The 54,211-nt window shown below is 69.1% G+C and carries 58 protein-coding genes, 1 tRNA gene and 2 pseudogenes (2 of these 61 only partly in view); 37 read left to right on the top strand and 24 right to left on the bottom strand.

The genetic code is table 11. The features are described from left to right. Window positions 1–251 carry the final stretch of a polyribonucleotide nucleotidyltransferase gene (locus tag ACFMRZ_RS11395; protein ID WP_280272917.1) on the top strand. 2,026 nt of this gene lie to the left of the window's left edge, so only the last 251 of its 2,277 coding nucleotides appear in the window; its start codon lies off the left edge, out of view; its stop codon occupies window positions 249–251. Continuing rightward, a complete protein-coding gene (locus ACFMRZ_RS11390) occupies window positions 193–1,641 on the top strand; it encodes a M16 family metallopeptidase (protein ID WP_400179127.1) in 1,449 nt (482 codons plus the stop codon). Before ACFMRZ_RS11395 ends, ACFMRZ_RS11390 begins: the two co-directional genes overlap by 59 nt. 9 nt (window positions 1,642–1,650) lie before the next feature. Here the strand turns inward: ACFMRZ_RS11390 and ACFMRZ_RS11385 are convergent, their stop codons facing one another. Genes ACFMRZ_RS11385 through ACFMRZ_RS11375 form a run of 3 tightly spaced genes read right to left on the bottom strand, consistent with a single transcriptional unit; the run spans window position 1,651 to window position 2,843 of the window. Continuing rightward, a complete protein-coding gene (locus tag ACFMRZ_RS11385) occupies window positions 1,651–2,094 on the bottom strand; it encodes an NUDIX domain-containing protein (protein WP_400179126.1) in 444 nt (147 codons plus the stop codon). A gap of 20 nt (window positions 2,095–2,114) precedes the next feature. Beyond that, entirely contained in the window at window positions 2,115–2,513 is a 399-nt protein-coding gene (locus tag ACFMRZ_RS11380) for a hypothetical protein (protein ID WP_280272914.1), read from the bottom strand. After that, window positions 2,514–2,843 carry an ArsR/SmtB family transcription factor gene (locus ACFMRZ_RS11375; RefSeq protein ID WP_400179125.1) on the bottom strand — a complete coding sequence of 110 codons (330 nt, stop codon included), beginning with the start codon at window positions 2,841–2,843 and terminating at the stop codon, window positions 2,514–2,516. It abuts the gene before it with no gap. Window positions 2,844–2,935: 92 nt separating this feature from the next. On the opposite strand from ACFMRZ_RS11375, the gene ACFMRZ_RS11370 reads away from it, so the two are divergent. The 3 genes and pseudogenes from ACFMRZ_RS11370 to ACFMRZ_RS11360 all read left to right on the top strand — a co-directional run. Beyond that, complete coding sequence (locus tag ACFMRZ_RS11370; protein WP_400179124.1) at window positions 2,936–4,156, top strand: MFS transporter; 1,221 nt, start codon at window positions 2,936–2,938, stop codon at window positions 4,154–4,156. Window positions 4,157–4,269: 113 nt separating this feature from the next. After that, entirely contained in the window at window positions 4,270–5,685 is a 1,416-nt protein-coding gene (locus tag ACFMRZ_RS11365; protein WP_400179123.1) for a pentapeptide repeat-containing protein, read from the top strand. A 72-nt stretch (window positions 5,686–5,757) separates the two neighbouring features. Next, window positions 5,758–5,895 (top strand): annotated as a pseudogene (locus ACFMRZ_RS11360) (amino acid ABC transporter permease); the annotation flags it as partial. An 85-nt stretch (window positions 5,896–5,980) separates the two neighbouring features. On the opposite strand, the gene ACFMRZ_RS11355 reads toward ACFMRZ_RS11360, so the two are convergent. Next, a complete protein-coding gene (locus ACFMRZ_RS11355; RefSeq protein WP_400182829.1) occupies window positions 5,981–7,036 on the bottom strand; it encodes a PQQ-dependent sugar dehydrogenase in 1,056 nt (351 codons plus the stop codon). A gap of 376 nt (window positions 7,037–7,412) precedes the next feature. Here ACFMRZ_RS11355 and istA point away from each other — a divergent pair, with 376 nt between their 5' ends. The 3 genes from istA to ACFMRZ_RS11340 all read left to right on the top strand — a co-directional run bounded on the left by istA (window position 7,413) and on the right by ACFMRZ_RS11340 (window position 10,659). Further along, window positions 7,413–8,654 (top strand): IS21 family transposase, encoded by a 1,242-nt coding sequence (istA, locus tag ACFMRZ_RS11350; protein ID WP_400178804.1) that lies wholly within the window; start codon window positions 7,413–7,415, stop codon window positions 8,652–8,654. Further along, complete coding sequence (gene istB / locus ACFMRZ_RS11345; protein WP_400178805.1) at window positions 8,654–9,469, top strand: IS21-like element helper ATPase IstB; 816 nt, start codon at window positions 8,654–8,656, stop codon at window positions 9,467–9,469. The genes istA and istB overlap by 1 nt, the downstream gene beginning before the upstream one ends. Window positions 9,470–9,846: 377 nt before the next feature. Next, the gene (locus tag ACFMRZ_RS11340; RefSeq protein WP_400179122.1) at window positions 9,847–10,659 is read left to right on the top strand and encodes an SDR family NAD(P)-dependent oxidoreductase; all 813 of its coding nucleotides are present in this window, start codon (window positions 9,847–9,849) and stop codon (window positions 10,657–10,659) included. 1,640 nt (window positions 10,660–12,299) lie between these two features. Here the strand turns inward: ACFMRZ_RS11340 and ACFMRZ_RS11335 are convergent. Further along, entirely contained in the window at window positions 12,300–12,947 is a 648-nt protein-coding gene (locus tag ACFMRZ_RS11335) for a class I SAM-dependent methyltransferase (RefSeq protein ID WP_280271325.1), read from the bottom strand. 113 nt (window positions 12,948–13,060) lie between these two features. Between ACFMRZ_RS11335 and ACFMRZ_RS11330 the strand changes: the two genes are divergently transcribed. From ACFMRZ_RS11330 to ACFMRZ_RS11315, 4 genes are all read left to right on the top strand, one after another. Further along, window positions 13,061–14,173, top strand: coding sequence for an alcohol dehydrogenase catalytic domain-containing protein (locus ACFMRZ_RS11330; RefSeq protein WP_400179121.1), 1,113 nt, complete (start codon window positions 13,061–13,063; stop codon window positions 14,171–14,173). A gap of 91 nt (window positions 14,174–14,264) precedes the next feature. Further along, on the top strand, window positions 14,265–15,020 hold the full coding sequence (dapB, locus tag ACFMRZ_RS11325; RefSeq protein WP_400179120.1) for a 4-hydroxy-tetrahydrodipicolinate reductase: 756 nt from the start codon (window positions 14,265–14,267) through the stop codon (window positions 15,018–15,020). 73 nt (window positions 15,021–15,093) lie between these two features. After that, entirely contained in the window at window positions 15,094–15,393 is a 300-nt protein-coding gene (locus ACFMRZ_RS11320) for a hypothetical protein (RefSeq protein ID WP_400179119.1), read from the top strand. 20 nt (window positions 15,394–15,413) lie between these two features. After that, the gene (locus ACFMRZ_RS11315; RefSeq protein ID WP_400179118.1) at window positions 15,414–15,875 is read left to right on the top strand and encodes a hypothetical protein; all 462 of its coding nucleotides are present in this window, start codon (window positions 15,414–15,416) and stop codon (window positions 15,873–15,875) included. Window positions 15,876–15,885: 10 nt separating this feature from the next. Here the strand turns inward: ACFMRZ_RS11315 and ACFMRZ_RS11310 are convergent, their stop codons facing one another. Further along, complete coding sequence (locus ACFMRZ_RS11310; RefSeq protein ID WP_400179117.1) at window positions 15,886–16,725, bottom strand: MerR family transcriptional regulator; 840 nt, start codon at window positions 16,723–16,725, stop codon at window positions 15,886–15,888. A gap of 155 nt (window positions 16,726–16,880) precedes the next feature. Between ACFMRZ_RS11310 and ACFMRZ_RS11305 the strand changes: the two genes are divergently transcribed. Continuing rightward, window positions 16,881–17,042 (top strand): hypothetical protein, encoded by a 162-nt coding sequence (locus ACFMRZ_RS11305; RefSeq protein WP_400179116.1) that lies wholly within the window; start codon window positions 16,881–16,883, stop codon window positions 17,040–17,042. Window positions 17,043–17,166: 124 nt separating this feature from the next. Next, window positions 17,167–18,480, top strand: coding sequence for a cryptochrome/photolyase family protein (locus tag ACFMRZ_RS11300; RefSeq protein WP_400179115.1), 1,314 nt, complete (start codon window positions 17,167–17,169; stop codon window positions 18,478–18,480). A gap of 36 nt (window positions 18,481–18,516) precedes the next feature. Here ACFMRZ_RS11300 and puuE read toward each other — a convergent pair whose 3' ends face one another. The 6 genes from puuE to ACFMRZ_RS11270 form a co-directional block, all read right to left on the bottom strand. After that, a complete protein-coding gene (puuE, locus tag ACFMRZ_RS11295; RefSeq protein ID WP_400179114.1) occupies window positions 18,517–19,422 on the bottom strand; it encodes an allantoinase PuuE in 906 nt (301 codons plus the stop codon). A 49-nt stretch (window positions 19,423–19,471) separates the two neighbouring features. Continuing rightward, window positions 19,472–20,545 (bottom strand): allantoicase, encoded by a 1,074-nt coding sequence (alc, locus tag ACFMRZ_RS11290; protein WP_400179113.1) that lies wholly within the window; start codon window positions 20,543–20,545, stop codon window positions 19,472–19,474. After that, window positions 20,542–21,759, bottom strand: coding sequence for a DUF6986 family protein (locus tag ACFMRZ_RS11285; protein WP_400179112.1), 1,218 nt, complete (start codon window positions 21,757–21,759; stop codon window positions 20,542–20,544). Before ACFMRZ_RS11285 ends, alc begins: the two co-directional genes overlap by 4 nt. After that, the gene (locus ACFMRZ_RS11280; RefSeq protein ID WP_400179111.1) at window positions 21,756–22,496 is read right to left on the bottom strand and encodes an aspartate/glutamate racemase family protein; all 741 of its coding nucleotides are present in this window, start codon (window positions 22,494–22,496) and stop codon (window positions 21,756–21,758) included. The genes ACFMRZ_RS11285 and ACFMRZ_RS11280 overlap by 4 nt, the downstream gene beginning before the upstream one ends. A 5-nt stretch (window positions 22,497–22,501) precedes the next feature. After that, entirely contained in the window at window positions 22,502–24,034 is a 1,533-nt protein-coding gene (locus tag ACFMRZ_RS11275; protein WP_400179110.1) for an NCS1 family nucleobase:cation symporter-1, read from the bottom strand. Window positions 24,035–24,125: 91 nt separating this feature from the next. Beyond that, window positions 24,126–24,860 (bottom strand): GntR family transcriptional regulator, encoded by a 735-nt coding sequence (locus ACFMRZ_RS11270; RefSeq protein ID WP_400179109.1) that lies wholly within the window; start codon window positions 24,858–24,860, stop codon window positions 24,126–24,128. A gap of 95 nt (window positions 24,861–24,955) precedes the next feature. Here ACFMRZ_RS11270 and ACFMRZ_RS11265 point away from each other — a divergent pair, with 95 nt between their 5' ends. Both ACFMRZ_RS11265 and ACFMRZ_RS11260 read left to right on the top strand, forming a co-directional pair. After that, window positions 24,956–25,372 (top strand): flavodoxin family protein, encoded by a 417-nt coding sequence (locus tag ACFMRZ_RS11265; protein ID WP_400182828.1) that lies wholly within the window; start codon window positions 24,956–24,958, stop codon window positions 25,370–25,372. 56 nt (window positions 25,373–25,428) lie between these two features. Then, a pseudogene (locus tag ACFMRZ_RS11260) lies at window positions 25,429–25,690 on the top strand (flavodoxin family protein); the annotation flags it as partial. Between the two features lie 13 nt (window positions 25,691–25,703). Here ACFMRZ_RS11260 and ACFMRZ_RS11255 read toward each other — a convergent pair. Genes ACFMRZ_RS11255 through ACFMRZ_RS11245 form a run of 3 tightly spaced genes read right to left on the bottom strand, consistent with a single transcriptional unit; the run spans window position 25,704 to window position 27,390 of the window. Continuing rightward, a complete protein-coding gene (locus ACFMRZ_RS11255) occupies window positions 25,704–26,546 on the bottom strand; it encodes a helix-turn-helix domain-containing protein (RefSeq protein WP_400179108.1) in 843 nt (280 codons plus the stop codon). Then, window positions 26,543–27,094: a DUF6879 family protein gene (locus ACFMRZ_RS11250; protein ID WP_400179107.1), complete on the bottom strand. Its 552-nt coding sequence runs from the start codon at window positions 27,092–27,094 to the stop codon at window positions 26,543–26,545. The genes ACFMRZ_RS11255 and ACFMRZ_RS11250 overlap by 4 nt, the downstream gene beginning before the upstream one ends. Beyond that, window positions 27,094–27,390 (bottom strand): hypothetical protein, encoded by a 297-nt coding sequence (locus ACFMRZ_RS11245; protein ID WP_400179106.1) that lies wholly within the window; start codon window positions 27,388–27,390, stop codon window positions 27,094–27,096. Before ACFMRZ_RS11245 ends, ACFMRZ_RS11250 begins: the two co-directional genes overlap by 1 nt. 217 nt (window positions 27,391–27,607) lie before the next feature. On the opposite strand from ACFMRZ_RS11245, the gene ACFMRZ_RS11240 reads away from it, so the two are divergent. Genes ACFMRZ_RS11240 through ACFMRZ_RS11220 form a run of 5 tightly spaced genes read left to right on the top strand, consistent with a single transcriptional unit; the run spans window position 27,608 to window position 31,125 of the window. Next, window positions 27,608–27,841 (top strand): hypothetical protein, encoded by a 234-nt coding sequence (locus tag ACFMRZ_RS11240; RefSeq protein ID WP_400179105.1) that lies wholly within the window; start codon window positions 27,608–27,610, stop codon window positions 27,839–27,841. Window position 27,842: 1 nt separating this feature from the next. Further along, complete coding sequence (locus tag ACFMRZ_RS11235) at window positions 27,843–28,103, top strand: hypothetical protein (protein WP_400179103.1); 261 nt, start codon at window positions 27,843–27,845, stop codon at window positions 28,101–28,103. A 52-nt stretch (window positions 28,104–28,155) separates the two neighbouring features. Next, the gene (locus tag ACFMRZ_RS11230) at window positions 28,156–28,818 is read left to right on the top strand and encodes a LuxR C-terminal-related transcriptional regulator (protein ID WP_400179101.1); all 663 of its coding nucleotides are present in this window, start codon (window positions 28,156–28,158) and stop codon (window positions 28,816–28,818) included. Next, window positions 28,815–30,095 (top strand): sensor histidine kinase, encoded by a 1,281-nt coding sequence (locus tag ACFMRZ_RS11225; RefSeq protein ID WP_400179099.1) that lies wholly within the window; start codon window positions 28,815–28,817, stop codon window positions 30,093–30,095. The genes ACFMRZ_RS11230 and ACFMRZ_RS11225 overlap by 4 nt, the downstream gene beginning before the upstream one ends. Next, window positions 30,082–31,125: a hypothetical protein gene (locus tag ACFMRZ_RS11220; protein WP_400179097.1), complete on the top strand. Its 1,044-nt coding sequence runs from the start codon at window positions 30,082–30,084 to the stop codon at window positions 31,123–31,125. Before ACFMRZ_RS11225 ends, ACFMRZ_RS11220 begins: the two co-directional genes overlap by 14 nt. 25 nt (window positions 31,126–31,150) lie before the next feature. Here the strand turns inward: ACFMRZ_RS11220 and ACFMRZ_RS11215 are convergent, their stop codons facing one another. Further along, window positions 31,151–31,597, bottom strand: a complete 447-nt coding sequence (locus tag ACFMRZ_RS11215; protein WP_280271345.1) for a hypothetical protein — start codon at window positions 31,595–31,597, stop codon at window positions 31,151–31,153. A gap of 148 nt (window positions 31,598–31,745) precedes the next feature. Here ACFMRZ_RS11215 and dapA point away from each other — a divergent pair, with 148 nt between their 5' ends. The 6 genes from dapA (at window position 31,746) to ACFMRZ_RS11185 (ending at window position 40,104) form a co-directional block, all read left to right on the top strand. Then, window positions 31,746–32,654, top strand: a complete 909-nt coding sequence (gene dapA, locus ACFMRZ_RS11210) for a 4-hydroxy-tetrahydrodipicolinate synthase (RefSeq protein ID WP_280271346.1) — start codon at window positions 31,746–31,748, stop codon at window positions 32,652–32,654. Next, window positions 32,651–34,738, top strand: coding sequence for an RNase J family beta-CASP ribonuclease (locus ACFMRZ_RS11205; protein ID WP_400179095.1), 2,088 nt, complete (start codon window positions 32,651–32,653; stop codon window positions 34,736–34,738). The genes dapA and ACFMRZ_RS11205 overlap by 4 nt, the downstream gene beginning before the upstream one ends. A gap of 54 nt (window positions 34,739–34,792) precedes the next feature. After that, on the top strand, window positions 34,793–35,416 hold the full coding sequence (locus tag ACFMRZ_RS11200; RefSeq protein ID WP_400179093.1) for a TIGR03085 family metal-binding protein: 624 nt from the start codon (window positions 34,793–34,795) through the stop codon (window positions 35,414–35,416). A 183-nt stretch (window positions 35,417–35,599) separates the two neighbouring features. Further along, window positions 35,600–38,215: a DNA translocase FtsK gene (locus ACFMRZ_RS11195; protein ID WP_400179091.1), complete on the top strand. Its 2,616-nt coding sequence runs from the start codon at window positions 35,600–35,602 to the stop codon at window positions 38,213–38,215. 338 nt (window positions 38,216–38,553) lie between these two features. Beyond that, window positions 38,554–39,606: a mechanosensitive ion channel family protein gene (locus tag ACFMRZ_RS11190; protein WP_280362831.1), complete on the top strand. Its 1,053-nt coding sequence runs from the start codon at window positions 38,554–38,556 to the stop codon at window positions 39,604–39,606. Between the two features lie 219 nt (window positions 39,607–39,825). Further along, window positions 39,826–40,104: a hypothetical protein gene (locus ACFMRZ_RS11185; RefSeq protein WP_400179089.1), complete on the top strand. Its 279-nt coding sequence runs from the start codon at window positions 39,826–39,828 to the stop codon at window positions 40,102–40,104. A 31-nt stretch (window positions 40,105–40,135) separates the two neighbouring features. Here ACFMRZ_RS11185 and ACFMRZ_RS11180 read toward each other — a convergent pair whose 3' ends face one another. After that, a complete protein-coding gene (locus ACFMRZ_RS11180) occupies window positions 40,136–41,806 on the bottom strand; it encodes a hypothetical protein (RefSeq protein ID WP_400179087.1) in 1,671 nt (556 codons plus the stop codon). A gap of 147 nt (window positions 41,807–41,953) precedes the next feature. Between ACFMRZ_RS11180 and ACFMRZ_RS11175 the strand changes: the two genes are divergently transcribed. Beyond that, the gene (locus ACFMRZ_RS11175; protein ID WP_400182827.1) at window positions 41,954–43,450 is read left to right on the top strand and encodes an acyl-CoA carboxylase subunit beta; all 1,497 of its coding nucleotides are present in this window, start codon (window positions 41,954–41,956) and stop codon (window positions 43,448–43,450) included. Here the strand turns inward: ACFMRZ_RS11175 and ACFMRZ_RS11170 are convergent. After that, entirely contained in the window at window positions 43,410–44,321 is a 912-nt protein-coding gene (locus ACFMRZ_RS11170) for an alpha/beta fold hydrolase (RefSeq protein ID WP_400179085.1), read from the bottom strand. The two genes, ACFMRZ_RS11175 and ACFMRZ_RS11170, sit on opposite strands and share 41 nt — an antisense overlap. A gap of 98 nt (window positions 44,322–44,419) precedes the next feature. Here ACFMRZ_RS11170 and ACFMRZ_RS11165 point away from each other — a divergent pair, with 98 nt between their 5' ends. Next, complete coding sequence (locus ACFMRZ_RS11165; RefSeq protein WP_400179083.1) at window positions 44,420–44,794, top strand: winged helix-turn-helix transcriptional regulator; 375 nt, start codon at window positions 44,420–44,422, stop codon at window positions 44,792–44,794. Here the strand turns inward: ACFMRZ_RS11165 and ACFMRZ_RS11160 are convergent. The 5 genes from ACFMRZ_RS11160 to ACFMRZ_RS11140 all read right to left on the bottom strand — a co-directional run bounded on the left by ACFMRZ_RS11160 (window position 44,778) and on the right by ACFMRZ_RS11140 (window position 47,173). After that, a complete protein-coding gene (locus tag ACFMRZ_RS11160; protein WP_400179081.1) occupies window positions 44,778–45,227 on the bottom strand; it encodes a hypothetical protein in 450 nt (149 codons plus the stop codon). The genes ACFMRZ_RS11165 and ACFMRZ_RS11160 overlap by 17 nt on opposite strands. Window positions 45,228–45,437: 210 nt before the next feature. Continuing rightward, window positions 45,438–45,863, bottom strand: coding sequence for a TIGR03668 family PPOX class F420-dependent oxidoreductase (locus tag ACFMRZ_RS11155; protein ID WP_400179079.1), 426 nt, complete (start codon window positions 45,861–45,863; stop codon window positions 45,438–45,440). Window positions 45,864–45,941: 78 nt separating this feature from the next. Next, window positions 45,942–46,015, bottom strand: a tRNA-Leu gene (locus tag ACFMRZ_RS11150). Window positions 46,016–46,262: 247 nt separating this feature from the next. Beyond that, window positions 46,263–46,547, bottom strand: a complete 285-nt coding sequence (locus ACFMRZ_RS11145) for a YciI family protein (RefSeq protein ID WP_280362826.1) — start codon at window positions 46,545–46,547, stop codon at window positions 46,263–46,265. Between the two features lie 17 nt (window positions 46,548–46,564). Continuing rightward, complete coding sequence (locus tag ACFMRZ_RS11140; protein WP_400179077.1) at window positions 46,565–47,173, bottom strand: amino-acid N-acetyltransferase; 609 nt, start codon at window positions 47,171–47,173, stop codon at window positions 46,565–46,567. Between the two features lie 116 nt (window positions 47,174–47,289). Here ACFMRZ_RS11140 and pgsA point away from each other — a divergent pair, with 116 nt between their 5' ends. From pgsA to ACFMRZ_RS11100, 8 genes are all read left to right on the top strand, one after another. After that, a complete protein-coding gene (gene pgsA / locus ACFMRZ_RS11135; protein WP_400179075.1) occupies window positions 47,290–47,949 on the top strand; it encodes a CDP-diacylglycerol--glycerol-3-phosphate 3-phosphatidyltransferase in 660 nt (219 codons plus the stop codon). After that, window positions 47,946–48,482 carry a CinA family protein gene (locus ACFMRZ_RS11130; protein ID WP_400179074.1) on the top strand — a complete coding sequence of 179 codons (537 nt, stop codon included), beginning with the start codon at window positions 47,946–47,948 and terminating at the stop codon, window positions 48,480–48,482. Before pgsA ends, ACFMRZ_RS11130 begins: the two co-directional genes overlap by 4 nt. A gap of 54 nt (window positions 48,483–48,536) precedes the next feature. Then, window positions 48,537–48,929 carry a helix-turn-helix domain-containing protein gene (locus tag ACFMRZ_RS11125; RefSeq protein WP_400179072.1) on the top strand — a complete coding sequence of 131 codons (393 nt, stop codon included), beginning with the start codon at window positions 48,537–48,539 and terminating at the stop codon, window positions 48,927–48,929. 210 nt (window positions 48,930–49,139) lie between these two features. Next, window positions 49,140–49,958, top strand: a complete 819-nt coding sequence (locus ACFMRZ_RS11120) for a PspA/IM30 family protein (RefSeq protein WP_187687793.1) — start codon at window positions 49,140–49,142, stop codon at window positions 49,956–49,958. 652 nt (window positions 49,959–50,610) lie between these two features. Further along, the gene (locus ACFMRZ_RS11115) at window positions 50,611–51,432 is read left to right on the top strand and encodes a hypothetical protein (RefSeq protein WP_400179070.1); all 822 of its coding nucleotides are present in this window, start codon (window positions 50,611–50,613) and stop codon (window positions 51,430–51,432) included. Window positions 51,433–51,565: 133 nt separating this feature from the next. Then, window positions 51,566–51,739 carry a hypothetical protein gene (locus tag ACFMRZ_RS11110; protein ID WP_280271014.1) on the top strand — a complete coding sequence of 58 codons (174 nt, stop codon included), beginning with the start codon at window positions 51,566–51,568 and terminating at the stop codon, window positions 51,737–51,739. 135 nt (window positions 51,740–51,874) lie between these two features. Then, window positions 51,875–53,038: a glycosyltransferase gene (locus tag ACFMRZ_RS11105; RefSeq protein WP_400179069.1), complete on the top strand. Its 1,164-nt coding sequence runs from the start codon at window positions 51,875–51,877 to the stop codon at window positions 53,036–53,038. A gap of 156 nt (window positions 53,039–53,194) precedes the next feature. After that, window positions 53,195–53,389: a DUF3046 domain-containing protein gene (locus tag ACFMRZ_RS11100; RefSeq protein WP_280271012.1), complete on the top strand. Its 195-nt coding sequence runs from the start codon at window positions 53,195–53,197 to the stop codon at window positions 53,387–53,389. A gap of 9 nt (window positions 53,390–53,398) precedes the next feature. On the opposite strand, the gene ACFMRZ_RS11095 is transcribed toward ACFMRZ_RS11100, so the two are convergent. After that, window positions 53,399–54,211, bottom strand: partial view of a DHA2 family efflux MFS transporter permease subunit gene (locus ACFMRZ_RS11095; protein WP_400179068.1) — the 3' portion only. 594 nt of this gene lie beyond the right edge of the window; only the last 813 of its 1,407 coding nucleotides appear in the window; its start codon lies off the right edge, out of view — the gene reads right to left on this strand; it ends in the stop codon at window positions 53,399–53,401.

Below are 54,211 nucleotides of genomic sequence, written 5' to 3'. Positions count from 1 at the left end.
AGACCACTGCCTTCGGCGCGTTCGTCTCGCTGCTGCCGGGTCGCGACGGCCTGGTGCACATCTCGAAGCTGGGCAACGGCAAGCGGGTCGCCAAGGTCGAGGACGTGGTGAACGTCGGCGACAAGATTCGCGTCGAGATCGCCGACATCGACAACCGGGGCAAGATCTCCCTGGTTCCGGTGGAAGAGGAGGATGCGGCGACCTCCGCCGCTTCCGACAACACTGCTGCGGTCGAGGCCGGTGCCGAGTAATCATTCCGGTGTGACGAAGAAGAAGTCCCCATCCCCTCTGCTCGTCACCGAGCAGGGGGGTTCTTCGCTCCGACTCGCTCCCACGGACGCCCCGCTCGCCGATACCGGTGTGCGGCGCACCGTGCTGCCCGGCGGGCTGCGCGTCGTCACCGAACACGTGCCGGGCGTGCGATCGGCCTCCGTCGGGGTCTGGGTCGGTGTGGGATCGCGCGACGAGGGGCCCACGGTGGCGGGCGCCGCGCATTTCCTGGAGCACCTGCTGTTCAAGCAGACTCCGACCCGGTCGGCGCTGGACATCGCGCAGGCCATGGACGCGGTCGGCGGCGAGCTGAACGCGTTCACGGCCAAGGAACAGACCTGCTACTACGCGCACGTGCTGGACGAGGATCTGCCGCTGGCGGTGGATCTGGTGTCGGACGTGGTGCTCAACGGGCTGTGCAAGCCCGAGGACGTGGCGGTCGAGCGGCAGGTGGTGCTCGAGGAGATCTCGATGCGCGACGACGACCCGGAGGACATGGTCGGCGACGCGTTCCTCACCGCGCTGTTCGGCGACCACCCGGTGGGGCGCCCGGTCATCGGCACGGTCGAATCGATCGAGGGCATGACCGCGGCGCAACTGCGCGGCTTCCATCTGCGCCGGTACCGCCCGGACCGGATGGTCGTCGCGGTCGCGGGCAATGTGGAGCACGAGCACACGGTGGAGCTGATCCGGCGCGCGTTCGCCGGACGGCTCGATCCGGCGCGGGAACCGGCGCCGCGGCGCGAGGGCCACTTCCGGCCGCGGACATCGCCCCAGTTGCATCGGATCTATCGCGACAGCGAGCAGGCGCACCTGGTGTTCGGTGTGCGGGCGTTCGGCCGGCACGAGGGCCACAAGCGCTGGCCGCTGTCGGTGCTGAACACGGTGCTCGGCGGCGGGCTCAGCTCGCGGCTGTTCCAGCGCATCCGGGAGGAGCGCGGCCTGGCGTACTCGGTGTACTCCAGCGTCGACACCTTCGCCGACACGGGCGCGTTCTCCGTATACCTGGGCTGCCAGCCCGAAAACCTCAGCCAGGTAGCGGGTTTGGCGCGCGAGGTGCTGGAGGAGGCCGCCGAGACCGGCATTACCGACGCCGAATGCGCCCGCGCCAAGGGCTCGCTACGCGGCGGCCTGGTGCTCGGGCTGGAAGACTCCGGCTCCCGTATGAACCGCATCGGCCGCAGCGAACTCAGCTACGGCAACCACCGCAGCGTCTCGGACACGCTGGCGCGGATCGATGCGGTGACCACGGCGGAGGTCTCGGCCGTGGCCCGCACGCTCCTGTCCCGCCCTCTCGCCGTCTCGGTGGCAGGCCCCTACCGGCGTACTCGCGATCTGCCCGCGACAGTACGGAACCTGGTGCGCGACTGAGGTTTTCACTCACCACCCGGCAGTGGTGAAGCCGCGACCGGAGCGCCACAGCCGCCAGCCCTCGACCGTGTAGGGCACGGTGTCGGGCGGGAGAGCGCCGGCGTCGAACCACTCGATGCCGCCGCACTTGTGTGGTTCCGCGTTGACCGGGCGGCCGTGGCGGGCCTGGTCGTGTTCGAGGGCGAAGAACAGACCGAGGCGGCCGTGGCCGGGGCGCGAAGAGTAGTGCAGCACATGGGGTTCGGGGAGGGTGGCCGGGTCGATGGTGAGGCCGACCTCCTCGTGCGCCTCGCGGCAGACGGCGGCGTCGACCGGCTCGCCCGCCTCGAGCTTGCCGGACGGGAAGTTCCACTGTTCGTCGGCGTAGCCGGTGCCGCGGCGCAGGGCCAGCAGTACGCGCGGGCCGCTGGTGAGGATGAGGAATACGTCGACCGGGCAGGTGTAGGCCGTCATGATCGGTGAGGGTACGGCGTTCAGCTTTGCGCGGCGACGGCGGTCTCGTGCACCGAGCGCCAGCTGTAGAGCTGGCCGTCGGTGCGTAGGACCGCGGTGACCCGGCGCTTGGAAGTCGTACCGGCGTAATGGTTTTCGGCCGCGAAGCGCACCACCACGAGATTGGTGGCGCGGGCTATCTCGGTGACCTCGGATATCGCGATCTCCAAGCCGGGCTGGGCGTTGCGGGCCGACCACACTCCGGCCAGCAGTGCGTCGCGGTCGATGGCGTCGCCGGTGGTGACCACCGAGGTGAACCCGTCGTCCAAGGCGTTGGCGAAGCGGTCGAACACCTTGGGCGGGGCATCGGAGCCCAGCCATTCGGCGAGGTCGGAGTGTAGATCCACGACCACGTCGGCGAGTTCGGAGATCGGTGACATCTAGTGGTTCGGCTCGGCCCGGTTGGCCGCGCCCACAACGGCGTCGAGCAGGCCGGGTAGCTCCCGCTCCACCTCCTCGGTGCGCAGGCGCGCGTAGGTCTGCCCGTCCTCCACGATCTTCTCGGTGAGTCCGGCCTGGCGCAGCGTCTTCAGATGATGGGTCGCGGTCGACTTGTTGATCGTGTCGTAGAGCCGGCCGCAGCGAACCGCGGTGCCGGCGTTGGCAAGTCGGCGCACCATCTCGAGCCGCACCGGATCGTGCAGCGCGTCGAGCACGGTCTGCACCGGCGCGACCGGAAATGCCTCGACGACTCGTCTGGTCTCCGTCATGATCTTCCTCACGGACGGTTTGATGGGAATCGAACGGCGGTTAGGGTTGTTGAGTTCGATCGCAATCAAACTTACCTGATGGAGAGGGAGCGATGGCAGCGACTGTGGCTGTTCCCCCGGTCGAGCGGACGACACAACCCTGGGCCTACGCATTGATTCTGGTCGCCAGCGGCGTCGCGCTCGGAGTGTCCGGCGCACCCGCGCCGCTGTACGGCCTGTACCAGAAGGAGTGGCATTTCACCCCGTTGACCACCACGGTCGTCTTCGCGGTGTATGCGATCGCCGCGCTGGGCGCGGTGCTGGTCTCGGGCAAGATCTCCGACGTGGTGGGCCGCAAGCCGGTGCTGCTGGGCGCCATCGCCACCATGGTCGTCGGGCTGGCGGTGTTCCTGGTGGCCGACAATGTCGCGATGCTGCTGGTGGCGCGGGCGCTGCACGGCTTCGCGGTCGGGGCGACGGTGGTCTCCGGCGCGGCGGCGCTGCTGGATCTGCGGCCTCAGCACGGTGCGCGGTCGGGGCAGCTGACCGGTGTGGCGTTCAATGTCGGTATGGCCGTGGCGATTCTGGGCTCGGCCCTGCTGGCGCAGTACGTTCCGCACCCGCTGCGCACGCCGTACGTGGTGATCACCGTGCTGTGCCTGCTGATCGGGGTCGGTGTGGTGGCGATGCGGGAGACGCACACCAAACGGGTGTCCGGGCCGATTCGGATCGCGAGACCGGCTGTGCCGCAGGAGATCCGGGCCGACTTCTGGTTCTCGGCGCTGGGTGTGATGGCGGCCTGGTCGGTGCTGGGCGTGCTGCTGTCGCTGTATCCGTCGCTGGCGGCGGAGCAGACCGGCGTGCACAACCTGGTGTTCGGCGGCGCGGTCGTCGCCTCCACCGCGACGGCGGGGGCGCTGGCGCAGTTGTTCGCCACGGGAATCCCCGCCCGGCGCGCGGCGATCGGCGGCGATACCGGCATGGCGCTCGCGCTGTTGCTGACCATTCCGGCGCTGGCCACGCACAACTGGGCGGTCGTGTTGGTGGCCGGGGTGTTGCTGGGCGGTACCTTCGGGCTCGGCTTCGGCGGCTCGCTGCGGCATCTGTCCAACGTGGTGCCACAGCACAAGCGGGGCGAGACGATGTCGGCGTACTACCTGCTGGCCTACTCGGCGATGGCGTTGCCGACCATCGTGGCCGGGTGGGCGGCGACCACCTGGGGGATGGGGACGGTGTTCCCGTGGTTCGTGGGTGTGGTCGCGGCCGCGTGCCTGGTGGCGGCGGGTATCGGGCTGCGCGGGAATCGGGCGGCCGCGCGCCGGGCGGTGGCCTGAAAGCTCAGGTGGCGTAACGGAAATCGTCGCTCGCTCTGCGGTGGGCGGCGATTTCCGGCTACCATGCGGCTATGGCTCGGCGGGGGAGAACAGGTCAACGGTTGGTTCGGCGGATGCGACGTTCGGCTCTGCTGCTGTCGGTGGTGACGGCGATACTCGGCGGGCTGGCGATCTCCGGCGTGGCCTGGTGGGCGCTGTGGCTGCTGCTCGGCGCGAAGACCGAGACGCCGAATCAGGTGGACCTCACCAAGATCGCGCTGTCGGTGACGGCCGGGGTCGGCGGTGCGGTGGCATTGGTGGTCGCCTACCGGCGGCAGCGCGACAACGAACGCGGCCGGTTCGCGGAGCTGTTCGGTGCGGCGGCAAAGCAACTCGGTGATCCGGATGTGGCCGTGCGGATCGCCGGGGTGTACGCCATGGCCGGTGTCGCGGACGAGTTCAGCGCGCGGGGCCGGCGTCAGCAGTGCATCAATGTGCTGTGCGGGTATCTGCGACTACCCTACGACCCGCGCGACGGTGTGAATCATCTCGTCTCCCGAAAGGAAACGGGGGCAGGCGATTCGGCCGAGAAAGGCTCCGGCCCGCAGGTCGAGCGAAGCTTCCAGATCCGGCAGAACGACAGCGAGGTGCGCCGGACGATCGTCGCGGTGATCGTCGCGCATCTGCGGCCCTCGGCCGAAATACCTTGGTGTTCCTACAATTTCAATTTCGACGATGCGGTGCTCGAGGACGTCGACTTCCGGTACGCGACCTTCTCCGGCAAGCACACTCATTTCCGTGGTGCGCAATTCACCGGGGCGCGGTCCGCGAACTTCGAGAGCGTCGAATTTCGCGGTAAGCACGTCACCTTCCACGGGGCCACATTCGCCGACGCCGTGTCGTTCGCGGGGGCTCGGTTCGTCGGCGCCGACAACGAGGACAACGGCACCGGCCGCGCCGGGGCGAGCTTCTCCGGCGCCACGTTCCGCGATCGAGTGTCCTTCGCGGGTGCCGAATTCCGTGGTCCGCGTGTCCGTTTCACCGGCGCGACGTTTTCGGGCGAGGAGACCAATTTCTCCGGTGCCCGATTCGGCGCCGAGGAGGTGATCTTCGACGGCGCCACCTTCGACGGCGCGCGAGTCCGGCTCGACGGCACTACTTTCGACGGTGTCCGGATCTCCTTCGCGGGCACCCGTTTCTACGCTGCCCGGACCTCGTTCGACGGTGCCCGGCTCGGCGGCAGGCCTCGCTGGCGGCGCGCCGGAACGGAATTGGCCGACTTCCGCCGCGCCGAATTCCACGGCGGCGTGTCCTTCGCCGATGCCCGCTTTTCCGGCGCGACCACAGACTTTTCCGGCGGTGATTTCTTCGGTGAAATCTCCTTCCGCAGAGCTGGTTTCACTGCCCATACAACCCGCTTCGACCAGCCCAAGGCCTGGGTCGGCGTCACCGTGGACTGGGACGACGACCTGACCCGCCGCCCCACCCATCTCTCACCCTTGCCTTGGCCGCCGGTCCCAGATGACCCACTGCCCGTCCCGGCGGATTAGGTGTCGCGGCGGGGCCTTGGGTGAGCACCAGCCGGACGGGCTCGTTGTCCCGCCGCGTTGTGTCGATGTGTGTCGCTGGCGCTGGGCATGTCGTGGGGTCAGACGCTGCGGCGCGCGGTGCTGCCGCAGGCCATGCGGGTGATCATCCCGCCGAACGGCAACGAGCTGATCAGCATGCTGAAGACCAGCTCGCTGGTGGCGGCTGAGCCCGGTCGTTCCGATTGGGTCGATTGTTTTGTGTCGCTGGCGGTTCGGTCGAGTATGGGCTGGGATGTGTTGCGGTCGCGGACATTTGTCAGTGGGCAGGGAAGCGGAGGATGCGGTCGTCGCCCGGGTGTGGATCGCCGCGGCCGTCGGTGTTGGAGGTCGTGACCCAGAGTGCGCCGTCGGGTGCTACCTCGACGGTGCGGAGGCGGCCGCGGTCGCGGAGTCGAGGTTGTGGTGTGCCGAGGGTGCCGTCGTGTAGTGGTGTGGCCCAAAGGCATTCGCCTCGGAGGGCGGCTGTGTACAGGGTGTCCGCGGTGATGGCGATGCCGGAGGGGGAGGCCTCGCGGGTGGTCCAGGTGAGCAGGGGGTTGGTGTAGCGGCCGCGGTCGGTGTCGCCGGTGCCTTCGACGGTGGGCCAGCCGTAGTTGTGGCCGGGTTCGATGCGATTGATCTCGTCGAATCTGTTCTGGCCGAATTCGGCGGCGTAGAGGCGGCCCTTGGTATCCCAGGCCAGGCCCTGCACGTTGCGGTGGCCGAGTGAGTACACCGGGGAGTCCGGGGTCGGATTGTCCGGTGCCGGACGGCCTTCGGGTGTCAGCCGCAGGATCTTGCCATTGGGGCTCGCCGGATCCTGAGAGCGGTCGGACCGGCCCGCGTCGCCGGTGCCCGCGTACAGCATGCCGTCGGGGCCGAAAGCGATACGGCCGCCATTGTGGTTGCCCGCCTTCGCGATTCCTGCGAAGATCACCTCCGGCGGGCCGTCCGTGCGAAACCGAACGATGCGATTGTCCTCCGCGCCGGTGAAGTACGCGTAGACGAAGCGATCCTCCTCATACCGCGGCGACACCGCCAGCCCCAGCAAGCCACCCTCACCCTGCGCCACCACACCCGGCACCTCGTACACCCGCTCCGACGCCTTTCCCGGCGAAACACGCAGCACCACACCGGAATTCCGCTCCGCAACAAGCCCCGTGCCGTCAGGCAGGAACGCCAGCCCCCACGGCACCTCGATACCTCCCGCCACGTCCTCCCCGGCCCCCAAATCCGGCACACCGGACGGGTCGCTACCCGAGGTCGTACCCACAACCGAAGGCCCACGGGCCTCCTCGCTCCCATCCCCTCCGCAGGCCGTCACCACAACCATCCCCACGACCACACCCGCAACCACCCGCACCAACCCCGGCAACCCACCCCACCAGCCCCGCCCACGCCTCCAGCGCACCATGCTCGACCGGCGCATGCCTCGCCGGGCTGAGTGGAGGGCGGCGCTCGTGCGGGTTCGCCACTGCTCCGCGATGCTCGCGTACCACATAGGACCATCCTGGTTCTGGCGGTCGGTCGGCGGCGCACGTGCGTCGCGTCCAGTCCCATCCTCCGCTTCGTGGGCGTTTTCCACGCCGCCTTGCCGCCGGTCGAGGTGAGTGTCGGCAGCACGTGAAAAATGACCACCGCGCGGCAACTCAAAATGGACCACCTGGTCGGTGACCCTGGCTCTATCCGAGCCAGGGAGGACCGAAGGGATGCTTGCTGTGGAGGATTGGGCCGAGATTCGTCGTTTGCGCCGGTCAGAAGGCATGCCGATCCAGGCGATCGCCCGGACGATGGGCGTGTCCCGCAACACCGTGAAGCGGGCCCTGGCCTCGGACAGGCCACCGAAATACGAGCGCCCGGAGAAGGGGTCGATCGTGGACGCTGTCGAGCCGCAGATCCGCGAGTTGCTGAAGACGTATCCGACGATGCCGTCGACGGTGATCGCCGAGCGGATCGGCTGGACCCGGTCGGTCCGGGTGCTCTCGGGCCGGGTCGCGGAGTTGCGGCCGGCGTATCTGCCGCCGGACCCGGCATCGCGAACGACGTATATGGCCGGAGAGATCGCGCAGTGCGATTTCTGGTTCCCGCCGATCGAGTTGCCGGTCGGGTTCGGCCAGGTCCGAGGCCCCAAACAGCTGCCTGTGCTGACGATGGTTTTGGGGTATTCGAGATGGCTGATGGCGATGCTGATCCCGTCGCGGCATGCCGAGGACCTGTTCGCAGGCTGGTGGGCCCATATTCACCGATTGGGTTCAGTGCCAAAGGTTTTGGTCTGGGACGGCGAAGGAGCGATCGGGCGCTGGCGTGGCGGCCGCAGCGAGCTGACCGCCGAATGCCAGGCATTCCGGGGAACCCTGGGCACGAAAGTGCTGGTCTGCAAGCCCGCTGATCCGGAAGCCAAGGGCATGATCGAACGAGCCCACGACTATCTCGAGCGTTCGTTCCTGCCGGGTCGATCATTCAGCGGCCCAACCGATTTCAATACTCAGCTCGAGGAGTGGCTGGAGTTGGTGAATCGCCGGACGCGGCGGGCATTGGGTTGCGCGCCGACCGATCGGGTCACCGCTGATCGTCACGCGATGCTGGCGTTGCCGCCGGTGGCGCCGGAGACCGGGTGGCGGCGCTCGGGCCGGCTGCCGCGTGATCACTACATTCGCCTGGACTCCAACGACTATTCGGTGCATCCGGCGGTGATCGGGCGCCGGATCGAGGTCCTCGCCGACCTGAACCGGGTCCGGGTGTTCTCCGGCGGCCGGATCGTGGCCGATCACGAACGGATCTGGGCCTGGCATCAAACCCTGTCCGCCCCGGACCATGTCGAAGCAGCGAAAGCGTTGCGGCGCGGCCGGATCGGTGTCCTGCGGCCAGCGCCTGAACCCGAGGTTGAGCAGCGTTGCCTGACCGATTACGACGCCGCGCTCGGCGTCGATATCGAAGGCGGGGTGGCCTGATGCCTCCACGGGCTCGAACTATCGCGAAAACATCTACCACGACAAGGGATTTCACGGCCGAGCTGACCTTCCTCACCCGGGCATTGAAGGCGCCGTCGCTGCGGGAAGCCGCGGAGCGGCTGCCCGAACGCGCTCGCGCCGAGAACTGGACTCACGAGGAATTCCTCGTCGCCTGCCTGCAACGCGAGGTCTCCGCTCGCGAGTCCCACGGCGGAGAGGGCCGCATCCGCTCCGCCCGATTCCCCTACCGGAAGTCATTGGAGGAGTTCGACTTCGGACACGCTCGCGGTCTCAAACGGGACGTGATCGCCCACCTGGGCACTCTCGATTTCGTCACCGCGAAGGAGAACGTGGTGTTCCTGGGCCCGCCCGGCACCGGCAAAACCCACCTGGCCATCGGATTGGCGATCCGAGCGTGTCAGGCCGGACACCGTGTCGCGTTCGCCACCGCCGCCGACTGGGTCGCCCGCCTTGCCGAAGCCCACCACGCGGGACGGTTGCAAGCCGAGCTGATCAAGCTCGGCCGCTACCCGCTTCTGGTCGTCGACGAGGTCGGCTACATCCCGTTCGAGAACGAGGCCGCCAACCTGTTCTTCCAGCTGGTCTCGTCCCGTTACGAACGCGCCTCGCTGATCGTGACCAGCAACAAGGTCTTCGGCCGCTGGGGAGAAGTCTTCGGCGACGACGTCGTCGCCGCCGCGATGATCGACCGCCTCGTCCACCACGCCGAGGTCATCGCATTGAAAGGCGACAGCTACCGGCTCAAGGACCGCGACCTCGGCCGCGTCCCCACCGCCGGCACAACTGAAGACTGAACCATCAACCAAGCGACCAGATGATCCAAATTGGCGTTCCGTCAGATGGTCCGGATTGGCGTTCTGTTGACAGTGAGCACCTCTGCCAGTGTCGTACGACTCGCGTAGTTCGCGCCCTGACAGCTACACGGGTGGATGGTGTCGACAACCCGATAGTGGCGCGCGGTCGTGGATGCGAATGCGACACCCGCCGACGTCTGCCAGCCGCCCAATTCGCCTGTTCAGACGCAAGAACAGCGCACACAGTTCCTGTCTGCTCGAGGCAAAGTCGGGGTTGAGGTCACGCGGGTGGGATGGGGGTGGAGCGTGGTTGACTGGGCTGTATGTCGGTCGAAGGGAAGCCGCAGGGAGTGCGGGGCAGGGTCATGCGGCGGGTTATGCCTCGATTGTTGCGGCCGGTCGGTGGCGTGCGGGCGGCCGACGCGGAGGCGGTGGCGGGGAAGCGGATTCTGCTGACGGGCGCCTCCGCCGGGGTGGGCCGGGCCGCGGCGCTGCGGCTGGCGGAGGCCGGGGCCGAGATGATTCTGGTGGCGCGGCGAGGGGACGAGTTGGCGCGGCTCGGTGACGAGATCGCGGCGACCGGGGGTAAGGCCGAGTCCCGGGTCTGCGATATGGCCGACAGCGACCAAGTCGACGAACTGGTGCGGTGGGTGACCGGCACCTACGGCACGGTGGACGTACTGATCAACAATGCGGCCCGCTCGATCCGGCGACCGCTGGAAGAGTCCTTCGATCGAATGCACGACTTCCGGCGCACCATGGCGGTCAACTACTTCGGTGCCGTCCAGCTCACCCTCGGACTACTGCCCGCCATGGTCGACCGCGGCGCGGGACACGTGATCAATGTCGGCACCTGGACCGTCGCCGCCGACACCTCCCCGCGGCTGGCGGCCTACCACGCGTCGAAGGCGGCCCTGGCAGGCTTCGGCCGCTGCGCCGACGGCGAATTATCCACCCGCGGAATAGCTTTCACCTCCATCCACTACCCACTGGTGCACACCGCCATGAGCGCACCCACCGAGCGCTACCGCCGAATGCCCGGCCTCACCCCCGAACAGGCCGCCGATTGGCTCCTGCACGCGATAGCCGCCCGCCCCGTCCGCATGGTGCCCCACTACGCCGCGGCCCTACGCGCACTCGGCCTGTTCACACCGCGCACGGTAGACCGTTGGCTGTTCCGCTGGGCATAAGCGACCGCTCTCCTCCGGACCTCGCACGGTAACCGTTGGCCTCGGCATGGGTAAGCGGTCGACGGCCGGACCGCGCACCTTGGCGCTGGCTGCTGCGTTAGGCATAGATGGGCTTTGCGGCCGGACTGCCCACGGTGACCGCTGGCCGCTGTGTCGGCGTGAATGGGTGGTTTGTGGCCGGACGGTAAACGGTGATCGCAAGTTCCCGGGTGGCCTTTGTGGCCGGAGTGCTTGGTGACTGTAGGGGCATGGCGCGCCTCAGGAGCGTGGTGGGCGGGGGAGGTATGGCCCGCGGGAGGAATGTAGTGCGCGAGACGCATGGCCCTCGGGAGAGGCGTGGCGCCGAAAGACGCATGGCCCGCGAGAGGAACGTGAGGCGCGGGAGACGTATGGCCCGCGGGAGAGGCATGGAGTGCTGGGAGAGCGAGTTCGCTGGAGGGGCATGTCGCGCGGCAGGAGCGTGGTGGGCGGGGGAGGTATGGCCCGCAGGAGGAACGTAGTGCGCGAGACGCATGGCCGACGGGAGAGGCGTCGCGCGCGAGAGACGCATGGCCCTCGGGAGGAACGTAGTGCGCGAGAGACGCATGGCCTCGCAGGAGAGGCATGGAGCGCTGGAGGAACGTAGTTCACTGGAGGGCGTGGCGCGCGGGAGGAACACGATGGGCTGGGTGCGGATGGGCGCTGGGTCCGAACGACGCATAGTGATCGGTGGCTACTGCGCTCGGGGTGGGCTGGCGTTTGTGGTCGAACCGCGTATGTATCGGCAAGAGTGACGACACTCCGGTGGCGCCAAGCGCGGCGGTGACCGCGCTCCGCGGCGGCTCGCCAGCGACAACGTCCTAGGCAGTGTGCTCGGCATGGGGGTGCGTCACAACATAGAGGTCCTGCATGTCTTCCCCTTGCTCGCATCGGAGCGATCCGGCCTGCGCGGTCACGAACCGTCGCCAGACGTCCATTTTCGCCACTTGGTGGCTGATTGCGTCCGTGCAGGCCGACCGCAACCCACGCGGCCACCAGCGTGTAGCTGCCTGCGGTGGTGGTGGCGACCGTGACGGCTCGGGCTTTCTGGACGGACGGGGAAGTCGTTGCGGGAGTGCGCGATGCCTATGACGCGCTCACGGCAGACCGCTGGGTGCTGCGTTGGGCGGCAGTGAGCTTTGTCGCCGGGCGGCGCATGGTGGATCGCCAGTTGCTGTACGGGCGTGGGTTGTTCGCGGCCGCACCATGCACGCCAGAGAGCTGGTGTGCTTGGGCGCGAGTGGGTGCGTTGGGGTGAGTGGATGCGCTGGGCGTGGGTAGGTGCGCGCTGGGCGAGCGAGTGCGCTGGGGGTGAGTGAGTGCGTTGGGGGTGAGTGGTGCGCGCTGGGGGTGAGTGGGTGCGTTGGGGGTGAGTGGTGCGCGCTGGGGGCGAGCGAGTGCGCTGGGCGTGAGTGGGTGTGCGCTGGGGTGAGTGGCGCGTGTTGGGAGTGAGCGAGTGCGCTGGGCGTGAGTGGGTGTGCGCTGGGGTGAGTGGCGCGCGTTGGGAGTGAGCGAGTGCGCTGAGGGTGAGCGGGTGGGCTGGGGGTGAGCGGGTGGGCTGGGGCGTGGGTGGTTTTGCGGCGGGGTGGGTGCCGGTGGAGGGTTGGGCGATGCTGTGGGGGCTAGTGTTTGCGGCCGACGGTGATTACGTCGGGGACCAGCCAGCGGGGGAGTGGGCGATCGATTCTGCGTTGGTTCGAGACGTCGAAACCTGCGCCGCGCAAGAGGTTTCGCATTTCGGCGGGGGAGGGTGCGTGGTAGGGGCTGAAGGTGGTGCGGGTGAGTTGGCGGACGGGGCTCGCCAGCTGACCGGCCGGGTTCACAGTGGAGACGGCGACCAGGCCGCCGGGCACCAATACGCGCGCGAACTCGTCCAGCGCGGCGGGCTGGTCGAAGAAGTGGAACGCGCTGGTGGTGACCACCGCGTCGAGTGACTCGTCGCCGAACGGCAGGCGCTCGGCGGGGGCCTGCAGCCACGTCACCTGCGGTGATCGGGTACGCGCCTGGGCCAGCATGCCGGGGGAGGCGTCGACGCCGAACACCTGTTCCGGTCGCAGCTCGCGCTCGATCCGTGTGGTGAGAATGCCTGTGCCGCAACCGATGTCGGCGATCCGGCGGCAGCCGGCCGCCCGCAGTTCGGCGATCACCTGGTCCTGCGGTGGCCGATACACGACGTGCTGGAGCAGCGGGCTGTCGTAACCGCGCGCGATCCGGCCGAAGGAGCCGGTGATCAGGCGGTTGAGGCTGCGGGTGGGGGAGGTCGTCTTCATGAATTCGCCTCGTCGGTGTCGGCGCGTGCTCGGAAGGTGTACCTGCGGGGATTATGGCACCGACCGCGACGGTCCGCGCACGCCCGGTACCCGCGGGCGGTAGCGTCGGGTCCATGAGGATCCGCGGTGCTGTCCTGGAACGAATCGGCGATCACTCGCCGTATGCCGAGTCGAAACCCCTCGTCGTGGACGAACTGGACCTCGGCGCACCCGGCCCCGGCGAGCTGCTGGTCCGCATCGAGGCCGCCGGGCTGTGCCATTCGGACCTGTCGGTCGTCGACGGCAACCGGGTGCGCCCGGTGCCGATGCTGCTCGGCCACGAGGCGGCGGGCCGCGTGGAGCAGACCGGTTCCGGCGTCGACCTCGAGATCGGGCAGCGCGTGGTGATGACCTTCCTGCCGCGCTGCGGGAACTGCGAGGGCTGCGCGACCGGCGGCCGCACCCCGTGCGTGCCGGGCAGTGTCGCCAACAACAGCGGTGAACTGCTCACCGGCGGACGCCGGCTGCGGCGTCGCGGCGAACCGGTGCATCACCATCTCGGCGTCTCCGCCTTCGCGACCCACGCGGTGGTCGATCGGCGCTCGGTGGTTCCCGTCGACGACGACGTGCCGCCCGAGGTGGCGGCCGTGCTCGGCTGTGCGGTGCTGACCGGCGGTGGCGCACTGCTGAATTCGGCCCGGCCGGGTCCGGGCGACCGCATCATGGTCGTCGGCCTGGGCGGGGTCGGCATGGCGGCGGTGCTGGTGGCGGCGTCGCTGCGCAAGGAACTGGACAGCACGGTGATCGCCGTCGACACCCTGCCCGAAAAGCTCGCGCTGGCAACCGATCTCGGTGCGGATCAGGTATTCACGCCCGCGGAACTGACCGAGCGGGGCGTGCAGGCCGACGTCGTGGTCGAGGCGGCCGGTAATGTGCGGGCGTTCGAGACCGCCGTCGCCGCCACCGCGCCGGGCGGCACCACCGTTACCGTGGGCTTGCCCAATCCCGAAGCGCGAGCGAGCATTTCACCGCTGGGCCTGGTGGCGCAGGGACGCTCGATCGTCGGCAGCTACCTCGGTTCGGCCGTGCCCGACCGCGACATTCCGGAATACATCCGGATGTGGCGCGAAGGGCGGCTGCCCGTCGAACGCCTCGTGTCCTCGCGCATCCGGCTGGAGGACATCAACGAGGCCATGGACGAACTGGCGGCCGGGCACGGCCTGCGCCAGGTCATCGTGTTCGACTGAGCGGCTGACGAGGGGATGGCTCCCGGCGGCCGATGCTCCGGCGGCTAGGCTCGGCTGCGCAGGAGACGTCGAGGCATGTGAGGAGTTCAGGGTGACTGCGAACCGGATCCGGGTGGGTGTGCTCGGCGCGCGCGGCAAGGTCGGGCAGGCGATCTGCGCGGCGGTCGAGGCGGCCGACGATCTGGAACTGGTCGCGCAAGTCGACAAGGACGACTCGCTGGACGCGTTCACCGACGCCGGCACCCAGGTCGTCGTCGATTTCACCCATCCCGACGTGGTGATGCCCAACCTGCGCCGGCTGGTGGAGTCCGGCATTCACGCCGTGGTCGGCACCACCGGCTTCGACGAGGGCCGGCTGGCGGAGGTCCGCGGCTGGCTGTCGGCCGCCCCCGAGGTGGGGGTGCTGATCGCCCCGAACTTCGCGATCGGCGCGGTGCTGTCCATGCGGTTCGCCGAGCAGGCGGCGCGCTGGTTCGACTCGGTCGAGGTGATCGAATTGCACCACCCGAACAAGGCCGACGCGCCCTCGGGCACGGCGTACCGGACGGCGGGCATCATCGCCGAGGCCCGCAAGTCGGCGGGTGTGGGGCCCAGCCCGGACGCCACCACGACAGAACTGGACGGCGCTCGCGGCGCGAACGTGGACGGCGTGCGGGTGCACTCGGTGCGGCTGGCCGGACTGGTCGCCCACCAGGAAGTGCTGTTCGGCACCCAGGGCGAGACCCTGACCATCCGCCACGATTCGCTGGACCGCTCGTCCTTCGCGCCGGGCGTGCTGCTCGGCGTGCGACAGATCGCCGCCCGCCCCGGCCTCACGGTCGGCCTCGACCCCCTCCTGGACCTGTGAGCGCGATCCGGATGGTCGGCATCATGAGCGGCAGCACGGGGTCCGGGCGGCCGTCGGTCTGCGGAGTTGCCTCGTGATCGGCATGCAATCGACGTGGGGCAGCGGCCCGCGGAGTGGCATCACGCGGGTGCTTGTCGGCCTGTGGAGTGCCATCGTGAGCGGCATGGGGGTGGTTGCCGGCCTGTGGAGTGCCATCGTGAGCGGCATGGGGGTGGTTGTCGGTCTGCGGAGTGCCATCGTGAGCGGCATGGGGGTCGTTGCCGGTCGGCGAAGCGCCATCGTTAGCGGCATGGTGGTGGTTGCCGGTCGGCGAAGTGCCATCGTGAACGGCACGTACTTCGGGTGGCGGCCCGTCGGCGGAGTCGCGTCGTGAGGGGTGGGGACGCTCGCCAGGTGGCGGTGAAGGTTGCCTTTCTCGGGTTTCTGGTGCTGGCGCTGGCGTTCTATTTCGTTCTGCTGGGGCGGATCGCGGTGGAGTTGATTCGTTCGGGTGGGGTGGCGGCTGTTGCCATCGGGGTCGGGGTGCTGATCCTGCCGGTCCTGGGCGTGTGGATCGTCGCGACCAGTATTCGCGCCGCGCTCGCACACCAGCGGCTGGCTCGGCGCATGCACGAGGAGGGCGGCGAACTCGATGTCTCCGAGTTGCCGCGCCGACCTTCCGGCCGGATCGAAAAGGCCGCTGCCGACGCCCTTTTCGAGCAGGTGCGCGGCGAATGGGAAGCCGACCCGGAGAACTGGCGCACCAACTACCGGGCCGCCCGCGCCTACGACTACGCCGGTGACCGCACCCGTGCCCGCGAAACCATGCGCCGCGCAGTCGCTTTGGAACGTCTCGAGCGCGAAGGCGAGCGCTAGGCCCGGGCGGTCAACGTAACCGATCGATCGCATTCACAAGGCTGTACACCGGGATCACCGGATCCGGCAACGACACCTCGTCCCAGCCGGGACCGCCGACGTACACCCTCGCCCGCCCGGCGAGGCAGGCGCGGACCGCCGATGTCAGCGCGGTCGACTCCTGCTGTGACCACAGCACGACGGAAACCGGTCGGGTATGCCGGACCAGAGTGTCGGTCAGCGCACTCGTCGGCACGTTCGCGCCGAGCATGAGCGCGCCGACCCCGAGTTCGGCGAGGGCGGCGCGCAACACCTCGAGCGGCAGCGCGTGGGTTTCGCCGCTGGTGCACGCGAGGACTACGGACCCCGGGCGTCCGGCGGGCGGCGGCGCGACCCGTTGCAACACCGAGGTGATGCACCACGACAGCAGATGCTCCACGTCGACACAGCCCACACCGTCCTCCTGCTGCGCGACGATCTCACCGAATGCGGGTCGGCACAACGTATTCCACGTATCGACCACGCCGTACGCGCGGAAATGAGCGGTCAGTAGCTCGGTCGTCCGGGTGGCGTCCAAGGCGAAAGCGGCGGCCAGCAGGGTGGCGGTGTCGCCGCGCGTGGCGACCGGCAGGCGCACCGCGGCGGCGGCCCCGGCCGGGCTGGCGCCACCGCGGATCAGGGCGACCATGCGTTCGAGCTGCGCGATGTCGGCCTCGGTGTAAAGGCGGTGCCGCCCGGGCCGGTCGCGCGGCGGCCCGATGTCGTAGCGGTGATTCCAACTCCGCAGCGTGGCGGTCGGGATGCCCAGCCGTTCGGCGACCGCGCGCACCGTGTACCCCGCGTCGGAGTCGGGCCTGGAACCAGCGGGCATGGCCACATTCTGCCTGCCGGTGCGGTACGGCCACGGCACGGCCGGGTCCGCTCGTGTCTCGGTCGAGGGATGGATCGTCCGAGGAGCCATCGCGGTCCGGCGCTGTGGTAAGAATTCCGGCAAGGCGCAACGTTTATGCATCGTTTGTGCGTAGGATGGACGAAGTCGACCCGGAAGGAATGCCCGTGCGCAACCGTTTCCGCTGGATCTCTGTCGCTACCGCCCTGGTCGGGGCGGTGTCGGTACTGTTCGCGGCGGCACCGGTGGCGGCTGCGGCGGGCGGGCATACCGCGATCGTTCCCCTCTGCTCGCTCTGATTCGTCCGGTGCGGCTGCCGCGAGGGTCGCGTCGGCAGTGGTGGGCTGAGCCGCCCGACCCTGTTCCGGCGCCACCCTCGTGGCAGCCGCACCCGTTCGGCGACAACCGATTCGGAGGTCTGTATTGCCTGTCACCGTCGCCCTGTTCACCCGCGATCTGCGCGTACACGACAATCCCGTGCTGACGGCCGCGCGGCGGGAGGGCCACGCGGTCGTCCCGCTGTTCGTCGTCGACGACGGGATCGTCGCCGAGCGGGCGTCGGCGAACCGGGCGCGCTTCCTGGCCGCCGCGCTCGCCGAACTGGACGCCGGACTGCGGAAGACGCAGGGCCGTCTCGTGATTCGACACGGCGATGTCGTGGACGCGGTGGATCGGGTGGTCGACGAGGTGGGTGCGGCGAGCGTGCACATCGCCTCGGACGTGAGCTGGTACAGCCGCCGACGCGCGGATGCGCTGCGGGAGCGGCTCATTCGGCGCGGCTGCGAACTGCGCGTACACGGCGGATCGATCACCGCCGTCGATCCGTCCGAGCTGTCCCCGGCCACCGGGCGGGACCATTTCGCCGTCTTCACTCCCTACTACCGCCGCTGGCGGGAGGTGCCGCTGCGCCGCCCGCTACCGAAGCCCGCGCCCCTGAGTGTGCCGCCGGTGGACAGCGATCCGCTACCCGACTTCGATGCCGTGACGGGTTCGCCACAGCTGTCCGTCGGTGGCGAGATCACCGCGCGGAAGGCGTTGCGGCGCTGGGTTTCCGGTCCGATCAGCGACTACGCCACGGACGCCGACAGCCTGTGCGCCGACGCCACTTCGCGGCTGTCGCCCTATCTGCATTTCGGGTGCTTGTCACCGACCGAGGTGCTCGCGCGCGCCGACGTGTCCAGCGCGGGCGGCGAGGCGTTCGCCCGGCAACTCGCCTGGCGGGACTTCCATCACCAAGTGCTCGCCGCGCGGCCCGAGGTCGGGTGGCGCGACTACCGGCCGAGCCCGCGTGCGTGGCGCGACGACCCGCCGGCGGTCGACGCGTGGCGGACCGGCCGGACCGGCTATCCGGTCGTCGACGCGGCCATGCGCCAACTGCGCGCCGAGGGCTGGATGCACGGCCGCGCCCGCTTGATCGCGGCCAGTTTCCTGACCAAGACCCTTCGCCTGGACTGGCGTATCGGCGCCGACCACTTCCTGCGCTGGCTGGTCGACGCCGATATCGCGAACAATCAGCTGAACTGGCAGTGGGCCGCCGGCACCGGCACCGACACCCGGCCCAACCGGGTACTCAATCCGCTGCGCCAGGCCGATAGGCACGATCCCGAAGGCGAATTCGTGCGCCGCTGGGTTCCGGAACTCGCGCACCTGCCGGGCGCCGCCGTGCACCGGCCGTGGCGTGCGGGGGTGCCGCCCGAGGTCTATCCAGCGCCTATCGTCGAATGCCACGGAATGTGAGACCTTGCGCGGGCGTAGCTCCCTATCCCACGAAAATTACTGCGGTGGATGCACTTTCGCCCAGTGCTCGGCGATATCGATGCGCCGCGCCAGCCATACCTTGTCGTGCGACTGCACATAGTCGAGGAACCGGCCGAGTGCCGCCGCCCGCGCCGGACGCCCGGCCAACCGGCAGTGCAGTCCCACCGACAGCATCTTCGGCGCGCCGGCCGCGCCCTCGGCGTAGAGCACGTCGAAGGCGTCCTTCAGATACGTGAAGAACTCCTCGCCGTTGGCGAATCCGGCGGGGGAGGAGAACCGCATGTCGTTGGCTTCCAACGTGTACGGCACCACCAGATGGTCCTGTCCCTGGACCCGCACCCAGTAGGGCAGGTCGTCGGCGTAGGAGTCGGAGTCGTAGGTGAAACCGCCGTGCTCGACCACCAGTTCGCGGGTCTGCGGCGAGTCGCGCCCGGTGTACCAGCCGCGCGGCGGCGCGCCGAACAGATCGGTGCAGATGCGCACCGCCTCCGCCATGTGCTTGCGCTCGGTCTCCGCGTCCACCATCTGATACGAGATCCAGCGCAGCCCGTGGCAGGCCACCTCGTAGTCCAGCCGCCGGAATGTCGCCACCGCCTCCGGATTGCGTTCCAGCGCGCGGGCGACACCGAAGATCGTCAGCGGAATGCCGCGGCTCTCGAACGCCCGCAGCACTCGCCACAGTCCCGCCCGCGAACCGTACTCGTAGAGCGTCTCCATGCTCAGGTGCCGGTTCGGAAAGGCTTGGGCCGGAACGATATCCGACAGAAATGTCTCCGAGCCCGCGTCCCCGTCGAGGACGCAGTTCTCGCCGCCCTCCTCGTAGTTGAGCACGAACTGCACGGCCACATTGGCATCTCCGGGCCAGTGCGGATGCGGCGGGTTGGGGCCGTACCCGACCATGTCGCGTCCGTAATCGCTCATGCCGCAACATCTTTCGCCGCCAAGAGGGCGCGGTGCCGCGCGTCCCGGGTCACGACGGGTCCTCGCGCAACCGGTCGAGCGCGTCGTCGGACAGGGGACCGAGCACCGGCTCCACGGCCAGTTGCGTGCGGGCAGTCTCGGTGAGCGTGCCGAAGACGCGCAGCCGGGCGAAACCGCCGTCCGGATAGACGTCCAGGCGGACCTCGGTGACCGGTTCGGCCGTCTCGAGCGGGAAGCGGTGCCGGGTATCGGGCAGCAGGCCGGTCCGCGGCAGCAGTTCCACCTCGGTGCCGTCCGCGCGGATACCGGTGAGGCGGGCCGCGCCCGGGCTGTTGAACAGGAAGTAGGAGGTATCGATCTCGACGGCGTCCAGCACTCCCTCTCCGGTCAGCCGCACCCGCACCCAATCGTTGCCGCCGCCGCGCCGCCGGGCGGTCTCCCAGCCCTCGCCCATGATGCGGGCCCGGTCGGGAAGGAGCAGGTTCTGCGGCGCGGAGTAGAAGCGGTCGGAGCAGTCCACCACGCGCCCGCCGTTCTCCAGCCCCGCCAGATCGAACCGGCCCGAACCGAGCCAGCGCAGATCGGGTTTCGCCTCGCCGTGCACGCGCAGCCGGGCCACGCCGCCGTCGGGATACATCCGCAGCCGCACATGGGTGAAGCGCCGCTCGGAGTCGACGGTGAAGGAGTTGGCGGTATCGCCCTCGACCTTGGCGCGCGGGACGAGCGTGGTCCAGCCGGGCCGGGCCGCGATCTCGTCGGCGGGCGGGTAGCCCTCGATCGCGATCGCCTCCACCGAGATTTCCGGCGGATAGTTGCCCTTGAACCACGCCGTGTCGACGACCACGCCGCGGATCACGCCGGGCACGCCGAGCCGCACGACGGCCTCGTCGCAGTCGTCGGCGGCCGGTGCGTCGCCGCCGGGTCGTCGTCGCCGCCGGGTCTCCCAGCCGTCGTAGACCTTGCCCTTGTGCCCGAAGCTCTCCGTGGAGAAGGTGGCGGGCTCGGGACGGATCAGGTTCTCCTTCTCGGCGAACGACTCGTCGTTGGCCCAGATGACCGCGCCGCCGAGCGAGCGCAGGGCCAGGTCGGGAAGCAGGCTGAAATCGTTTGGCGCACCGCTCATGTGAGTGGCAGTTTCCTTTCTCGCAATTGGTGAAGGACGTCGACGGTGGCGGCCGGGGCCAGCGCCGTGACGTCGCCGGGTCCGAAGGCGCCGCAGTCCAGCCCGCGCAGCACGACCGTGGCCAGCGCCTGCGCGGTCGCCGGTTCGTCGACGACGGCGCCGCCGCGGCGCTGGAGGTATCGGTCGATGCGCGGCGCAGCGGCCCGCAGCGCGCCTCGGAAGAAGGTGTAGGTCGCCAGCCAGCGGGTGACCAGGTGGCCGGGATGCATGTCCCAGCCCTGGTAGTAGCCGCGCTCGAGCGACCGGGTGACCAGGCGGAAGTGCCGTGAGATCGCCGCGGCGACCTCCGCATCGGCGCCGATCGGCGCCACCTGGGTAGAGCCGTCGCACACCCACACGCCCGTCTGCGCGGCCGCCGCCTGCATCACGGCCTTGGCGTGGTCGGCGACCGGATGCTCCAGGGATTGGAATTGCGGGGAGATCCCGCACGCCGCGCTGTAATCGTAAGTGCCGTAGTGCAATCCGCTGCACCGTCCGGCGCTGCGGTGGATCGCCCGGGCGACCGTGGCGGTGCCGTCGGGGGCGATGACCGCCTGCGGGCTCTCGATCTGCAACTCGAAACGCAAAGCGCCCGAGGGCAAGCCGTGCGCCGACTCCAGTGCCTCGCACAAGTGCACGGCGATGTCGACCTGTTCGGCCGCGCGGATCTTCGGCACGGTGAACACGAACCCGTCCGGCACTCCGCCCGCGCCGTCGAGCACCCGCTCCAGCGTGCCGATCGCCGGGCGGTACTCCGCCCCGGTCAGGCCCTTGATACGGACGCCGCGGGAGAACACCGCCGCGGGTAACGTCGCCAGAATCTGCCCGGCGCGCACCGCGTCTCGATCCTCGACCTCGTCAGCGCGGGTGCCGTAGCCGTCCTCGAAATCCAGCCGCAAATCCTGAACAGGCCGCTGCGCCAGGGTTTCCCGCACCCGTGCCAGCCCGTCGTCTCCGCCCAGCTCGATCAGCAGCCCGGCATGACGATCCGCCAGTTCCGTTGCCGCCGCACCCCATTCGTACGGCAGCTCCTTGGTCGCGTCGGCAGCGGACACGTAAGCCGTGTGAATAGGCTGCCCGGGCCGGTCGCCGGGGTAGTGCCGGGCCAACTCGGCGTCCACGTCGCGCAGCCGGCTCGCGACGGTGGACAGGAAGTCCGGCGGCAGTCCGGTCATGAGACTGTCCCGTCGGTTCCGAACTCCGCCAGCAGTCCCGTGTAGTGCTTGGGCAGTGGGGCCGCGAATTCGCCATGTCCGGATTTGCGCAGGCCCAGGGTCACCAGCGACTGCACCGCGAGGGTCGCCGCGGCGACGCCGTCGACCACCGGCACCCCGGACTCCGCAGTGAGGTATTCGCACAGGTCCGCCATGCCCGCACAGCCGAGTACGATCGCGTCGGAGCCGTCCGCCGCCACCGCGGCGCGGCAGGCATCGGCGATGACGCGCCGCACCTTCGGGTCCTCGAGTTCGAGTACGGGTATGTCGGTGGCGTGGATGCCGCGGCAGAAGCGTTGCATCCCATAGCGTTCGGCCAGATCCTCGGCCTGGCCTACGGTGCGGGCCAGCGTGGTGACCACGCTGAACCCGCGGCCCAGATGGCTCGCGGCCTGCATGGCCGCCTCGGCGATGCCGATCACCGGGCCGCGTGCCCGCTCTCGCGCGGCGTACAGGCCGGGATCGCCGAAGCAGGCGATCACATAGCCGTCGACACCCTCCGCCTCGCCGCGCGCGATCTCGGCCAGCAGTCCGGGCACCGCCAGCGCCTCGTCGTAGTGACTTTCGATGGAGGCCGGGCCCATGGCCGAGGTGACCGACTCGACCACCGTGCCGGGCGCGGCGACCGCTCGCGCGCACTCGTCGATGACCGCCGTCATGGCGGCCGTCGTGTTCGGGTTGATTACACGAATCCTCATGTTCCTCAACGGGTCTCGGAAGGGACGGGGACGGGTAGCCGGAACCGGCCGCGGGTGGCGAGCGCCCCGTAGGCGAGCAGGCCGAGCCCGCAGCCGATGAACCAGCTGTACTGCGCGGCGGTGTACATCCCGGTGAGACGGCCGGAGGTCAGCACCGGGAACATCGCGGCGACGGCGCCGACCGCGGTCGCGATGATCGCGGCCGGGTTGTAGCCCCGGCGATACCAGTATGTGCCGCGCGAGGACATCGTGAACAGGTCGTCGACCACCACGTGCTGCTTGCGCACCAGGTAGTAGTCGGCGATGAGCACGCCGAACAGCGGGCCGATGCAGGCGCCCAGCGTTTCCAGCGTGTAGTGGATGACATCCGGGTTGTTGTAGAGATTCCACGGGGTGATGAGCAGCGAACCGACCGCGGCGATCATGCCGCCCGCCCGCCAGCTGATCCGCTGCGGACTCACGTTCGAGAAATCGAACGCCGGGGAGACGAAGTTCGCGACGATGTTGATGCCGATGGTGGCGACGGTGAACGTCAGGGCGCCGAGCACGATGGCGAAGGTGTTGTCGATGCGGGCGACCGTCGCCACCGGATCGGTCACGAGTTCGCCGTACACCGGCACCGTCAGCGATGCGGTAACCACCACGAGCAGCGAGAACACCAGGAAGTTCACCGGCAGACCGAGCAAATTCGCGCGCTTCACCGCGGTGAACGACCGGCCGTACCGGGAGAAGTCACCGAAGTTCAGCATCGGGCCGGAGAAGTACGACACCACCAGCGCGATCGCGCCCAGCATCACCGGCAGCGCCGACCAGCCGTGGTGGGTGACCGTGGCCAGATTCAGATCGATCGCGCCCCAGCCGGCCTTCGCGATGAGGTACCCGCACAGTGCGAACATCACGACGTAGACGGCCGGACCACAGAAGTCGATGAACTTCCGGATGGATTCCATGCCGCGCCAGAACACGCACGCCTGCAACACCCACAGCGCCAGATAGCTGCCCCAGCCCAGCGCCGACAGTCCGAGGAAACCGTAATCGGCGGTCACCGCGTACGGCGCCAGCCCCGGAAACAGCTTGACCAGCACGACATCCAGCGCCGCCGAGGCCAGGAAGGTCTGGATGCCGTACCAGGCCACCGCGATGAGACCCCGGATGACGGCCGGAATATTGGCGCCCAGCACGCCGAACGCGCTGCGGCAGATCACCGGGTACGGCACGCCCGTGCGCTGGCTCGGCTTGGCCACCAGGTTGCAGAAGACATTGACGATCACGATGCCCACCACCAGCGCGATCAGAACCTGCCAGCTGGCCAGGCCGAGCGCGAACAGGCTGCCCGCGGTGACGTAGCCGCCGACGCTGTGCACGTCCGACATCCAGAACGCGAAGATGTTGTAGACGCCCCAGGTCTGTTCGCGCAGCGGGGCCAGATCCTCGTTGGTGAGGCGGGGGTCGTAGTCGGGATTCGAAGCGGTGCCCGGGATCGCAGGAGCTGCCGCCTCCTGGGTGGTCGCGAGCGCCGGTGCGGCGGTCTCGGTCATGTCGCACATCCGATCGATCTGTCCCGCGGCAGCGGGTGAAACGTGATTCGGACGACGTTAACGAGCCGGTATTGCCTGCTTGTTGCGTGAACTATATATCTTCCGGCGAGGTCGGCTCGGCGAACAGACCGGTGTCGGTCGGCAAGCCCGACACCACGTGGTTGAGCCGGGCATGGTGCTGCTCGGTGGCCGCCAGCAGCGCCTCGGCGTCCCCGGCCAGGAACGCGGCCAGCTGACGGCTGTGGTCGGCGTGCAGCACGACCCGCTCGCCGGTACTGACGTGCACCATCGGCTGCACCGGTTCGGTGATGTTCCACGCGTATTCGAGCATGTGCACCAGCCGTGCCATCCCCGACGGACGGGTCAGTGCCAGGTGAAAGATGCGGGTCTCGCGGTGATAGGCGGCCGGGTCGTCGTCGAGCACCGCGCGCTCGAGCCGGGCATGCGACTCGGTGGCGAGGCGATGATCCTCGGTATCGGCCTGCCGCACCGCGGCGGCCAGCGCCGCCGACTCCAGCCGCTCCCGCACCACATACAACTCGCGCAACTCCGCGGCGGTCAGCCGGGTCACGGTGTACCCGAAATTGGGCCGATGCTCCACCAGCCCTTCGCCGATCAGCGTCTGCAACGACTCCCGCACCGGAATCGCACTCACATCGAACCGCTTCGCGAACTCCCGCAACGGCAACCCCGTCCCCGGCGGCAGATTCCCCTCGAGAATCAACCGCCGCAACTCACCCAGAATCTCCTGCTGCGAATACCCCCGGCGAGGGTCGGCCGCCGGCGTCAACTCCGGCAACCGGGGAAGTCGGGAACGGGAAGGCACGCCACGTACGGTAGCCGCCTGAAGCGCCGCGATAGCCGCACTAGGCTCGAAGCGTGCCGACATTGCTGATCATCCACCACACACCATCACCATTCATGCAAGCAATGTTCGAGGCTGTGGTCTCCGGCGCGACAGATCCGGAAATCGAGGGCGTGGAGGTCGTGCGGCGAGCGGCCTTGGCAGTATCTCCGACAGACGTCTTGGAAGCAGACGGATACCTCCTCGGCACCCCGGCCAACCTGGGCTACATGAGCGGCGCCCTCAAACACGCCTTCGACATCATCTACTACCCCTGCCTCGATTCCACCCGAGGCCACCCCTTCGGCCTCTACCTCCACGGCAACGAGGGCACCGAGGGCGCGGAGAAGGGCGTCACCTCGATCACGACGGGGCTGGGGTGGGTGAAGGCGGCCGAGTATGTGGTGGTGTCGGGCAAGCCGACCCAGGCCGACGTTGAGGCGTGTTGGGAACTCGGCGCGACAATCGCCGCACAGTTGATGGACGCCTCATAGACCACAGCCCGTCGCGGCATCAGAACTTGTCGTATCCCCTCCCTACCATGGACTAATACATCCTTGGGCGGGTGCGCTGGGCTATCCGCGTCATCTACTACCCCTACTTGCGGTTCGACCCGCGGCCGGCCCTTCGGCCTCTGCCTCTACGGCAACGAGGGCACCGAGGGAGTGGAGAAGGGCGTCACCTCGATCACGATGGGCTGGTGTGGGGGAAGGCGGCGAGTACGTCGTTCACATCAGGAAAGCCGTCCAATAGATGACCTCGAAGCGTGCTGGGAACGTGGCGCGACCGTGGCGGCACAGCTCATGGGTTAGGTTCGGCAGGCGCTTAACGTAGCGCCCCTGTACGCCGCTCCAGCGCTCCCACGATGAGGGCTTGAGCGGCGTCGTTGTAAGCAGCTTGTCCGGCGAGGAGAGCGAAGGTCTTTTCGTGCAAGGCGATCTCGGATGGGCGGGTGATGGTCAGTTCGGCGCTGACGGTTTCGGTGAGCACCTGGGCGCGGTCGTAGATTACGAAGTTTGTTGCGGGGGCGCGGTATTCGGCGTCCAGTGGGATCACCCCGAGGCGGAGGTTGGGTCGCTCCAGCTCTTCTAGGAGGGATTGGAGCTGCGCCGCCATCACCGCGCTGTTGCCTACCGTGCGATGCAGCGCCGCCTCGCCGACCAAGATGTGGAAGCGGTGCGCACCGCGCTGGAGGATGAGCTTCCGCACCATCCGCGCTGCTACCGCTTCGTCCAGATCGTCACGGCCTGCGGTGATGGCGATGCAGGCGCGTAGCACGGCCCGCGCATAGTCCTCGGTTTGCAACAAACCGGGCAAGGTGTCGGGGGCGAACCAGCGGATGAGTCGCGTCTGGCCTTCGAGTTTTATGGACTGGCGTTGTCGGTATGCGTGCCCGGCCGCTACGGTGCGCTGCCACTCCAGATACATCGAGCGTAGGTTGCGCAGGCTGGCCACGAGGTCATCCAGGACGGCGAGATTTTCGCACGCCTCACACCAGACAGCGAGGTCGGCCTCGGACGGTGCTTGCTTCCCGCGCTCGATGCGACTGATTTTGCTGGAGTGCCAGCCGCATCGAGCGGCGAGGTCGACGCCCGACAAATGGGCGGCTCGGCGTAGTTCCCGTAGGCGTGCGCCGAGTGCGGCCCGAGCATCGTCAACAGCTCTCACAGTGTGCGTGCGTACTCACTATCGGTGTAGTGCATATGATCGATGCCCTTCGGCCATAACGTCGTCCGTGCTTTGACGCAGTGGTCGACGATTCCCGGATCGGTGGTGATGGACAATCCCATGAACTCTCCCGTCTCGGCGAAGGTGGTGAAGGCTACCGTGTCGTCATCGAACAACCAGAAATCATCGCCCGGCACGTCGGCCGGATCTGCGAGGTGGCGTGGCAGCCATCGCACTGCCTCTCCGACTTCCACGCGAATTTCTGTACGACTGAGCAGCCACCGTGTGTAGTCCGAGTGTGGGACGGTGACCACGCGCAGCCGTTCTAGTGCAACTCCGCGCCCGGCCGTTTCGACCATCAGATCATCCCAGGCCTTCCAGGCCGCCGGCTGTTCCTCCGGTTCGTAGGCCTCCCCGGCTTCCCAGCGGCGCAGGGCTTCGACTTCATCGGCTACACCATAGGTGTCCTGCACCTCCAGGTGGAAGGCATACCCGCGGGCCGCGCGAAACAGCGGCTCGAACACCTCGTCACCGACGACGTGGAGCATCAGTGCACCACCACGGCCGTCTCATGGTCGGCGAGCCGGAGCTGTGCAAGAACTTCCGGCGCGGTGACCGGCTCGCCGCTGACCAGAAACAGGCCGGAGGCGTCGGTAGCCTCCACGGGCAGCGTCATGCCCGATTCGAGCCAGTCGAGCAGAACGTGCGGCACCAGCACAGTGCCGAAGCGGTCGGTGATGTCGCCTTGTACGACCAGCTCGCCCGTGTCGGCCGCGTACACCGCCGGACAGGTGCCATGGTCCGAGCCAGAGCCGAGCAGGCGCAGCGTGAGGTGAGAGTGCATCGTGGGCCATCCTTTGCATCTGAAGGGAACCTACATCGCAATAGTCCGTGCTGTCGGGCCGATGAGCAATGCCTCTCGCAAAGCCTCGCAAAAGTATGGCTTCTCATGTCAATGCCCACTTAGCGTTCGATTCATGTCCCGCCGTCGGATCGACCAGCCTCCGCGCCGGTCTCCAGGTGACGGGTGGACGCCAGCCGGACGACCAGAAGGGGCGGACATGACCACACCCGCACGATGGGGCGAACTGGGAAACGCCACGCCCGCGCCGGACAGCGGCCCGCTCGGCTATCTGCACCACAGTGACGGAACCTGGTCATTCGTGGGTCCCGACGGATGGCCGGTGAGCCCTGAGGAATTCGATGTCGGGCCGATGAGCGCCAGAGTTGCGCCGCTCTATGTGATCGACGTAGACCCGCCGGTGGTCGTCGCCACCGAGACCACGGAGCCGTGACATGGGCGTCGTTGTCGGATTCGTCGTAGTGATCGGCCTGCCGCTGGCGGTCATCATCGGCACCTTCTTCTGGCCCGAGCGCATCACCTCAGAAGACACATCCACGCACACCCCCGCCGAAGGCGGCGCCAAAACACCCACCCCCCGATTTCTTGTGGCTGACTTGGAGCCCTCCGCACCGGCATACTCGACGAAACAACGTTCCGGTGCCTGTTGGCTTGCGCGCGGGGTCGGTCGCCGGGCCAGGTGTTCGGGATTCTGAGAAGGGGTGAGTGGCCGTGGACGCGATACAGCAGGGGACGCCGGAGCAACCGGTGACGTCGCAGCCGCGCCGGATCGGACTGGTCGAGGACCACGAGTCCGTGGCGCTCGGTCTGGCCTCGATGTTGGCGGGGGAGGCCGATCTCGAACTCGTGCTGACCGCCGGGACGGTGGGTGAGCTGCTCGCGGCGGCGCCGCGGCTGGATCTGGTGGTGCTGGATCTGCGGCTGGCCGACGGTTCCACGCCGCAGGACAACGTGCGCGCGTTGCGCGATCGCGGCCTCGAGGTGCTGGTGTTCACCGGCGCCGACAATCCGTTCCTGGTGCGTTCGGCCGCGCGTGCGGGTGTGCTGGGCGTGGTGCGCAAGTCGGAGGACGTGCAGACCGTCGTGTCGGCGGTGCGCGCGGCCGCCTCGGGGGAGCAGGTGGTGACCACGGATTGGGCCGCCGCCATCGACGGAGACCCGCAGCTCTCGGACGTCGGGCTCAGCCCGCGCCAGCAGGAAGTGCTCACGCTGTACGCGTCGGGAGAGAAGGCATCGCGGGTAGCGCGGCTGACGGGGCTCTCGGAGCAGACCGTCAACGACTATCTCGGGCGCATCCGCCAGAAGTACGCCGATGCCGGTCGGCCCGCCCCCACCAAGACCGACCTGTACAAGCGGGCGGTGGAGGACGGCTGGCTACCGGTGCCCGAACGCGGCAACCCCCGGGCATGATCGCTGTCGGCACGACGGAGGCACCGATCGTCCGGGCGGGTCCGCTGGTGCGGGCGGGGACGTGGTGGCGCGGCCATTCGGTGAGCGAGGACGCCGGCGCGGTGGCATTCGACCGGATCGTCCGGCGGCTGGGCCTGTCGATGGGTATCGGCGGGATGATCATGGGCCTGGTCGACCTCCCCGAGATCATCGCCCAGAGCCGGCATGCGCCGGATTGGTGGGCGCCGGTCGCGGCGACACTGGTGTTCGGCGGCTTCCCGGTCCTGGCGGCGGTGTCGATTCGCTTGCGGCCCAAGGCTATTCGCGCGGTCGCCGGGTTCATCGCGGTGGGCTACCTGGCCGGTCTGGCCACGTTGCCGTTCGCCCTGCAGACCCACACCGTGGATGCGGCCTCGATGTGGGTGTACCGGATGCTGCCACTGGGCATGCTGACCGCCGCGCTGGCCTGGCCGGTGCTGCTGTCGGCCGGGTACCTGCTGGTCGGTTCGGTGGCGGTGGCGGCGAGCAACGTCTACCTGGTCGAGGACCTCACGGCGATGTCGGCGGTCAGCGCGTTCGCCCGCGCCTTCGGGCTGTCCACGCTGCTGCTGTGGTGCGTGGCCAGCGCGTTGAGCGCGACCGCTCGCGTGGACCGGGAGTCGGCGCGGGCCAGCCGGCAGGCGGCATCGTCGGCCGCGGCCTCGGCCCGCGATCACGAACGGTCCCGCTTCGCCGCGCTGATCCATGACGCCGTGCTCTCCACCCTGCTCGACGCCTCCCGCGGCAACGAGCAGTCGGCGGTGCTGCGCCGCCAGGCCGAACGCACCCTCGAACAGCTCGACGAGATCCGTGTCGCCGCCCGCGAACCCGATGTCCTCGACGCCCGCGCGGCGGTCATCTTCCTGCGTTCGGCCGTGCACGAGATCAATCCGGGCATCCGCTTCGCCACCCGCACCTGGCCCGGCTTCGACGACCTGCGCATGCCGGTGCACGCGGCCACCACGCTGGCCTCGGCGCTGGGCGAGGCCGTCCGAAACAGCCTGCGGCACGCGGCGATCCCCGGGCGGACCGTGCATCGCACCGTCACCTGCACCATCAGCGCGGGCAGTATCCGGCTCGTCTTCACCGACGACGGAGCGGGTTTCGACGTGCGACGGGTGCCGTCGGACCGGCTCGGCATCTCGGTCAGCATCCTGGGCCGGATGCGGCAGCTCGCCGGCGGCGCCGGCTTCGTGGAATCGCAGCCGGGGGAGGGGACGACGGTGACGCTGGTGTGGGGCGGCGATGGTTCGCACTGACTTCCGGGACCCCGATGTCGCCGCGGGGTTCGGTTTGCGGGAGTTGCTCGGCCTGCGTGGCGGTGCGGCCTGGCTGTTCCTGCTGATCCTGGAATTGACGATCGTGCTGTACATGCTGCGCAACTTGTCGGCCTCGCCGTTGTGGGCGGTGCTGATCGCGCTGGTTGTGCAGGTGATCGCGGGGGCGCTGGTGCTGGTGGTGCCGACCGACCCGCTGCCCTGGCCGGTCACGGCGTACGTGGTCGCGGCCGGGCCGGTCGCCACGGTGCTGACCGTCGCCCATCTGGATGCCGCGCACGCCGGGCACATGGTGTGGACGACCTTCGTCACCTCCTACGTGCTCGCGGTGCTGGTGCTGCGCGGCCGATTGCGGGCGGCCTGGCTCGGTGTCGCCGGGGTGGTGGTGGTCGACGGTGTGGCGGCGGCCCGGATCGGCAGCGCCGACGGCGCCATCTCCGCGGCCCTGGTGCCGGTCGGCACGGTCACGGCCATCTCGGTGTTCGCGGTGATCATGCGCCCGACCCAGCGCACGCTGCGGATCCTGCGCGAAGAAGTCACGATCCGCGCCGCCGCGGAGGCCACCATGGCCGCCGCCGACGGCGAGCGCATCCGGCAGCTGGCGCGGCTGGACCGGGTGGCGCGGCCGATCCTGGAGCGGATCGCCGACGGCGCCGAACTCACCGCCGCGGAACGCGAGGAATGCCGGTTGCTGGAGGCGGAACTGCGCGACGGCCTGCGCGCGCCGAAACTGGTGACCGAGGAACTCAGCGGCGCGGCCCGCGGCGCTCGCTCCCGCGGCGTCGAGGTGGTGCTGCTCGACGACGGGGGCTTCGCCGGTGCGCCGCAGTGGGTGCGTCAGCGTGTAATCGACTCGGCAACAAAGGAATTGGACGCCGCCAACGGTGGTTCGATCACGGTGCGGGTGCTGCCGACGGGCCGCCGGGTGCTGGCGACGGTGCTCGCCAACGCCCCGGAACACGACCGCCGCACCGAGATCGACACCGACGGCAACATCTCGGTATCGACCTGAGACGTCGTGGGATCCCGGCGTGGGCTCAGTCGTCGCAGCGTCCGGGGCCGCCCCGGCGCATCTGATCGCGCAGCGCGTCCTGCACCGTGCTGGACAACCACGAATTCAGTGACATCCCGTTCTGCGCGGCGGCCTGCTCGGCGCGCGACTTGATCTGGTCGACCAAACGGAGCGTGACCCTGCTGATGTCACCGGTCAGATCTTCGAAAGTGGGCGTCTCGTCCGGACGCTCGTCGGCCCGCACATCGACGCGGGCGTCGGTGCCGTCCATCGACACGCGGACGGTTCGATCGCCCAGTGCCTCGCTGATCTCGGCGGCCAGGTCCGACAGCGCCGCGAGCAGCGTCAACCGCGCTGCGTTCTCGGTGGCCGCGGCCAAGGCGGCGGCGGTGGCCTGCGTCTTCTCGTCGCCGAGTGCCGCCGCCGCGACCAGATCCTCGCGTAATCGCGCGGTATAGGTGTTCAAATCCATGACATCAGCATGACGCCATTACTGATGTCATACAAGCGGCAAAATGACGTCGCGATTGCTGTCGTGATGCTGGTGTGACGAGTGTCCCCCGCGCCCAGGTGGACGACGGGTGCGATGTCGGTTCCCCGACCGGGTAGCCTTGCTGACCATGACGAACGGTGATTCGACGCGGACAGGGTTGCGCGCGTCCGGCACGGTCGGTGTCGCGATGGTGACGCCCTTCACCGCGGAGGGCAAGCTCGACGTCGATGCCGGCGTCGCTCTGGCGAGTCGCCTGGTCGACCGGGGTGTCGACCTGCTCGCCGTGTCCGGAACCACCGGCGAATCGCCGACCACCACCGAGTCGGAGAAGTTCGATCTGCTGCACGCCGTCGTCGAGACCGTCGGCACGCGCGCCACGGTGATCGCCGGGGCCGGTACCTACGACACCGCGCACAGCATCGAATTGGCGCGCAGCGCCCAGCGGGCCGGTGCGCACGGAGTGTTGCTGGTGACCCCGTACTACTCGCGCCCGGCACAGGAGGGGCTGCTGGCCCACTTCACCGCGGTCGCCGACGCCACCGATCTGCCGGTGACGCTGTACGACATTCCGCCGCGCTCGGTGGTGCCGATCCTGCCGGAGACGATCCGCCGCCTCGCCGAGCACCCGCGCATCGTCGCGGTGAAAGACGCCAAGGGAGACCTCGGCGTCGGCGCGGAGTTGATCGCCGAGACGGGCCTGGACTGGTACTCCGGCGACGACGTATTGAATCTGCCGTGGCTGTCGGTCGGCGCGGTCGGCTATATCAGCGTCATCGGGCATCTCGTGCCGGAACGGCTGGTGTCCTTGCGCGATGCCTACCTGGCCGGGGACGTGGCGGGCGCCCGTGAGATCCATGTGAGCATGCTGCCGCTGATGCGCGCGATGGCCCGGGTCGGCGGTGTGGCGATGGTGAAAGCGTCGCTGCGGCTGCTCGGCGTCGAGGTGGGTGAGCCGCGGCTGCCGCAACTGATGCCGGAGGGCGAGGTGCTGCATCTGATCGGCGCCGAGCTGGAGGCGGGAGGAGTTTACGCATGAGTGATCCCGAAGGCCGTCGTCCGCGACGCAGAGCTGCCAGCCGGTCCGCCGGGGCCCCCGAGCCCAAGCCGCCGCAGGCCGTCACCGAGCCGCCGCGGCGCGAGCCGGCATCACAGCCCGACTCGACGACACCGCGGGCCGAGTCGCCGTCGCAAGTCGATTCGGTCGCTCAGGAGGCAAAGGCCGCGGCGCGTGAGGAGCGGCAGCTGGCCAAGGCCGCGGAGCGGGATCTGCGCGCGGCGGAAAAGGCTGCGCCGCAGACTGTTTCGGCCGAGTCCGGAAAGTCGGAGCGGCCCGACCGGCAGCGCCGTGGCCGGGGCAGGCAGGGGAGTCGCGGTCGGGCGGAGCAGGCCCGCGGGCGCGCCGAGCAAGTGCGCGCCGAACAGTCCGAACCGGCGCCGCCCGGCCCGCCCGCGCTGGGCCTGCCCGAGGCGCCGCCGCGGCACGGACTGCGCGTGTTCGCCCTCGGCGGCATCAGCGAGATCGGCCGCAACATGACCGTTTTCGAATACGACGGCAAGCTGCTGATCGTCGATTGCGGTGTGCTGTTCCCGGAGGACCAGCAGCCCGGCGTCGACCTGATCCTGCCCGATTTCCGGCCCATCGAGGACCGGATCGAGGACGTCGTGGCCGTGGTGCTCACGCACGGTCACGAGGACCACATCGGCGCGGTGCCGTTCCTGCTGCGGCTGCGCCCCGACATCCCGGTCGTCGGCTCCAAGTTCACCCTCGCGCTGGTCGCCGCCAAGTGCCGCGAGCACCGGCTGCAGCCGAAGCTGCTCGAGGTCACCGAGGGGGAGAAGACCGCCCACGGCCCGTTCGAGTGCGAGTACTTCGCCGTCAACCACTCCATCCCGGATGCCATCGCGGTCGCCATACGCACCCCGGCCGGACTGGTCCTGCACACCGGCGACATCAAACTGGACCAGTTGCCGCTGGACGGCCGGCTCACCGACCTGGCCGGTTTCTCCCGCCTCGGCGACGAAGGAGTGGACCTGTTCCTGGTCGACTCCACCAACGCCGAGGTGCCCGGCTTCGTGACGCCCGAGCGCGAGATCGGACCGGTCCTCGACAGCGTCATCGGCAAGGCCAAGGGCCGGGTGATCGTCGCCTCCTTCGCCAGCCACGTGCACCGCATCCAGCAGGTGGTCGACGTCGCGCAGCGCAACGACCGGCGGGTGTGCTTCGTCGGCCGGTCCATGGTGCGCAATATGCAGATCGCGCAGGACCTCGGTTACCTCGAACTGCCCGACGGGCTGGTGGTGGATCTGGACCAGGCCGCCAATCTGCCGGTGCACAAGCTGGTGCTGATCTCGACCGGTTCGCAGGGCGAGCCGCTGTCCGCGCTGTCGCGGATGGCCCGTGGTGACCACCGTCAGATCAACATCCGCGCCGACGACCTGGTGGTGCTGGCGTCCTCGCTCATCCCGGGCAACGAGAACGCGGTGTTCGGAGTGGTCAACGGCCTGGCCCGGCTCGGCGCCACCGTGGTCACCCAGCAGAGCGCGAAGGTGCACGTCTCCGGCCACGCCTCGGCCGGGGAGCTGCTGTACCTGTACAACGCGGTGCGTCCGACCAACGCCATGCCCGTGCACGGCGAGTGGCGGCATCTGCGGGCCAACGCCGCGCTGGCCGTCGCCACCGGCGTCCCCGAGGACCGCGTCATGCTCGCCGAGAACGGCGTGGTGGTGGACTTGGTGGACGGCATCGCCTCGATCACCGGACGGTTCCCGGTCGGACAGGTGTACGTGGACGGCCTGTCGGTCGGCGACGTGGGCGAATCGACGCTGTCGGACCGCCTGATCCTGGGTGAGGGCGGCTTCATCGCGATTACGGTCGCCGTCGACGAGACCACCGGCAAGGCGATCAGCGCGCCGGAGGTCAGCGGTCGCGGTTTCTCCGACGATCCGGAGGCCCTGGTCGCGGCGCAGGAACTGGTCGAGGCCGAATTGTTGCGGCTGGCGGGTGAGGGCGTCACCGATACCCATCGCATCGCGCAGAGCGTGCGGCGGGTGGTCGGCCGCTGGGTCGCCGACGCCTACCGGCGGCGGCCGATGATCGTGCCGACCGTGCTCGGGGTCTAGGGGTGTGTCGGCGGCCACAGTCCCGGTGGCCGCGAGTCGATTAGGCTCGAACGCATGAGTATGGCCCAACGGGAGCGGCGCGCCCTGGTCGTGACCATGACCGCCGCGGGCCCCGACGCACCGACGCTGTGCGGCGCCTGGACCGTGCGCGACCTGGCCGCGCACCTGGTGGTGCGCGAGCGCCGCCCCGACGCCGCACCCGGCATCATGCTGAAACCCCTTGCGGGCCACCTGGAATCGGTGCAGGAGCGCGCCGCCCGGCGGCCGTTCACCGAGCTGCTGGAGCAGGTCCGCACCGGCCCGCCGTGGTGGTCGCCGCTGTATCCGGTGGACGCGGTGGTCAACCTCACCGAGATGTTCGTCCACCACGAGGACGTGCGCCGCGGCGAACCCGGTTGGGAGCCACGCACATTGAGCGAGGCCGACGAGGCCAAGCTGTGGAACGCGGTGCGCCGGATGGCCCGCGTGGCCTATCGCAAGTCCCCGGTCACGGTCGTGCTGACCACCCCGCAGGGCGAGCGCGTCGCCGCACACAACGCCGGCGGCGACGCGGTGATCCTCACCGGCCCACCCTCCGAACTCCTGCTGCACGCCTTCGGCCGCAACGAGGTCCGCCTCGAGACCACCGGCCCGGACGAGGACGTCAAGGCGGTTTTCGCCACCGACCGCAGCGTCTGACCCGGAACAGAAGCCGCACCGGCCACCGCCTCACCTCCGGGTCCCGGAGGTCGGTTCGATTGCCGACTCGGCCTGCTCACCGAGACGAAAACGGGCTGTGAGCGGCGGGGCTGGACTATGTGATGTTCGTGGTGTGGGTGTTGCGGATGGTCTGGATGGGGCGATTGCGGCTAGCCTGAGGCTATGGCAGGTAAGTCCCGCGGCACCACGACCTCACGTGCGCGGGCGGGATCGACCCGGGGGAGGGCTCCGGCGCGGTCTCGTTCCGCCGGATCACGGACGGGGTCGACGCCACGCGGGTCGACCACGCGCGGCCGCACCTCCGCGACGCGGCGTCCCGCACCGCGGGCGCGGTCCAATACGGCCCCGCTGGCCGTGCTCGGGCGCGGGATCGGCAACGGCTGGTCGATGCTCGTGCGCGGCGTCGGCGCCACCACCCGCACGCTGAGCCGCGCCGGGGAGATCGAGCACGGGCACCGGCGCGACGGAATCGCGCTGGTGCTCATCGCGTTCAGCGTGATCATCGCGGCGGCCGTGTGGCTGGCGGCGGGCGGTCCGGTCGGGCACGCGGTCGACACCGCGATCCGCTGGATCACCGGATCCGCCTCGGCGGCGCTGCCGTTCGTCGCCGTGGCCGTCGCGGTGATCCTGATGCGCACCGAACCTCGCCCCGAGATCCGGCCGCGCCTGGTCCTGGGCGGCCTGCTGGTCGGGCTTCCCGCGCTGGGGCTGTGGCACATCGCCGCGGGCGCGCCCACCGATCCGCACGGGCGCTCGCACGCCGCGGGTTTCGCCGGCTACGTGGTGGGCGGCCCGCTGCGCGACGGCCTGACGGCCTGGCTCGCGGTCCCACTGTTGCTGATCGCCATGGTGTTCGGCGTGCTGCTGCTGACCGGAACCACCGTGCGCGAGGTGCCCAACCGGCTGCGCGAACTATTCGGCACGGGCAGCCGCGGCGACGAATACGACTCCTACGACGGCCAATACGGTCTCTACGACCCGGAGAACTTCGACGCCGACGGCTTCCCGCTGCACGGAAGCAAGTCCCGGCGCCGCGGCCGCACCCCCGCGGAGAACTATCCGACCGACGAATTCGGCGGCTCCGACGCGGTCACCGAGGTCATCGGAGAGCCGCCGCTGCGCGACGCCAAGGACATCGCCGCCGAGACCGCCGAGGCGGCCGCGGCCGAAAAGCCCGCGCCCAAGCCGAAACCCAAGAAGCTGCCCAAGGTCGTCGACCAGACCCCCGACCCGCCCGCACCGCAGCAATTGGAGTTCGTCACCGAACGGCAGGTGGAGGGCGACTACCAGCTGCCGCCGATGTCACTGCTGATCGACGGCGATCCGCCGAAACGCCGCAGTGCCGCCAACGAATCGATGATCGAGGCGATCACCGAGGTGCTGGTGCAGTTCAAGATCGACGCCGCGGTCACCGGATTCGTGCGCGGCCCGACGGTCACCCGCTACGAGGTGGAACTCGGGCCCGGCGTGAAGGTCGAGAAGATCACCGCCCTCGCCCGCAATATCGCCTATGCCGTGGCGACGGAGAACGTCCGGCTGCTGGCGCCGATCCCGGGCAAGTCCGCGGTCGGCATCGAGGTGCCCAACTCCGACCGCGAGCTGGTGCGCCTGGCCGACGTGCTCAAGGCGCCCTCGACGCGAAACGACCACCACCCCTTGCTGATCGGCCTCGGCAAGAACATCGAGGGCGAATTCCTCGCCGCCAACCTGGCGAAGATGCCGCATCTGCTGGTGGCCGGTTCCACCGGTTCGGGTAAGTCGAGCTTCGTGAACTCGATGCTGGTGTCGCTGCTGCAGCGCGCGACGCCCGACGAGGTGCGAATGATCCTCATCGACCCGAAGATGGTGGAACTCACGCCCTACGAAGGCATTCCGCATCTGATCACGCCCATCATCACGCAGCCGAAGAAGGCTGCGGCCGCGCTGGCCTGGCTGGTGGAGGAGATGGAGCAGCGCTACCAGGACATGCAGGCCAGCAAGGTCCGCCACATCGACGACTTCAACAAGAAGGTCAAGTCGGGCCAGATCACCACGCCGCTGGGCAGCGAGCGGGTGTACCGGCCCTACCCGTACATCCTCGCCATCGTCGACGAGCTGGCCGACCTGATGATGACCGCGCCCCGCGACGTCGAGGACGCGATCGTGCGCATCACCCAGAAGGCCCGCGCCGCGGGCATTCACCTGGTGCTGGCGACGCAGCGGCCGTCGGTGGACGTGGTCACCGGCCTGATCAAGACCAACGTGCCGTCCCGGCTGGCCTTCGCCACCTCCTCGCTGACCGACTCGCGGGTCATCCTCGACCAGCCCGGCGCGGAGAAGCTGATCGGCATGGGCGACGGCCTGTTCCTGCCGATGGGCGCCAACAAGCCGACCCGCCTGCAGGGCGCGTTCATCTCCGACGAGGAGATCCAGGGCGTCGTCGACTTCGCCAAGAACCAGGCCGAACCCGAGTACCAGGAAGGCGTCACCAGCGCCAAGGCCGGCGAGAAGAAGGACGTCGACCCGGACATCGGCGACGACCTGGACCTGTTCGTGCAGGCCGTCGAGCTGGTGGTCACCTCGCAGTTCGGCTCGACCTCGATGCTGCAGCGCAAGCTGCGCGTCGGTTTCGCCAAGGCGGGCCGCCTGATGGACCTGATGGAGACCCGCGGCGTCGTCGGACCCAGCGAGGGTTCCAAGGCCCGCGACGTGCTGATCAAGCCCGACGAGCTGGAGGGCCTGCTGTACACGATCAAGGGTGGCGACCCGGCCGCCGAGGAGCCCGAAGACGAAGCGTAGGGCCGCCGGAAGTTGTTGCGGTGGAGTCCTTTTCGCCGCTCGCACCGTGCCGCTCAGCGTGGCTCCGGACACAGATCGGTGCCCGGATACCACCGTTCGACGATCCCTAACGTGCCGATGCCTTGTGAGTAGGTTCACCCGCGGACCCGGGCTCTCACCCGGTGCGCCGCCGCGGTCCGCCGAAGTCGCTGGGAGCGCGGGGATTTGCGGGCACGCCGCCCGCGCGGCCGGCCACCGAGTCGGCCCGATCCGCAATTCCGGGGTTGCTCCGAGGCCTCGACCCGTAGGTAGCGTGGCTGGGAGGCACACCCGAACACCGTCGCAAGGAGTTGGACGCCTTGGATGAGGTACTACGCCCGCTCATCGTTTTCGGCGGCACGCTCGCGGTCACGGTGGCGGTCGGCGTACTGATCGACCGGCTGCTGTGTTACGCCGCGACCAAGCACCCGCGAACGCGACTGCCGGGCCTGCTGCGCCGGGTGCAGCTGCCCCTGCAGCTCCTGTTGGCCACGGCCGGACTGCAATTCACCTATCCGCTGGCGGAACTGCATCTGCGCCAGGACGCCGTGATCCGCAATCTGCTGGCCACCGCGGCGGTCCTGGCCGCCGCCTGGCTCACCATCCGCGTCGTCGATGCCGTCGCCGAGAACACCCTGGACAAATACGCCGGCCGCACCGCCGACACCGCGCGGGTGCGCCGTCTGCACACCCAGCTGACCCTGGTGCGCCGGATCGTCACCACGGTGCTGGCACTGACCAGCGCGGCCGTGGTGATGCTGCTGCTGTTCCCGAGCCTGCGCACGCTGGGCACCTCGCTGCTGGCATCGGCCGGAATCATCGGCATCATCGCCGGTGTCGCGGCGCAGTCGACCCTCGGCAACCTGATGGCCGGGCTGCAGATCGCCTTCGGCGATTCCGTGAAGATCGGTGACACCGTGGTGGTCGAGGGGGAGTGGGGCACCGTAGAGGAGATCACCCTGTCGTTCCTCACCGTGCGGATCTGGGACGACCGCCGGTTGACCATGCCCGTCTCCTACTTCAACAACAAACCCTACGAGAACTGGTCCAAGGGCGGCCCGCAGCTCACCGGCACGGTCTTCCTGCATCTCGACCACAGCACCCCGGTCGCCGCGTTACGCGAGCACCTGCACGACTTCGTGCGGCGGCGGCAGGACTGGGACGGCCGGGACTGGAACCTGCTGGTCACCGACAGCACGCCGACCAGCATCGTGGTCCGCGCCTCCATGTCGGCCCGCAACGCCGACGACGTGTGGACGCTGCGCTGCGCGGTCCGCGAGGAGCTGGTGGCCTGGCTGAGCGCCTACCACCCGTACGCGCTGCCCAAGATCTCGACCGCCGTGGTGACACCTGCGCCCGCGATGGCGGACTGACCCGAGCTGGTCGCCCGCACGGTAGGATTCGTTGATTCGTCAGCGAATCCGGCTGCGCGGCTGCGCGTTCCGCCGAGACGTACACCACACCCCGAATCGATCGAAACGGACATCACCGCGGTTCCCGGACCGGTATCGTGATAACGGTTGTCGATCGCGTTCTGGCACTCATGTTTTCGCGGCAGGTAGAGCGGTTTACCGAATCCGAAAGGTCACTGCATGATTCTCGCAGCCGTTCACGACACCCTCCTCGCCCAGATCGGGAACCCCACCCCGGAGACTCCGCCCGCCGCAGACAAGCTGATGAAGCTCGTCCGATACTTCACGTGGTTCGTGATCCTGGCCGGTGTCCTCGGAATCACCTATGCGGGTGGGCGTTTCGCCTGGGACAAATCTATCGGCGCGGGCCCGTCGCCGAAGATGGTCATCGGCGCCATGGTCGGCGGCATCGTCGCCACCAGCGCCGGCACCATCATGAACGCCGCGATCGGGACCTGAGCCGCCGCGGCTGGGCAGCGCCTCGGCGTGTTCAGTTCCGGCCCGAGGTGATGTAGTAGTACATCGGGTCGACCATGTCCAGCAGATGCTGAACTTCGCTGTCGGTGAAGCGATTTCGGCGGCTGACGGTGATCAGTACCAGGTCGTTGATGGCCCGCACGATGCGGTCGAACTCGCCCTCTCCGGCTGCGTCGGTTTCGGGCGAATCCGCGCCGAGCAGGTTCGAAGCGCGCAGTTCCGCACCGGCGCGCGCGGCCTGTGCGCGCAGCTCGCCGTCGGCGCCGCGGGTGCTGGTCACCTTGGCGGCGTGGTCGTAGTAGCGGATCGCGGCCGCGATCAGTCCCGACGGTTTCGGCCGGACCAGTGAGTCGTCCGCGCTCGGCGGCCGGGCCGGATCGCCCTGACTCAGCGCGAGGGCGCGGGCCTTGGCGGTGAGGTAGCGCGCGACGAGAATGTCACGGACGGTACCGAATTCGGCGGTCCGGAGGATGTCCACCGACGCGTGCTCGTAGTTCTCGACCGCCGCGATCACCGCGGCGGGTTCGGTATCGTCGGCCATCCGGGCGAGCCGCCGCGTGCGATCGTCCAGCCGCAACAGCGCTCGCACATTGCCCTCGTGCCGCCGTCGCCCGCCGGTGCTGCCCGGAAAACACGCCAGCAGGTCCCGGGTCGTTTCGGCCGCGTCCGTACCGAAGGCGGCCGCGAACAGATTCCCGTACTCCGGATGCGCGGCGTAGGCCATCTCCAAGCGGCGCAACTCGATGATGATCTCGCCGAGTTCTTCCGCGCGCAGACCGTCCTGGGGATCTCGATCCCCGGCCGCGCCGGGACCGCACAATTCGATCAGCGCGCTCGTGACGGCCCGCATCGCCCGAGTCTCGCGTTCCGGATCCTCCTCGGCCAGGGCGCGGGCGTGCTCGGCGTGAAAGCGGGCGAGTTCGCGATGCAAGTCCCAGCCGAGGATCCCGGCGAGTTCCAGCTCGGTCTCCTTGATCGAGCGGATCCGGCTCAGCCCGGTCGGCTCGTACTCCGCGTGCCGCGACAACACGGCCTCGGCCTCGGCCGCCGCGCGGGCACAGCGGATGCCGATCATGCAGTCCAGTCGCGAGCCGACGTCGACCAGCCGCAGACCCCGGCGCGCCCAGTCGCGGGCCGCCTCGATCGGTTCCCGATCGCCTCGGCGACGCTGTCGCAGCCGGCGCTCGGCGAGTTCGGCGGACCAGTACAGCATGTCGGAGCGGTCGTCCCGGGCGGCCGCATGCGCGAATTGTTCCTCCAGTTGCCCGATTTCGTAGTTCCGGCTGGAGTATCGTGCTTCCAGCCGTTTCACGTCGACAGTGGCGGGGCGGCGTTCGGTGTGTCCCGCGCCCGCGGCCAACTCGATGATCGCGTCCGGCACGGGACGGTTCTCGGCGGTCATCTTGTCGACCACCGCGGCCGCGAGGGCGGCGATCGTCTTGAAGTGCTTCCACATGGTGGCCTTCGGGATCGGCCCCTCCGTGCCGTCGCGCCGGACGTAGCCGCGCGCCGCCGCGCAGATGTCGCCGGTCGTGAGGCGGGCGATCGAATCGCCCGCGTCCGGCGCCGTCATCACCTGTTCCGCCGCCGCGACGATCATAACTTTGGTGCGTTCCTCGAGCGCTCGCCCGGCTCGCCGCTGGTAGGTCGCGTCCGGGCCGCGATGCATAGATGTAGACGACACGGCCGAGAGTCTATTGCAGTGCACATAGTTGTGAACGCGTCTCTTCCGGCTACTGTCGGTGGGACAGCGAACCGAGGGTTACCGAGGGAGGACGCATCGTTGGAGACGACCGCCGCGAAACTGAAGCTGCTGCAAGACAGTCTGGAAATGGCGCGAGAACCGGCCGGGGCCGTGGGGATCGCCAAGCGGGCCGCGAAGGGGATTCCCAGCCCGCGTGAGCGCATCGGCATGCTGCTCGACGCCGGGAGTTTCATCGAGATCGGTGCGCTGGTGAAGCAGCCCGGCTCCCGCGACACCCTGTACGGCGACGGCGTGGTGACCGGTCACGGCACCGTCGACGGCCGCCCGGTCGTGGTGATCGCCCATGACCAGACGGTGTTCGGCGGCTCGGTCGGCGAGATGTTCGGCCGCAAGGTCGCCGCGGCAATGGATTTCGCGGCCGAGATCGGCTGCCCGTTCGTGGCGATCAACGACTCCGGCGGCGCGCGGGTGCAGGACGCGGTGACCTCGCTGGCCTGGTACGCGGCGATGAGCCGCCGTCAACTGGGACTGTCCGGGGTGGTGCCGCAGGTCTCGCTGATGCTGGGCAAATGCGCCGCGGGTGCGGTGTACGCGCCGATCAATACCGATGTCCTGATCGCGACCGAATCGGCCTACATGTTCGTGACCGGGCCCGACATCATCCGTGAGACGACGGGTGAGGAGGTCACCCTCGAGGAACTCGGCGGCGCGTTCACCCAGGCCGAGAACGGCAATATCCATCATGTCGCGCGGGACGAGCCGGCGGCGTTCGAGTGGGCGCGGACGTATCTGAGCTACATGCCGTCGAACTGTTTCGAGCAGCCGCCCGTCGTCAATCCGGGCCTCGAGCCCGAAATCACCGACTCGGACCGCGAACTCGACACGATCATTCCCGATTCCGATCGCGCCGGGTACGACATGTACGACGTACTGCTGCGGATATTCGACGACGGCGAGTTCCACGAGGTCGGAGATGCCGCCGCCCGCAATATGATCACCGGCTTCGCCCGCGTGGACGGCCGCAGCGTGGGTGTGGTGGCCAATCAGCCACTGGTGTCCAGCGGCGCGATCGATGCTCGCAGTTCGGACAAGGCGGCGCATTTCATCAGGCTCTGCGACGCGTTCGGGTTGCCGCTGGTGTTCGTGGTCGACACTCCCGGCGTGCTGCCCGGTGTCGAGGAGGAAAAGATCGGCGTCATCAAGCGCGGCGGCCGGTTCTTCTACGCCGTGGTCGAGGCCACCGTCCCGATCGTCACCGTGGTGGTGCGCAAGGCCTACGGCGGGGGCTATGCGGTGATGGGCTGCAAACAGCTAGGCGGGGAAATCAATCTCGCCTGGCCCACCGCCCGCATCGCCGTCATGGGTGGTGAGGCGGCCGTCGGGCTTACACAGCGCCGTCAGCTCGCCGCGGTCTCCGACGAGGAGCGTCCGGCGTTGCGGCAGCAGATGATCGACTTCTACAACGCCACCGTCGCCACCCCCTGGATCGCCGCCGAGCGCGGCTACATCGACGCCGTCATCGAGCCGAGCAGTACCCGGCTGGAGATTCGCAAGGCCTTGCGCCTGCTGCGCGACAAGCGCGTCACGCACGGGCCGCGCAAGCATCACCTGATGCCGCTGTAGCCTGGTTGCAGGACGGATTCTGCTGTGCTGCAAGGAACTTCGTCAGTAGCGGGGATAGGGCGGCAGCGCCGTCGATCGGGATGATGTGGCCGCAGCCGGGGATGACGTGACCGCTCAGGTCATCGGTGTGGGGTGCGAGCTGGCGGGCGAGGGCGTCGCCTACGGGGTGCGCGCCTATCGCCAAAGTCGGTACTTGCAAACGGGTTTCGGCGACGGCGCGTTCGATCTGCCGGGCACTGTCGGGCATGGCGCGGTAGTGCGCGAACGCGGCCCGCAACGCGCCTGGACGGCTGTAGGCGTCGACGAAGGCGTCTCGCAACGCGCCGGGGACGCCGCGGCCACGGGTCCCGGCGGTCAGAAACCAGTCGATGTACTCCGATTCGTGTCCCGCCAGAACGCTTTCGGCGAGACCAGGGACGGAGTGGAAGCCGAACCACCACGGCGGTCCGTCGCGCAGGAAGTCCTCCGCGCCCGGCAGCCTGCCCAGCAGCGATTCCATCACGACCAGTCGCCGGACCAGGTCGGGCCGCCGCATCGCCAGTAGGAAGGCGGCCGGGGCGCCGAGATCGATGCCGACCACGGCGGCCTCGCGCTCGCCCAGTTCCTCGAGCAGTCCGGCGGCGTCCGCGGCCAGATTTCCGGCGTCGTAGCCGTCTACCGAGCGCTCGGTGGCGCCGAGCCCGCGTAGGTCCGGCGCGATCACCCGGTGTGAGTGCGCGAGCGTGTCGATCACCTCGCGCCACAACTGCCAGGTGTGCGGAAAGCCGTGCAGCAGTAGCACGGCCGGCCCGGCGCCCGCGACGGCGACATTGATATCGAGACCGTTCGCCGGTACCCGCCGCACGGAGATCCGGGACGTTCGGAGCGTCATGGCTCACCTCATCGAGTAACTAATAGTGACCACATGACCGTAGGAAACCTATGCTGGTCGGTGAAGACGGCACTTTCGACTCAGGTGGTGAGGTCCAGGTGACTACCCGGCGCGGTGATGTGTTCGACCCGGCCTGCCCGACGCGTCGGCTGCTCGACCGCATCGGGACCAAATGGGTGTCCATGGTGGTGAAGCTGCTGGCCGAGGCGCACCCGGCCGAGGTCCGTTTCGCCGAACTCCGCCGCCGCATGCCCGGCGTCTCCCAGAAGATGCTGTCGGTCACCCTGCAGAATCTGACCCGCGACGGGCTGGTGGCCCGCCGCGTCGAGCCCACGGTGCCGCCCCGGGTGCACTATCGCCTCACCGATCTCGGGCTGTCCCTCGAAACCCCGCTCGCCGCCTTGCGGGCTTGGGCCGAGGAACACATGGCGACCGTCGACGTCGCGCGCGGCGACGCTACCAGCGCAGGTTGACGCCGCGGGCGAACAGGAAACCGTGGCCCGTGGCGTTGTTGGTGCAGGTGGCGCGCTGGTCCCGGGCGGCGCAGGTGAAATCGCCGACCGTGAGGGCGGTCTCGTCGGGGAGGACGTAGGCGGGATGGGCGCCCTGGAAGAGGCCCTCTTTCAGGCAGATCAGTTCGGCGGCGGTGTAGCCGAGCATCATGGTCGGTTCGGTGGGCTGATCGGCGTCGTTCGAAACGCACCCGGTACGGCCGCGCTCGTGCGTGGCGAGCTGCTGGCAACCCGCGGTGGCCGGCGGATCGGACAGTGGCGTGTCCTGGATACCGCAGCCGACGCTGCCGTCCGCCGTGGTGAAGAAATACCCGTCGGCATGGCGGTAGTATTCCGGGTCGGCGGCCGCGGCGGCTGGTGCCGGGCCCGCGAAAAGCGTTGTGCTGATCAGCATTCCGAGACCGGACAGTGCAACGGCACCGGCCAGAACGTGTGCGCGCAATGTAACCCCCTGAATTCGGCCCTGCTCCGGCATTCGCGGCCACCCTACCCGGCGCCGGTCGCGAATGGCGAATTACGTAGGGGTAGGCGCGAATACCCAGCTATTCCGGTACGAACCGGACGGTCGCACGGTGACCGTGTGGTCCGCGCATTCGGTACCGCTTCAGTCGCTGTAGGACCAGCCGGTCACGGCGTCGACATCGATTCGAATCACCGGGCCCTGCGGCCTATTGCCTTGGTACTGCGGGTATTTGGCGGTGAGCCAGGCGATCGGCGCGTCGCGATCGGCGTCCTCGGTGAGAAGGCGGGCCGTGCCGTCCGCGCGCACCCACCACAGTTGCGTCCAGTCCTCGTCGTACTCGTCGGCCAGCATCGACACCCGGTCGTGCGCCGCGATATTGCGCAGCCGCCGCAGGTTGGTCGTCGTCTTCGGCTTGTGGTCCACGGCGATCACGACGACCGGTGCGTCCGGGGCGACCGCGAAGGTGACCGGCACCAGATGCGGCTGCCCGGTCGCGCTCACCGTGGCCAGCCGCGCTACCCGGGCCGCCCGGAAACGTCGCAGGGCTTCCTGCTCGTCCAATCGCATCGGTCCAGGTTAAGCGCCCGCGCGGGGTGTCGGCGTTGACACCCGTCTCGGCACTGAGATGCGCGGGCGGAAATTCGGTTCCCTCGGCGAGATTCGAACTCGCACTGGCCGGTACCTGAGACCGGTGCCTCTTCCGATTGGGCTACGAGGGAGGGACACGGACGGGAGGGCGCAGGCATGAAAAAGGGCCGCTCCGTGGCGAATTGCCCGAAATGCGGCCCTGTGTGGGTCCGTGCGACAGGACCTCAGGGACCGCTGCGGACGTTCGTCCCGCGGAATCCGGATACCGGAAGTAGCGCGAGCTGTCCGATCATCGCTGACTCCTTCCACTGGTTCCGATGTGATGTATCGACGGTAGCACCGCGAAATGCCTTGGGAAACCGAATTTCCGGGGCCTCCTCACTCGGCGAATGCGCCCATGACCGGCTGCCATTCGACGAAGCGCTTGGCGTCGATCAGACCCTGCTGGGCGAACGGATCCTCGGCCAGCAGCTTCTCCACGGCCGCGGCGTCGTCGGCGCGGAACAGGAGCAGCGCGCCCGAGCCGTCCGGGTAGGGACCCGTCGACAGCACCACGCCCTGGTCCACCAGCCCGGACAGCCAAGCCCGGTGGGCGGGCCGGTGCTCGTCGCGGGCAGGCGCGGTCGTCGCGGAGTAGGTGTAGTGGACGGCGAAGATCGGCACGGAGAACTTCCTGAGAGCTAGAGGGTCAACAGCATTCGAGTATTGCCGAGGGTGTTCGGCTTGACGTAGCTGAGGTCGAGGAACTCCGCCACACCGGTGTCGTAGGAGCGGCACATCTCGGCGAACACCTCGGCGGTCACGGGTGTGCCGTCGATCTCGGCGAACCCGTGGCGCTCGAAGAAGTCCACCTCGAAGGTGAGCACGAACAGCCGCCGCAACTCCAGCTCGCGCGCCGTCGTGATCAACTTGTCGACGATCAGGCGGCCGAGGCCCTTGCCCTTGGCGCTCGGGTGCACCGCCACCGTGCGCACCTCGCCCAGGTCCGCCCACAACACGTGCAGCGCGCCGCAGCCGACCACCCGGCCGTCGACCTCGGCCACCCAGAACTCCTGCACCGCCTCGTACAGTGTGACGAGATTCTTCTCCAGCAGGATCTTGCCGGCGTAGACGTCGACGAGGGTCTTGATGTCGGGCACATCCGAGGTCCGGGCGCGTCGCACGATCGGGTCGCCCGCCCCGGCCCTCGACTCCGGACCCGGGGCCCGCGCGGTCACGGCGGGCTGGGGAGCGCGGTCGTCGGGCACGGCGTCGCCGATCGAATCACTGTGCGAGGCCCGTGTTGTCATGGGGTGCACAGTAGTCGGCTGGACAACCGATAGTCTGGTGGAGTGCCGCACCGCCAGCCCGCCTCCGAGCCCCCACATTCCGGGGTCCGGCGCGGCGTACCCAGGTGGGGGTGCCGGTGAGCGTGCAGAGCGACGATATGGACAGTGCCTGGGTCGATACGGGCCGAGCGCGCGCGAATCTGGTCTCCGCCACGCCCCGCACCGTGGAGCCGTCGGCGGTGCCGCTGATGAACATCGCCAACATCCTGACCGTGCTGCGGATCCTCATCGTGCCGCTGTTCCTGCTGGCGCTGTTCGCCGCCGGCGGGCACGACACCGGCTGGCGGATCGCGGCGACGGTGCTGTTCGGGGTCGCGGCCGTGACCGATCGCATCGACGGGCAACTGGCCCGCAAATACGGCCTGGTGACCGACTTCGGCAAACTGGCCGACCCGATCGCCGACAAGGCGCTGATCGGCTCGGCGCTGATCGGGCTCTCGGCACTCGGCGATCTGGCCTGGTGGATCACGCTGGTGATCTGCGCGCGCGAGATCGGCGTCACGCTGCTGCGCCTGGCGGTGGTCCGGCGCGGCGTGATTCCGGCCGGTCGGGGCGGCAAATTGAAGACGCTGGTGCAGTCGCTGGCCATCGGCGTGATGCTGCTGCCGCTGTCGGGCGCGTTCCAGAGCGCGGGGCTGCTGCTGATGTACGTGGCGGTGGCGCTGACGGTGATCACCGGCCTGGACTATGTGGTGCAGGCGGCCCGGCTCCGATTCGGGCCGGTCCGGCGGTCGTGACCGCGGTGCCGCCGCCGAACGATCCGCTGGTCGCGACGATTCCCGTCACCGAACTGGTCCGGCTGCTGCGGCAGAGCGACCTCACCTTGGCCACCGCGGAATCGCTGACCGCGGGCCTGCTCGCGGCCACCGTCGCCGGTGTGCCCGGCGCCAGCACGGTGCTGCGCGGCGGACTGATCGTCTACGCCACCGATCTCAAGCACAGCCTGGCCGGAGTGAGCGAACACACGTTGGCCACCGACGGTCCGGTCGCCGCGAGCACCGCCGAACAGCTGGCCGTGGGCGCGCGTACCGCCTGTGCCGCCGACTGGGGCGTGGGCCTCACCGGTGTCGCCGGACCGGATCCGCAGGACGGTCGGCCGGTCGGCACGGTGTTCCTCGGGCTGGCCGGACCGGAGAGCACCGAGGTGTTGCGGTTGAAACTGTCCGGCGACCGGTGGACGATCAGGGTGGAAGCCGTGCGCGCGGCCGTGCGCGAACTCGTCCGGAGTCTGGGAGCGCCGGCACCCGGGAACCAACCGGGTGGCGTGTGACGTTGTCACTGCAGGAACTCGGGTCCGGCGAGTAAAGAACGTGAGGAGAACGAGATGACGCTGCTGCGAGAGGCCATCGGGGAAAGTCTGCGGCGCGCTCGGATCGCGCAGAGCCGGACCCTGCGCGAGGTATCCACGTCCGCGCGGGTCAGTCTCGGCTACCTGTCCGAGGTGGAGCGCGGTCGCAAGGAAGCCTCCAGCGAACTGCTGGCGGCCATTTGCCAGGCGCTGGACCTACCGCTGTCACGGGTGCTGTCGGACGTGAGCGCGGCGATGGCCGAGGCGGACGGGGTGCCCGCGCGGCCCGTGCCCGCGGCTCCGGCCGCCGCGCCCGCCGACGCCGCGGTCGCGACCGTGTCGGTTCCGCTCGGTGCCATCGCCGAGGAGACCCGCATCGTGATTCCGGCGCCCAGGGCGGAAAAGCTGGTACTGGTACAGGCGAAGTGACCAGGAGTTGCCGGCGCCGACACCGTTCGGCGCCGGCAACACTGTACGACGGAGCGGAAACGGATAGATTCTCTATAAGCGTTCGGTAACCGGCGGGGTCCTGCCCATACCGGTGCCGCGCGGTGGAGGATAGGGACAACGGGGTGCGTGACGGTCGCGCACTACAGTCGCGCGGGAGCGCGGCGCGTCAGATGGAGGCGGGATCAATCGATGGCTAATCCGTTCGTCAAGGCCTGGAAGTACCTCATGGCCCTCTTCGATTCCAAGATCGAGGAGCACGCGGATCCGAAGGTCCAGATTCAGCAGGCTATCGAGGAAGCTCAGCGCCAGCACCAGGCCCTGTCGCAGCAGGCCGCGTCGGTCATCGGCAACCAGCGTCAGCTGGAGATGAAGCTGAACCGCCAGCTCGACGAGGTGGAGAAGCTCAACGCCAATGCCCGGCAGGCGGTCATGCTCGCCGACCAGGCCCAGGCCGCCGGTGACTCCGAGAAGGCGATCCAGTACACCAACGCGGCCGAGGCGTTCGCCGCGCAGCTGGTCACCGCCGAGCAGTCCATCGAAGACCTGAAGGTGCTGCACGACCAGTCGCTGCAGGCGGCCGCGCAGGCTAAGAAGGCGGTCGAGCAGAACGCGATGACGCTGCAGCAGAAGGTCGCCGAGCGCACCAAGCTGCTCAGCCAGCTCGAGCAGGCGAAGATGCAGGAGCAGGTCAGCGCCTCGCTGCAGTCGATGGACTCCACGCTGTCCGCGCCCGGCAGCACCCCGAGCCTGGACGCGGTGCGCGAGAAGATCGAGCGCCGGTACGCCAATGCGCTGGGCGCCGCCGAACTCGCGGGCAACTCGGTGCAGGGACGAATGCTGGAGGTGCAGCAGGCCAGCGTCCAGATGGCCGGCCACAACCGGCTCGAGCAGATCCGCGCCTCCATGCGCGGCGACTCGCTGCCCGCCGGTGACTCCGCCACCCCGCAGGCCGTCCCGAACCCGGCCGCGCAGCCGCAGATCGACAAGGGCCAGACCGCGCAGCAGTAACGCTCGCCCGCCGGAGAGGTACGAGGTCATGGGTAGATCGCGGGCCCGCCACGAGCCCGCGGTCGACCGCGCCCGCGGCCAGGGATTTGGTCGCCGGGCAGGCGGTCCCGCTGAGCCTCGTGGTCCCGGCGAGCCCCTGGTTCAGCAGGCCGCCGAGCCCGCCTGGAAGGCATTGTTCCCCTCCGTGTTCCGGCGTCCTCCGGGCGAGCATCGCGAAGCGGAGCACGACACCGGCCCTGCGTTCGAATCGGTTGCAAGACCGGGCAACCCCATGAACGAAGCCAGGGACGTAGTGCAGCCCAACCCTTCCCGTACCCACCCGGCCGCCGGCCTCGGCTGGGTACCCACGGACCATTCGGCCCCGCCCGCCGATCTACCCGGCAGGAGAACATCTTCCGACTCGCCTCCGGGATCCCGAGAACGGCCGCACTCCCCGCAATCGCCGGGTGTGGCACGCTCCGGCAACGCAGCCGGCAGTGACGCCGCCAACGGCGAGCGTAGCCAGGGCGCTGCGGCATCCGGTCGGAGGGCGGCCGGGCGTGGCGGTGGTGTCGCCGACGGTGTGCGGGAGCGTAATTCGGGCGGTGCGGCTTCCGGTCGGAAGGCGGCTGGGCGTGCGGGTGGTCGGAGGGCGACAGCGCGCGAGAGGTTTGTGCGTGAGGTGCTGGCGCAGTCCGGGATGCCGGAGGAGCAGGTCGATCAGGCGCGGCGGTTGCCGGATACGTTGCGTGAGGTGGGGGAGACCGCCCTGCACGCGGTGCGGAAGTGGGCCGATCCGCGGGAGCGGGAATTGCGGCGGCGTCGGCGGGTGCGGCGGCGGAGCCTGCGGCTGAGTGCCGCCTCCGGGCTGACGGCGCTGGGCACGGCGGGACTGGTGGTCGTCTCGGCTCCGGCGTGGGCCGTCATCGTCGTCGGCAGCGGTGCCGCTGCCCTGGTGACGGGTGCGGCCGTGACCACCAAGCGCTATTTCGAACTCCGGCGAAACCCGTTGCCGCCCGCCGCGTTCGTGCCGCGCAAGCTGCCGCCGATCCGCTCGGCCGCACGCGACCCGATCGCCCGGCTGGTCCGGGCCGAGCGCGCGTGCTACGCCGTGGGCAGGCAGATCGCGCACGGCGGCCGCTTGCCCGCGGACGATCTCACCGACACTCTCGACACCGCCGACTCCGCCGCCGCGGCCCTGCACGCGCTGGCCGCCGACATCGTCGCCATGGAGCACGCGGCCGGTCTGGTGGGGCAGTTGAAGACTCGGTCCGCACCGTTGCCGTCCGACCATGTCCACGCGGCCGTGGCCCGGCTGCTGGACGGCGTCGCGGAATACGAGGAACTGGTCGCCTCCGCGAGCCGGATCCTCGCCGTTCCCGAAAGCCCCGCGTTCCCGGACGATCTGGGCTGGGCGATGGCCGACCTGCGCGACGCCGCCGACCGCCTGGACGGCTGGGCCCAGGCGCTCACCGAGCTTGCCGACCGGCGTTGATCCGGTCTAGGGGACAACCCTGATCTTTCCCGGATATCGCTTGTGACCTGGTGATTTTCGGGCTTCGGCTTGTCAGTATGGAGGAGTCGGATCGCGCTGACGGCGGTTCGGAAACCTTCGGGAGGAAGTGGACATGTTCTGGAAGATCCTGGGCGTCGTCGCGCTCGTCTGGCTGGCGCTGATCGTGATCGGTGCGCTGGTCAAGGCGCTGTTCCCGATTCTGATTATCAGCCTCGTGGTGTTCGGGCTGTACCTGCTGTACAAGGCGGTGTCGGGGTCGAACAAGTCGACAGTGAACAAGATGTAGACGTCCCTGTGCCAGGGACCGCGGGCCGTTCGGTGTCGTCACCGGACGGCCCGCCGGTGTTCCGGTGACACCGCGCGGGTTCGCGAACCATGGGTTGTGGCAGGCGAATGCGGGGGATGTGGCACCCTGGGGCGCATGCGAGTGGCTGTCATCGCGGGGCCGGACCCTGGTCATGCGTTCCCGGCGATCGCGCTGTGCCTGCGGTTTCTCGCGGCGGGCGACGAGCCGGTGCTGTTCACCTCGCCGGTGTGGTTCGACGCCGCGCGGGCGGCGGGTCTCGGGGTGCGGCGGCTGAAGGGACTCGCCCCGCGCCCGGAGGACGATCCGGGCGACGCCGGACAGCGCATCCACCAGCGCGCCGCGCATATCTCCTCGGAGATCCTGCCCGAACTGAGTGCGATGCTGCCCGAACTCGTCGTGTCGGACGTTCTCACCGCGGGCGGTGGCATGGCCGCCGAACGACTACGGGTGCCATGGGTGGAACTGTCGCCGCATCCGCTATATCTACCGTCGAAAGCGTTGCCGCCCATCGGAAGTGGGCTCGCACCCGGGGAGGGCCTGCGCGGCCGGGCGCGGGACGTGGTGCTGCGCGGCCTGTCTGCCCGGGCGATCCATCGCGGCGAACAGCAGCGCGCCGCGGCCCGGATGAGCGTCGGCCTGCCGCCGGAAGATCCCGGACCGCAGGCGCGCCTGATCGCGAGCCTGCCCGCACTCGAGGTCCCCCGGCCCGACTGGCCCGAACACGCGCACCTGGTCGGACCGCTGCTGTGGGAGCCGACCGACGACGTACTGCCGCTGCCGCCCGGTGCCGAACCGCTGGTCATGGTGGCGCCCTCGACCGCACACACGGGCGTGGAGAACATGGCCGAGGGCGTGCTCGACGCGCTCGACGGCGCCGGTGTGCGGGTCGCGGTCTCGACCATCCACACCCCGCCCGCGCACCTGCCGCCCTGGGCCACAGCAGGTTTGGGCCGCCAAGACGAACTGCTCCGGCACGCCGACTTGGTGGTCGGCGGCGGCGGACACGGTCTGCTGGCGAAAACCCTGCTCGCAGGAGTGCCGATCGTGACGGTGCCCGGCGGCGGCGACCAGTGGGAACTGGCGAATCGCGCTGCCCGCCAAGGCAGTTCGATAGTGGTCCGCCCGTTCACCGGCGAGGCGATACGGTCGGCCGTCCTGCGCATGATCGCCGACCCGTCGTACCGGCGCGCCGCCACCGCCGCCGCGGCCACCGCCGACGTCGTCTCCGACCCGATCGAGACCTGCCACCGAGTACTCGATGCCGCCCGGGCCCGTTGACACCCCCGGCCTGCGCGGACACAAACAGCGTTGAGATGGCAAATTTTGCCGAGACAAAGACGATTGTGACCGCTGCGGCCGGTCTCTGATGCGCTGCGCTCGGGGGTGGCCCGGGCGCGCGGGTGGGGGTGTGGCGGTGCGGGTAACCTCGGCACGGTGCGATTGACTGATTTCCGGGAACTGTTGCACGCCGAGTTCGGGGTGGTCCGCGGCGACTCGCTGCTGAACGACCATGTGCTGCCGTCCCTGGGTGGGCGGACCGGTACTCAGGCCATCGAGGCCGGGGCCGACCCACGCGACGTGTGGCGCGCGTTGTGCGCGGAGTTCGACGTGCCTCGCTCACACTGGTGAGCGGGAAGGTCAGGCGACGGGTACTTCGCTGTCGCTCACCGCGACCTCCGGCACCCGGCTTCGCCGGTGGAACAGGGCGAAGGTGACGATTCCGAGCACGAGTCCCACCCCGCTTGCCACCGCGACCGCCGCGTCCAGTCCGTCGACGAACCGGGGCAGGGCGGGACGCCCGTCTCCGGCCACGCCGCGGAAGACGGTGCCCAGCACCGCGACTCCCAGCGCCATGCCCAGTTGCCGTGCGGTATTCACCGCACCCGCGGCGGTCCCGCTCTGCTGCGGCGCCACCGCCGCCATTCCCACCGCCACCAGCGCCGGCGCCACCGCACCGACTCCTACGCCGATCACAACGAAGCCGGGAAGCAGTGCGGTCCAAGAGGATTCGGCGTCGATGAACCCGAGCAGCCCGGCGCCCGCGCCGATCACGATCAGCCCGCCGCCGATCGTCCACTCGGGCGCCAGCTCGTGCAGCAGCCGGCCGAGCGCGCCCGACACCACGAACGCGGTGACCGCCATGGGCAACATCGACAGTCCGGCGTGCAGCGGTGACAGCCGCAACTGCTGCTGCAACCACAGCGACAGCAGCGGACTGACCGCGAAGGCGGCGACGTTGAGCCCGGCCGCCGCGAGCAGAGTGGCGGTGAACTCGCCGTTGCGCAGCAGTGCGAGCGGGAATATCGGTGTCGCGCTGCGGATTTCGACGACCACGAACAACCCGGCCGCGAGCACGCCGACGACCAGGGCGACGAGCGCCCGCGGATCGGTCCAGCCGTGCTCGCCGCCACGGATGATGCCGAAGGTGACCGCCGTCGCCGCCGCCGCGAA

Source organism: Nocardia sp. N2S4-5 (genome assembly GCF_044628355.1).
GTDB lineage: Bacteria > Actinomycetota > Actinomycetes > Mycobacteriales > Mycobacteriaceae > Nocardia > Nocardia wallacei_B.
The sequence above is the reverse complement of the archived record's forward strand: the minus strand, read 5'-3'. Positions and strand labels throughout refer to the sequence as shown.

Excerpts from the sequence above, each read along its gene's own strand:
- ACFMRZ_RS11365 (WP_400179123.1), top strand. The coding sequence starts at position 4,270 with ATGCGACGTTCGGCTCTGCTGCTGTCGGTGGTGACGGCGATACTCGGC.
- ACFMRZ_RS11120 (WP_187687793.1), top strand. The coding sequence starts at position 49,140 with ATGGCTAATCCGTTCGTCAAGGCCTGGAAGTACCTCATGGCCCTCTTC.
- istA (WP_400178804.1), top strand. The coding sequence starts at position 7,413 with ATGCTTGCTGTGGAGGATTGGGCCGAGATTCGTCGTTTGCGCCGGTCA.
- ACFMRZ_RS11105 (WP_400179069.1), top strand. The coding sequence starts at position 51,875 with ATGCGAGTGGCTGTCATCGCGGGGCCGGACCCTGGTCATGCGTTCCCG.
- ACFMRZ_RS11375 (WP_400179125.1), bottom strand. The coding sequence starts at position 2,843 with ATGACGGAGACCAGACGAGTCGTCGAGGCATTTCCGGTCGCGCCGGTG.
- ACFMRZ_RS11355 (WP_400182829.1), bottom strand. The coding sequence starts at position 7,036 with ATGGTTGTGGTGACGGCCTGCGGAGGGGATGGGAGCGAGGAGGCCCGT.
- puuE (WP_400179114.1), bottom strand. The coding sequence starts at position 19,422 with ATGAGCGATTACGGACGCGACATGGTCGGGTACGGCCCCAACCCGCCG.
- ACFMRZ_RS11215 (WP_280271345.1), bottom strand. The coding sequence starts at position 31,597 with ATGGATTTGAACACCTATACCGCGCGATTACGCGAGGATCTGGTCGCG.
- ACFMRZ_RS11335 (WP_280271325.1), bottom strand. The coding sequence starts at position 12,947 with ATGAAGACGACCTCCCCCACCCGCAGCCTCAACCGCCTGATCACCGGC.
- ACFMRZ_RS11170 (WP_400179085.1), bottom strand. The coding sequence starts at position 44,321 with ATGACGCTCCGAACGTCCCGGATCTCCGTGCGGCGGGTACCGGCGAAC.
- ACFMRZ_RS11160 (WP_400179081.1), bottom strand. The coding sequence starts at position 45,227 with ATGCTGATCAGCACAACGCTTTTCGCGGGCCCGGCACCAGCCGCCGCG.
- ACFMRZ_RS11285 (WP_400179112.1), bottom strand. The coding sequence starts at position 21,759 with ATGACCGGACTGCCGCCGGACTTCCTGTCCACCGTCGCGAGCCGGCTG.
- ACFMRZ_RS11330 (WP_400179121.1), top strand. The coding sequence starts at position 13,061 with ATGAGGATCCGCGGTGCTGTCCTGGAACGAATCGGCGATCACTCGCCG.
- alc (WP_400179113.1), bottom strand. The coding sequence starts at position 20,545 with ATGAGCGGTGCGCCAAACGATTTCAGCCTGCTTCCCGACCTGGCCCTG.
- ACFMRZ_RS11305 (WP_400179116.1), top strand. The coding sequence starts at position 16,881 with ATGGACGAAGTCGACCCGGAAGGAATGCCCGTGCGCAACCGTTTCCGC.
- ACFMRZ_RS11280 (WP_400179111.1), bottom strand. The coding sequence starts at position 22,496 with ATGAGGATTCGTGTAATCAACCCGAACACGACGGCCGCCATGACGGCG.
- ACFMRZ_RS11110 (WP_280271014.1), top strand. The coding sequence starts at position 51,566 with ATGTTCTGGAAGATCCTGGGCGTCGTCGCGCTCGTCTGGCTGGCGCTG.
- ACFMRZ_RS11245 (WP_400179106.1), bottom strand. The coding sequence starts at position 27,390 with ATGCACTCTCACCTCACGCTGCGCCTGCTCGGCTCTGGCTCGGACCAT.
- ACFMRZ_RS11195 (WP_400179091.1), top strand. The coding sequence starts at position 35,600 with ATGGCAGGTAAGTCCCGCGGCACCACGACCTCACGTGCGCGGGCGGGA.
- ACFMRZ_RS11250 (WP_400179107.1), bottom strand. The coding sequence starts at position 27,094 with ATGCTCCACGTCGTCGGTGACGAGGTGTTCGAGCCGCTGTTTCGCGCG.
- ACFMRZ_RS11275 (WP_400179110.1), bottom strand. The coding sequence starts at position 24,034 with ATGACCGAGACCGCCGCACCGGCGCTCGCGACCACCCAGGAGGCGGCA.
- ACFMRZ_RS11205 (WP_400179095.1), top strand. The coding sequence starts at position 32,651 with ATGAGTGATCCCGAAGGCCGTCGTCCGCGACGCAGAGCTGCCAGCCGG.
- ACFMRZ_RS11225 (WP_400179099.1), top strand. The coding sequence starts at position 28,815 with ATGATCGCTGTCGGCACGACGGAGGCACCGATCGTCCGGGCGGGTCCG.
- ACFMRZ_RS11390 (WP_400179127.1), top strand. The coding sequence starts at position 193 with ATGCGGCGACCTCCGCCGCTTCCGACAACACTGCTGCGGTCGAGGCCG.
- ACFMRZ_RS11185 (WP_400179089.1), top strand. The coding sequence starts at position 39,826 with ATGATTCTCGCAGCCGTTCACGACACCCTCCTCGCCCAGATCGGGAAC.
- ACFMRZ_RS11380 (WP_280272914.1), bottom strand. The coding sequence starts at position 2,513 with ATGTCACCGATCTCCGAACTCGCCGACGTGGTCGTGGATCTACACTCC.
- ACFMRZ_RS11125 (WP_400179072.1), top strand. The coding sequence starts at position 48,537 with ATGACGCTGCTGCGAGAGGCCATCGGGGAAAGTCTGCGGCGCGCTCGG.
- ACFMRZ_RS11385 (WP_400179126.1), bottom strand. The coding sequence starts at position 2,094 with ATGACGGCCTACACCTGCCCGGTCGACGTATTCCTCATCCTCACCAGC.
- ACFMRZ_RS11220 (WP_400179097.1), top strand. The coding sequence starts at position 30,082 with ATGGTTCGCACTGACTTCCGGGACCCCGATGTCGCCGCGGGGTTCGGT.
- ACFMRZ_RS11155 (WP_400179079.1), bottom strand. The coding sequence starts at position 45,863 with ATGCGATTGGACGAGCAGGAAGCCCTGCGACGTTTCCGGGCGGCCCGG.
- ACFMRZ_RS11240 (WP_400179105.1), top strand. The coding sequence starts at position 27,608 with ATGACCACACCCGCACGATGGGGCGAACTGGGAAACGCCACGCCCGCG.
- ACFMRZ_RS11310 (WP_400179117.1), bottom strand. The coding sequence starts at position 16,725 with ATGCCCGCTGGTTCCAGGCCCGACTCCGACGCGGGGTACACGGTGCGC.
- istB (WP_400178805.1), top strand. The coding sequence starts at position 8,654 with ATGCCTCCACGGGCTCGAACTATCGCGAAAACATCTACCACGACAAGG.
- ACFMRZ_RS11140 (WP_400179077.1), bottom strand. The coding sequence starts at position 47,173 with ATGACAACACGGGCCTCGCACAGTGATTCGATCGGCGACGCCGTGCCC.
- ACFMRZ_RS11370 (WP_400179124.1), top strand. The coding sequence starts at position 2,936 with ATGGCAGCGACTGTGGCTGTTCCCCCGGTCGAGCGGACGACACAACCC.
- ACFMRZ_RS11175 (WP_400182827.1), top strand. The coding sequence starts at position 41,954 with ATGGCGCGAGAACCGGCCGGGGCCGTGGGGATCGCCAAGCGGGCCGCG.
- ACFMRZ_RS11340 (WP_400179122.1), top strand. The coding sequence starts at position 9,847 with ATGCCTCGATTGTTGCGGCCGGTCGGTGGCGTGCGGGCGGCCGACGCG.
- ACFMRZ_RS11235 (WP_400179103.1), top strand. The coding sequence starts at position 27,843 with ATGGGCGTCGTTGTCGGATTCGTCGTAGTGATCGGCCTGCCGCTGGCG.
- ACFMRZ_RS11265 (WP_400182828.1), top strand. The coding sequence starts at position 24,956 with ATGCAAGCAATGTTCGAGGCTGTGGTCTCCGGCGCGACAGATCCGGAA.
- ACFMRZ_RS11200 (WP_400179093.1), top strand. The coding sequence starts at position 34,793 with ATGAGTATGGCCCAACGGGAGCGGCGCGCCCTGGTCGTGACCATGACC.
- dapA (WP_280271346.1), top strand. The coding sequence starts at position 31,746 with ATGACGAACGGTGATTCGACGCGGACAGGGTTGCGCGCGTCCGGCACG.